The sequence below is a fragment of the Burkholderia reimsis genome, assembly GCF_003294055.1.
Lineage (GTDB): Bacteria > Pseudomonadota > Gammaproteobacteria > Burkholderiales > Burkholderiaceae > Burkholderia > Burkholderia cepacia.
Genome location: NZ_QMFZ01000006.1, coordinates 226,266 through 278,154, shown reverse-complemented (window position 1 = coordinate 278,154; position 51,889 = coordinate 226,266). Strand labels below are relative to the sequence as shown.

Genomic DNA, 51,889 nt, shown 5'->3' with positions numbered 1-51,889 from the left:
GCTGGGGTGCGGCCGCGATTCCGCGGATCAAGCAGGAAGTGCTCGTCGCGTTCAACCAGGGCGATCCGGACAACCCGGTGATCGTCGGCCGCGTGTTCAACGGCGAGCAAGGCAACCCGTATCACGGCGCGGCCGGCCAGACGATGGGGATCAAGAGCCAGACGCACAAGGGGCAGGGGTCGAACGAGATCCGCATGACCGACACGAACGGCATGCAGGAGTTCTTCATGCACGCGCAGAAGGACATGAACACCGTCGTCGAGAACAACGAGACGCACAAGGTGCTGGGGCCGATGCGTACCGTGCTGGTGGCCACCGGCAGCGAAGAGAAGCAGATTCCGCAGGGCAACCTGACCGAGACGATCGCCGAGAAGCGCAGCACGACCGCGACCACCGTCGAGGTGACGACGCCGGCCAAGGACGGAGGCGGCGGCACGCAGGTTTACATGGCCGAGCGAGGCATCCTGCTGAAGGTGATGGACAGCTCGATCTCGCTCGCGCCGGAAGGCATTCGCCTCGAACACAAGGGCTCCGTGATTCTGATGACCGACGACGGCGTGATGGTCAACGGCAAGCGCATCGATCTCAACAAATAAAACGAACGAAACCAGCCATGCACTACGCAATTCACGAAGGCACCTTCGAACTGCCGGACGCGGCGCTTGATCGTACGGTCAACATCCTGATGATGAACGCCGGCCCCGGCGGCCTCAATCTCGTGATCGCTCGCGGGCGCTTGCGTGACGGTGAGAATCTCGACGCGTTCGTCGCGCGCGAATGGGAAGTGGCGTCGCGCGATGCCAGGATGCTGACCGAGAAAGCACGCCGGCCCGTGACGGTGGCGGGTCGTGCGGGCATCCAGATCGACTCCACGCACGAACGGGACGGCCGGCTCTGGCATCAGATGCAGACCATGTTTCCGTCGGACGACGCCGGCCGCGTGCTGGTGATGACGTTGACCAGCGCGGCGCCGCTGACCGAAGAACAGCAGGCGATCGCCGACCGCATGCTGGCCAGTTTCCAGCCGCGCGCGGCGCGACCGACCCTGCTCGGGCCGGGTGACGCGTCGTGAGCGCGGAAAACTTCGCGGCCGCTCGCTTCGAAGATCCGATCCAGCACACGTCGTTTCTGGGTGAACTGGTCGGTACGGTCGGGTCGGTGGTCGGCGGCGCCATCGTCGGGGCATTGGTGGCGGAGGCGATGGAGGGGCTGATATTCGCCGGCCTCGCCGCGCTCGAGATCGGCACGGCCGGGCTGGCGACGCCGCTCGTCATCGCGATCGGTGTCGGCGTGGCCGTTGGCTCGGGCGCGCTGATGGAAGCGAGCGGGATGAACGAGGCCATCGACGACGGCGCGAAGGCGCTGGCCAATTCGATGGTGCCGCCCGAGATCAAGGGCAAGATCGCAAGCGGATCGGGGAACGTTTACGTCAACAACAAGAAGGCGGCGCGGGCGGCGAAGCCGGGCGATCTCGATACCGTTGCGTGTACCGATCATCCCGGGCCGCAGATGATTGCCGATGGGTCGGGGAGTGTTTACATCAACGATCAACCGGCCGCGCGGGTCGGGGACAAGACCACTTGCGACGGGACGATTGCCGAAGGTTCGGACAACGTTTTCATCGGCGGCGGCACGCAGCGGGTCAGGGACGTGAAGTCTGCTACCCGGCTCGGATGGCTGGGGGCGGCGCTGGGTATTGCACTCGCGGTTTGCGGGCGCGGGAAGATGAGCTGGGGGCAGTTCCTGAAGAGCAAGGTGCCGTGTCTTGCGGTGAATTTTGCGGCGGGTGCGTTCGGTACCTGGCTGGGGAGCCTGGCGCGGCCGTCGGCAGGGCATCCGGTCAACGTCATTACCGGCAGCAAGGTTCTCGACGGCACGGACGATACCGACTTCGTACTGCCCGGGCCGTTGCCGATCGTGTGGCAGCGTTTCTATAGCAGCCTCGACGATCGTGCCGACAGCCTGTTCGGGACGGGATGGAGCGTGCCGATCAGCGTTGAACTGCGGCTCGCGCGTGAACACGGCGAGGTTCAGTCGATCACTTACTGGGACGAGCAGGGGCGCGACATCGTGTTCCCGGCCGTGTCGCCGGGTGAGAGTCACTTCAGCGTGCCTGAAGGCATTTACCTGATCTGCACCGAGGGTGGCCACTATGTGGTCGAGACGGTCGATGGTGTGTATCGCGATTTCGGTCGTGCCCGCAGCGATGCGGATAACGAAACGCTCAAGCTGTGGCGTCTCGAGGATCGCAACGGCAACTGGATCGAGGTGGAGCAGGAAGCGGCCGGTGAGGTCGTGCGGCCGGCACGGCTGCATGACAGCGCTGGTCGCGTATTGGCGTTCGCCTACGACAAGTCGCACGCCCGACGCATTGCCGCGATCGAGCTGACCCGTGGTGTGGACGGTGAGCAACCCGACACGCTGGTGCGTTACGCGTACAACGATGCTGGCGAGCTGGTTGCCGTTACCGACCGCAGCGGCTATATCGCGCGACGTTTCGCGTACGAGCGTGGACTGATCGTTCAGCACACGTTGCGCGGCGGCTTGCAGTGTTTCTATGCGTGGGAGGGTGTTGGGCGCGATGCACGTGTCGTGCGCCACTGGACCAACGACGGCGAAGCGTACACGTTCAATGCGGACCTCGCCGGGCGCACGGTGACGATTACCGACCAGATCGGCCGCGTGACGCAGTGGACATGGAACGAGGATCATCAGCCGACGAGTCATACGGATGCCGAAGGTCACGTGTGGCACCTCGAATGGAACGCGATGCGGCAGTTGGTCAGTACGACCGATCCGGCAGGGAACACGACCCGCTTCGAATATGACGAGCGCGGGCGGCAGACTCAACGCATCGATGCACTGGGCCAGGTCGAGCGCACCGAGTGGAACGGGCACTACGACCTGCCCGTCGCGGAAACCGATCCGGCCAACTCGCGCTGGATTTACCGCTACGACGATCGCGGCAACCTGACGATGACGCGCGATCCGGCGGGCTTCGCGACCGAGTATCACCGGGATGAACGCGGGTTGGTACACACGATCCGCGATGCGCGCGGTGGTTACAAGTTCCTCGAATGGAACGGCCGCGCTCAGTTGACCTCGTACACGGATTGTTCCGGCAAGGTCACGCGGTTTGCATATGATGCGCGGGGTACGCTTGCGCGCGTGACCGACGCGATGGGCCAGTCCACCGTCTATGAAACGGATGCGATGGGGAGGGTCACGGGGATCGGAACGGCTGATGGCGCGCGCCAGATGTTTCGATACGATGCGGCCGGGCGGCTCGTCGAGGTCGTTGATGCGAATCAGCGCAGCACGCGTTATGAACTTGATCCGCGCGGATTGCTGATAGCACGCACGGATGCGGCTGATCGTGTCGTGCGATTCGGGTACGACGATGCGTTCCGGTTGGCGAGTTTGACCAACGAGAATCGCGAGACGTATCGCTTCCAGTATGACCGTCGCGATCTGGTTTCTGCGCAGATCGGACTGGATGGTCACAAGCGTACGTACGAATATGACGTGTGCGGCCAAGGCACGAGTGTCCGGGATGGACAGATCGAGACGCGATACGAGCGCGACGCGATCGGTCGACTGACGGCGAAGCAAGCCGCGCATGAGCGATGTGAATATCTGTACGACAAGGCGAGCCGAATCACATCCGCCGAGTTGTACACGCTGGCTGCTCGCGGCCCGTCGCTGAAGAATCGGGTCAGCTTGAAATACGGCGCTCGCGGTGAGGTCATCGAGGAATACACACCGACCGGCTGGCTCGCGCATACCTATGATGAACTCGGCAATCGCGTCAGCACCACGATCTCCGGCGAGCGCACGATCGACTGGCTGCATTACGGGTCGGGACATGTGCACCAGATCCGCGTTGACGGTGCTGCGGTCGCCGACATGGAACGCGATGATCTGCATCGCGAGGTGCTGCGAACGCAGGGCAAGCTGACCAGTCATTTCGGATATGACGCGGTAGGCCGTCGCGCGCGGCACGCTGTGCAGCGTGGCCATGCGGCTGATGACCTGCTTGCGAAGCAGTGGCAATACGATGCAGCGGGCGACGTGATCCAGAAGCGCGATCAGCGTTATGGGACGACGAACTATCGGTATGACCCGACGGGGCGCATTGAACAGGCGGCGGGGCCGGGATTGCCGTCGGAAGTGTTTCGCTGGGATGCGGCGGCTAACCTGGTGTCGAGCGATCACCCGGGTGGCTACGTCGAGCACAACCGGCTCAAGATGTTCGAGGACAAGCGCTTCGAGTATGACGTTTATGGTCGGCTGGTTCGCAAGGTGAGTGGTCATGGGCCTGCCAAGGAACTGATTCTTGAGTACGACGATTGGAACCAGTTGAAGACCGTCGTGACGAAGGATCGGCTTGGAATCTCGACGACGCATTTTGAATACGACGCGTTCGGTCGTCGGATTCGGAAGCTCAATGGCAGTTACGCGAGTACGGATTTCCTGTGGGATGGGATGCGGTTGGTGCAGGAGACGTATCACGACCGCCAGGGTGAGGAAGCGCTGACGTATTTGTATGAGGCTAATAGCTATGTGCCGCTTGCGCGAATCGATCAAGGGAAGGCGGCGGCTAACGATGCCGATGCAAGGGATGCGGTCTACTATTTCCACAATGATGTGTCGGGGTTGCCGGAGGAACTGACCAATGCCGATGGCGAACTGACCTGGCAGGCTCGCTACAAGATGTGGGGGAGCGCGGTCCGGGAGGATTGGATCGTGCGGGAGTCACAGCGGCCAATTCCGGCATGGGGTGAAGTGCAGGGGACCGCATCTGGACCGATTTCCGTGCCGCGGCCGCAGAACCTGCGTTTCCAGGGGCAATATCTAGATCGAGAGACGGGGCTACATTACAACCTGTTCCGATACTACGATCCTGACGTTGGACGTTATATTAGTCCGGACCCGATCGGTCTGGCAGGTGGGGCTAATCTATATCAATATGCCAATGGCAATCCGATAAGCTGGATTGATCCACTTGGATTGTTTGGATGTGATCCAAAAGCACGTAAACATATCCTCTATGGCGATAGTCCTACGAGTGGCGGGCATATGTGGCCCGGTAATCCCGGGAAAACCGTATTTCCAGAATCGTGGGATGCAAAAAAGATTATTTCTGAGGTTGACGGCGTTGTTAATTCTCCGAACACCAAATGGTACGCCCAGACAGGAACCGGCGGGGCTCTAACTAAGGCGGGAGAGCCGGCCACATGGGTGTCTTGGGAAGTGAGAGATGGTGTGCGAATTCGCACTGTTTATCAGCCTGCTGTTGGTCGAATCGTGACAGCATTCCCGGACAATGAACCTATTCCGATTTTACCGGAGGCAAAATAAATGGAAGATTTGGAGAGATTGAGGGTGCTTGGAGAGGGGTTTAATGGTCGTCTTTCCGAAAGTGAAATAAAATTTGCGTTAGGATATATTGATTTCAATGAGGCGCCCTTGGCTCTGGATACACTGTGTAATTATATTTGCGAACATGATGTTGGTGTTTCGATGGATGAGTATGGCGAGATCATATTGTTGAATGGAAATTTAGGGTCTCCTCTCGGGAGGAAAATTCTTTCCTATTTGAAGAGCTTAATTCCTGGCGATCAATGACAACTGGTAGCTGGGATCTGAGTGTGAGCATTGAATAAGTTGATCTTGCAGGCTGCTACAAGGTTTGGAACAGTTCGATGCAAAAAGAATGGATGGCATCGATACGGTCGCCGGAATTGGTTGTGCGGTAATTAGGTCGTCAGCGGGGAAGATCTGGGCAATTTGGACCGAAGCTGGCAATGTAGATATAGGTGAGGTGCTTGGGGGACGTGATATTTCGTACGATGCAACATTCCATGGCTGAAATGCTGAGGTGTGCAAGGTGAGTGCGGAGTTAAGGAAGATTTTTGAAAAAAGATTGCAGGAAGCTCTCAAGGAAAAAGTCAGTGAGAGTGGTGCTAAGGTGTCAAAGGGGGAAATTCTTGTCGGTCGAGAAGGTGTGGGTAACGGGCGAATTGGATTCAGATTCCTGAAGAATGCAAATGGCTACATTCTTTCCGCCGCTGCCGATTCGCCTGATCTTCAGGATTTTTTTAAAAAAAATAATCCCCCGTATAAGCCAAGGATACCTACGGGGTTGGTGCTTGCGATGAATACATCCATGTAGAGAGTGAAGTCATTCTCTCCGAATGCCGGTGGTGCAGTTGACTTGCCGCAGAACGAGACGGAAGTCGAGTCGACATGTCGATGGATATGCGAAAAAGTGACAGGTATTTATTTGCCTAGGGTCATAAATGCGATGGAGGTTGGGGCTGGATTGATTTGGGATGTAATGGAAAATCCAAGCTATTATTCCTATCCATTTTTGACCATTGTTTTTGCGGCGAAAAGAAATGGTGTCGAATTGGGTGGGATGGATGTTGATTATTTATTGGGAAGTAGGGTGTCAGGAAGTAAGTCGTTTGATGAGGGCGTTCTAAAAGAATATTGTAGGTAATTATATGCATGAGCGACCTGGGATCGAGCGAGGCAGCGTTGCTTTCCTTATTTTTCGATCTCGTGTGGGTTTTGATGATTTTTTAACGGTTGACATTTCGTGTCGAATGAAGATAAGCGGATCGATCTATTCGTGAAAAGAGAGTATTTTCACTCTAGGACGGAGTTTCCGTGTGGTTTCGGAGAGATTTTTACGGAATTTGTCAATGGTGTTGCAGCACGTCAGATCAGCCGTCCTGATAGTGGAAGGGTCTACGCGTCTTCATCCCTACAGGATTGGAATCCTGATATAGGATTTTTGCTCTTTGATGGAGTGAGGGGTGATCTTAATCTTTCGTTAAAAGACGAAATTAAACAAGAAGATTTTGAGCGGGCTTGGAATGCAGCCATGGGCAGCCAGTAGGTTACGTTTGAAGGCGGTGATGGAGGTGCATTGAGATTTCATGCGGCTTGAAATTAAACTCTCGGAGAGCATCCGTCGAATACTCAAGGAGCTAGCATGCAGACTGTTGATCCACTTATTTCCCATGGCCAAATATTGGTTCGATCTAGGTCGTACGATGAAGGTATGAGTCAATGACGAGCCCGAAACGTAGATCAGGGGCAGTGCTGCATATAAATTACCTCATTCTTGATCCGCTTCCAGACGTTGCCTTTGGCGCAAGGGCCTACTTGCAGGTGGTGGGCAAATTCGAGAGGAACGAACTCGCCGCACGGTGCGCCGGAAAGCGATGTCTCTTCGAGATGATCCTTGGAGATGCGCGAAAGACAAACCGTAGCGGGGAAGTGCGACAGCTAATTCGGATTCGATTCTTCCTCGGATCTACTGGGCCAGATGCGCCGGAGCCTCAAGAGCCGGAATTTTCCAACTAAGACGCGAACGGAAATTGTTCTCGCCTCAATATCAGGAGTCTGAGAAGAGATGAGCGTTGGAATCGTAATTTATGGAACCGATCCGACTCAGGTCGAGTCCGCTCTGTCAATGGCTGAAAGCCTGTTTCGTCAATTTGGTGGAGAAGCAACTAAGGCGGTTTTTCTGGAATTCGTTGTCCGGAACGGAGAGAGATTTGCTGATGATCATGAAACGTCTATCGCTGAATTAAGGGGCAGGATTGCAACTGGAGAGGTCGTTGAATTTCAGGTATATAACGACGAGGAAAATGGTGACGTCCCAGTTATTTCATTTGGCCACAATGTCCCGGAATTTGAGGGGCTATCATTTGTCGATGTCCAGATAGGGAGGTCAATTGGCGAGGTAAGTAAAGAAATAGCGAAATTTATAAAGCATGCGGCCATTAATGTGAGATTTAAGTACGCGATCGCTTACGATGCGGAAAATCCGTCGATTGCGTACAAATATTCGACTGGTGTTAATTTGGTTAGGATTTTCCCTTTTGAAAATACGTCTCTTTTCACCAGGGAGCTCCCTAATAGATCGCCCGGATCGGCGAGCTACGAAGGAACGAAGCTCAGGATGGTTTATCCCCTGAATGTTCTCAACGAAGAGCACCTGGATATTCGCGTCGACGATCTTCCTTTGAAGGAATGGATCGGATCTGATTCTTCTCGAGGATCGTTGGAAAGCATTTCAAATGGTATGTGGCTTTGGTCAGTCGATGTGACAGCTTTGTCCGAAGTCAACAACGCTTGCGGAGAGGCAGGAATATTGCTTGCCTGGCAAAAAGCGTCAACGAATAAGCCGGCGCGTAAACTACCCTGAGCGCGTTTCCGGAATGGAGCGGATCGTAAGCGATTCGGTCGATTCAGAATCGCATACGCGAAAAATGCGGCGTACGACTACACGGGGTACAGCGGCCGGCTGCTTGCCACAACAATTGCACGCTGTTACCGAAGAAGATTCCGAATCGTGTGGCGACTGGCCCCCCGAATATGGAGCTTACTTATCGCTACGATACGGGTGCGCGACTGGTATCTACGGGGGGGGCAGAAAATCGAAAACAACCACACATGCACGCACATGTGGGAGGCTGAGTCAGCCCGAATTGTGACGATGTAGTGCTCCTACCGTCGGCGCGTGATCCCGAGAACGACGATCTAATTTGTTTTGGAGGTGCTCTGTTGATTCGGCTCGAACAGTACTATGCTGGCGACGATGTCTGGAAAAATTTCTCCGATCTCTTTGCGAAATTCAAGGATTTTCCGGAAGTCCGAGATCTCGCTAAGGCTCTAAATGGGCACCTTGATCTTGCTTACACGATCTATTGGGTTGCCGGCCCGACGTCGGCCCAGAAGTGGATAAGTTCGAACGTCCCGGCACTCGACAACATCAGCCCCATCGATTGCACTGACGACCCGGAGTTGATTAAGCGCCTGCGCGAATGTCTAATGCGGATGCCATCGTAACGACCACGGCAACCGCTATGCGCGTTCGCGTTAGAGGAAGCGCAGGCTCACCGCCGTACCGGTAGCGGCTATACGTGGCGCGTGGCCAAGGTCGAACCGTTTCAAATCGTCACGTTCTGATCAGTCGTGTCAGGGACTGATCGCGCTTGCGTCGATTTGCTCCCCATTGGCTTCGAAGCGCGCAATAAACCGAGGACTGACCAAGTCGCGTGCCTATACCCAATGGCTAACGTGCAGCTCAATACGCGTCGGTGATGGTCTGATAGGCAATGTCCAACTGATGATGATTGCGTGCACGCCGTGCGCGTGAATGGATGTGCCACACGCGCCGACTCCCTATCAAGGCACTGTATCCACCGAATACCAACAAAGGAGGAATCCGAACCATCAAAAGCAACGCAGTAAACGAGCGCGGGCCGCAAGTGCTACCAACACTCACGACCCGCTAACCACAGCCAACTGAACAGGAGTTGTCCATGGCTAAGCCGAATCATAAAGCACGACCACCAAAGACGGAACGTTTCGTCACGATTCAGGAAATGTGGGGTACGCCGAAAACCGACCTCAAGCCGGAGAAGATCTTTCCGTACATGAAGATTGGTGGAATGTGGCTGATCAGCGATGCGTGTTTTGTCCCGGGCCGAAAGGCGCGAATCGATATTGAGCCTGGCAGGCTGATCATCACGCAGTTGTAAAAGGCAACGCCGCAGGATGCGGCCGCGCTGCGCGAAGTCGCGCAGCGCGCCGGGCAGGGCAACCTAAGCCACCCGCGCCGAGCCCATCACCAAGCGATATTGCAAGACGACCGCGACGTCCTCGCACCGCCGGTAGCCGTGCAATGCGTCCCCGCTCCATTGTCATAGAACGTCCGCGTCTCCGGCTGCGGCACGGACGGATCGAACGGATTCGGCGCACCATGCGGCCCGCGCGGCGCGTCGTACGGCCGCTGCGCCGCATACGATCCGCCACTACCCGCCGGTCGTGAGCCATTCGCCCGCAGGTATTCATTCCAGTTCTGCTCACGCTGCTCGTATCCAGGCACCGCGCGGCCAAAACTATCGCTGCCACCCGCTCCGAGCGCGACCCGATTCGCGGGCAACACCAACTCGGGTTCATGTTCCGACGAAGGCGGCGCTGCCACAAGCGCATCGCCCGTTACACGCAACGGTCGCGTATCCGGCGTATCGAACGGACTACGCTCCACGGGCGCAGCGTACTGCGAGCGGCGGCGGTTCAAACGTGCCGTATGTCCATCATCGCGAATGGCGGCGCGCCGTTCGGAACGAAAAACATTGGCACCGGCCGACCGATCGGTCAGCGAATCGCGGCCCGACGCATTGGCGGTAGAAACAGAAAGCGCGCACGCGATCGCGGCGGCGGAGGAAAGGCGAAACGGATGATTCATGAGCGATCCCAATCAGGTGATGTGCAATGAAAAAAACGGCAGATCACTGGCTGGCGGCTGGGCGACGGGCGGGCGTTGAAGTGGCCCTGAAGCGACTGCGAGGCGCGGTGGACGCGTCTCGCAGGAAGGCTGGCTGGATTGCAGAGGCGAATTCGTATTATTTCACATCAATAACAATCACCTTTCCAACGATCGAGGATCGTCGGCAAACAGAAGGCTTGAGCGCCTCCGCCCAACGCACTGCAATGGTGCTCACCAAACCAATCATCAGTCGATTGAAGAACGACGATGCGACCCTTTACAGCCCCGCCACGCACCACGAAAAATCGCCTATCACCCAATCCCAATCCCGACAAGGCACAGCGCCGAAAAACCCCCGCCAATAGCAACCGGATTGCACTCCCAGCCTCCATGCGGCGTCCCCAAGGTTGCGCCGTCATTGCTACCGACTGTCACAACCTCTCTACGTGTTTTCCCTCGGTAGACCGGCATTTTTGACAGACGATTTAAAAACGCCCATATAATTTCGACTGCCTTGCCAACGGCTGTCGGACCATCCCTCCGATCAAGCGGTTTGGCAAGCGGGGCAGGCGAAACGCTTGCGCAATGCAAGACGCATCACGATGTCTTTCCGAACCAGACGTCCCCTTCGGGGACTGCAAGAGCCGGGCCCCGCTACGCAACATTCCGCTGGAGTTCCGTCTTCTATGTGTCTCGGGCGTGTCCCATGTCCTCGCCCCGGGTGCTGTTCGATTGCGCAAGTCATGCCGCCTTTGCCCGTATGACTAAACAACATCGAGGAGCTCCCAGATGACGCTGTCCCGTCTTACGTCCATTTCCGTCGCCGCCGTGCTGTTCGCCGCCGGCGCGGCCACCGCGCAAGCGGAAACCGTGAAGATCGCCATCGCTGGTCCGATGAGCGGCTCGGTCGCCCAATACGGCGACATGGTGAAGGCCGGCGCGCTGACCGCGATCGAGCAGGTCAACGCAGCAGGCGGTGCGGGCGGCAACAAGTTCGAAGTGGTGATGATGGACGACGCATGCGAACCGAAGCAGGCCGTCGCCGTCGCCAACAAGATCGTCAGCCAGAAGATCAAGTACGTGATCGGCCACGTGTGCTCGGGGTCGACGATCCCGGCCTCCGACATCTACGAGAACGAAGGCATCGTGATGGTCACGCCGTCGGCCACCGCACCGCAGCTGACGGAAGGCAAGAAGCGTCACTTCATCTTCCGCACGATCGGCCGTGACGACCAGCAAGGCCCGGCCGCCGCGCACTTCATCATCAACAACGTGAAGCCGAAGAAGGTCGCGGTGCTGCACGACAAGCAGTCGTACGGCCAGGGCATCGCATCGTCGGTGAAGAAGGACCTCGAAGCCGCGAAGATCCCGGTCGTGCTGTTCGAAGGCATCAACGCCGGCGATTCGGACTACTCGGCGATCATCACGAAGCTGAAGTCGCAAGGCGTCGATTTCGTCTACTTCGGCGGCTACCACCCGGAAATGGGCCTGCTGCTGCGCCAGGCGCGCGAGCAGGGCGTGAAGGCCACGTTCATGGGGCCTGAAGGCGTGGGCAACAAGGACGTGACGGCAATCGCCGGCCCGGCCTCGGAAGGCATGCTCGTCACGCTGCCGGCCGACTTCTCGGCCGATCCGGCCAACGCGGCGCTCGTGAAGGCGTTCGCGGACAAGAAGCGCGATCCGAACGGCCCGTTCCAGATGCCGTCGTACGCCGCGGTGAAGATCATCGCCGACGCGATCGCCGGCGCGAAGACGACCGACCCGACCAAGGTCGCCGCGTACATGCACAAGACGACGTTCGACACACCGATCGGCAAGGTCGCGTATGACGCGCAGGGCGACCTGAAGGCGTTCAAGTTCGTCGTGTACACGTGGCACAAGGACGCGACGAAGACCGCCGCCAAGTAATACGGAGTACCCGCCCACGCATCCGCCCTGTCCGAAACCCGGACGGGGCGGGTGTGCATTCGCGCCGCGCATGTCCCCAGTGCGCGGCCGGCAGGCGGCCCGAGACGACACCGTGCGTTGCGCGCGGCCGAATGCCGTGATCCGGCGCGGTACGCGACACAGCGCCAACGGGAGCTTCCCGCACATGACTGACTTCTTTCCGCAATTCGCCCAGCAGCTGGTCAACGGCCTGACGCTGGGTGCGATCTATGCGCTGATCGCCATCGGCTATTCGATGGTCTACGGCATCATCGGCATGATCAACTTCGCCCACGGCGAGATCTACATGATCGGCGCATACGTGGGCCTCGTCACCCTGACGGCCATCGGCATCTCCGCCGGTTATCCGCTGCCGCTCGTGCTCGGCGCCGCACTGATCGTGTCGGTGATCGTCACCGGGCTGTACGGTTTCGCGGTCGAGCGCGTCGCGTATCGGCCGCTGCGCGGCGGCCCGCGCCTCGTGCCGCTGATCTCCGCGATCGGCATGTCGATCTTCCTGCAGAACTACGTGCAGATCGGCCAGGGCGCGCGCGACGTGTCCGTGCCGGTGCTGATCTCCGGCGCGTTCGACATCCATCTCGGCGGCGACTTCGACGTGACGATCCCGTATGCGCGCCTGCTGATCGTCTGCGTGACGGTCGTGCTGATGATCGCGCTCACGTTGTTCATCTCGCATTCGCGGATGGGCCGTGCCTGCCGCGCATGCGCCGAGGACATGAAGATGGCGAACCTGCTCGGCATCGACACGAACCGCGTGATCTCGTTCACGTTCGTGCTCGGCGCGATGCTGGCGGCCGTCGGCGGCGTGCTGATCGGGCTGACGATCGGCAAGCTGAACCCGTATATCGGCTTCGTCGCGGGTATCAAGGCGTTCACCGCCGCGGTGCTCGGCGGGATCGGCAGCATCCCGGGCGCGATGCTCGGCGGCGTGCTGCTGGGCCTCGCTGAAACCTTCGCCGCAGGCTACATGCCGGCCGAGTACAAGGACGTCGTCGCGTTCGGCCTGCTCGTGCTGATCCTGCTCTTCCGCCCGACCGGCCTGCTCGGCAAGTCGGACATCGAAAAGGTTTGACGGAGACGCAGATGAGTACAGTCATTTCCGTTCGCCGCCCTGCCGCCGACGCTTCGATCGGCCAGGCGCTGAAAAATGCCGTGGCCGCCGCGTTCCTGACGGCGATCCTCACGATTCCGGTGCTCGGGCTGCAACTGAAGCTCGACGGCTATCAGGTGGTGCTCACGCCGCACTGGCGGCCGGTGTGGATCGCGGTCGCGGCCGTGTTCCTGTTCCAGCTGTTCAAGCCGTGGCTCGTGCGCGCGAAATCGGCGGTGAAGCTGCCGGCGATGCCCGCGATGGGCGCGCGGCAGCAGCGCGCGGTCGTATGGGTGCTGCTCGCGGTCGGGCTCGTGTGGCCGTTCTTCGGCTCGCGCGGCGCGGTGGACGTCGCGACGCTCGCGCTGATCTACGTGATCCTCGGCCTCGGGCTGAACATCGTGGTCGGTTTCGCGGGGCTGCTGGATCTCGGTTATGTCGGGTTCTACGCGGTCGGCGGCTATACGTATGCGATGCTGAACCAGTACTTCGGGCTGTCGTTCTGGGAGTGCCTGCCGCTCGCCGCGATCGCGGCCGCGACGTTCGGCTTCCTGCTCGGCTTCCCGGTGCTGCGGCTGCGCGGCGACTATCTCGCGATCGTCACGCTCGGCTTCGGCGAAATCATCCGCCTGCTCGCGAACAACCTGACGAGCCTCACGGGCGGCCCGGACGGCATCTCGGGCATCCCGAAGCCGACCGTGTTCGGTTACGAGATGGCGCGCAGCGCGAGCGTCGAAGGCGCGAAGACGTTCCACGAACTGATCGGGCTGGAATACAGCGGCGACCACGTGGTGATCTTCCTGTACCTGCTCGCGCTCGTGCTGGTCGGCTTCACGCTGTTCGTCACGAGCCGCCTGATCCGCATGCCGATGGGCCGTGCGTGGGAAGCGCTGCGCGACGACGAGATCGCGTGCCGTTCGCTGGGCCTGAACCCGACGCGCATCAAGCTGTCGGCGTTCACGCTCGGCGCGGCGTTCGCGGGCATCGGCGGCGCGTTCTTCGCGGCACGCCAGGGCCTCGTGAATCCTGAATCGTTCACCTTCATCGAATCGGCGCTGATCCTCGCGATCGTCGTGCTCGGCGGGATGGGTTCGCAGCTCGGCGTGATTCTCGCGGCGATCCTGCTGACCGTACTGCCGGAAGTCGCGCGCGGCTTCGCCGAGTACCGGATGCTGATCTTCGGTCTGGTGATGGTGTTGATGATGATGTGGCGTCCGCAGGGCCTGCTGCCCGCGAGCCGTCCCCACGTGGAGCTGCCGCGATGAGCGCACATGCAGAACTGTTGAAGGTCGCCGGGCTGCAGATGCGCTTCGGCGGGTTGCTCGCGGTGGACGGGATCGATTTCGACGTGCGCCGCGATGAAGTGTTCGCGATCATCGGGCCGAACGGCGCGGGAAAGACCACGGTGTTCAACTGCGTCGGCGGCTTCTACAAGCCGACCGGCGGCGACGTCGTGCTCGACGGCCACGCGATCGCGGGGCTGCCGAGCCACAAGATCGCGTTGAAGGGCCTCGTGCGGACGTTCCAGAACATTCGCCTGTTCAAGTCGCTGACCGTCGTCGAGAACCTGCTCGTTGCGCAGCACCGCAAGGTGAAGGCGGGGTTGCTGCCGGGCCTCTTCTCGACGCCCGCGTATCGCCGTGCCGAGAAGGAAGCGCTCGAGCGCGCGGCGGTGTGGCTCGACCGGATGGGGCTGACGTCGGTCGCCAACCGGCCGGCCGGCACGCTGTCGTACGGGCATCAGCGGCGCCTGGAGATTGCGCGCTGCATGATCACCGAGCCGCGCCTGCTGATGCTCGACGAGCCGGCGGCCGGCCTCAACCCGCAGGAAAAGATCGAACTGCAGCACCTGATCGACAAGCTGCGCCGTGAGTTCGGCGTATCGGTACTGCTGATCGAACACGACATGAGCCTCGTGATGGGCGTGTCCGACCGCATCCTCGTGATGGAGCACGGCCGGCCGATCGTGATCGGCACGCCGGAAGCGGTCCGCAACGACCCGCGCGTGATCAAGGCGTATCTGGGGGAAGAGTGATGCTGAAGCTGGAACAGGTCCATACGCACTACGGCGCGGTCGAGGCGCTCGCGGGCGTGTCGATCGAGGTGAACAAGGGCGAGATCGTCACGCTGATCGGCAGCAACGGCGCCGGCAAGACGACGCTGATGATGACCGTGTGCGGCACGCCGCGCGCATCGTCGGGCCGCGTGCTGTTCGAGGGCAACGACATCACCGCGATGTCGACGCACCAGATCATGCGGCAGGGGATGGCGATCTCGCCGGAAGGGCGGCGCGTGTTCCCGAGCCTGACGGTGCTCGAGAACCTGAAGATGGGCGGCTTCTTCGCGAGCCGTCATGAGATCGACGACGGCATCGAGCACGTGTTCAAGCTGTTTCCGCGCCTGAAGGAGCGCGCGACGCAGCGGGCCGGCACGATGTCGGGCGGCGAGCAGCAGATGCTGGCGATCGGCCGTGCGCTGATGAGCAAGCCGCGCCTGCTGCTGCTCGACGAACCGACGCTCGGCCTCGCGCCGCTCGTGATCGCGCAGATCTTCGACATCATCAGGACGATCCGCGACGAGGGCGTCACCGTGTTCCTCGTCGAGCAGAACGCGAACAAGGCGCTCGGTGTGGCCGATCGCGGCTACGTGCTCGAAACGGGGCGCGTGGTGCTTGCCGATACGGGCGCGAACCTGCTCGCGAACGACCGGATCAAGCAGGCGTACCTCGGCGGTTGATGAAGGAAGCCGCCGGCCTGCAACGGGCCGGCGGTCACCGCGAATGGTGTAGCCGATTCGGTTTCGATCGTAGTTGATCCGGCTACGCCCGGCGGCGACGCGAAACACCGCTATCGGCAGCCGTTCGACCTCGACCTCGATCTGCCGATGCCTTTTCTACTCTAGCCGATCCTGAACGTGCTTTTCAGCACGTCGCGCAAATGCAGCGCGGCGCGATTGCCGTCGTCCGTCAGCCGGATGTGTGGGTGTCCGTCGTGTGGCTGACGGTTTTCTCGACCTTTATCGCCTACCTGTCGTTGTGGGCGCTGCTCAAGCGCATGCCCGCGACGCGCGTGGCGACCCTCGTTTATCTCGAACCGCCGGTGACGCTGACCTGGGCCGCGTGGATGTTCGGCGACAGCGTCGCGGTGTCGACCTATCTCGGCATCGTCGTCGTCGCGATCGGTGTGTGGCTGGCCGGCAAGCCAGGCGAGCGGGCCACCCGGGCCCGGCGTGCCAGGATGGAAGCGGCCGGGCGCTGATGCGCTGGTTGTGCACGCGATTCCGGTGTAGCGTCGCGGTACTGTCACGACCTGTGAAGGAATCCGATGAAGGTCAAACGGATCGTCGCCAATATCGACACACGATCAGTCGACGACGCAAAGCGCTTCTACCAGCGGATCTTCGGCCTCGACTTGCTGATGGACCACGGCTGGATCGCAACCTATGGCAATGCCGAGCAGATGGACGTGCAGATCAGCTTCGCATCGCAGGGCGGGGCGGGTACGCCGACGCCCGATCTGTCGATCGAGGTCGACGACGTCGACGAAGCGCTCGCACGCGTGCAGGCGGCCGGGATTCCCGTCGAATACGGCCCGGCTGACGAGCCTTGGGGCGTGCGGCGGTTTTACGTGCGCGATCCGTTCGGCAAGCTCGTCAACGTGCTCGCGCATCGTTGATCCGGGATGCGGGGGCGGCCCGGGTGTTCACGTATGCAGCGCCAGCCCCTTCACGGCCTTGTCGACCGCCTTCTTCGGCCCGCGCAGCGCCAGCCCGACGAGGTCGGGATGCTCGGCGTCGCCGGCACGAAAGACTTCGCGGTTGGCCGCGTCGTGCCCGGTCGAAAACATCGCGTGCACGTAGGGCACGATCGTGAGTTCGCGCGACAGCGCCTGCCGGTGCGCGGCCTGCAGGCCGTTCAAATCGGCGGCGAACACCAGCATCGGCTGGCCCAGCATGCGGCCGTAGCGGCGTCCCGCCGCATCCTCGTAAGGCTCGCCGAGCGCTTCGGGCGCTTCAGCCGCGACGCCCGTCGCGAGAAACGCGACGACATTGAGTTTCTGCCACGCCGCGAGATCGTCGCGCACGATCAGCGCCACCTTGGTATCGAACATGATTGCTCCTCGTTGAAGCGCACATGATCGGATGCCGCGTGGGATCAGTCTGGAACGTTTGTGCACATCTGCCGGTACGCAGCCGGCGTGATCCGGTATGCGCGGCGGAACCAGCGGCCGAGGTGGCTCTGGTCGGCGAAGCCGACGTCGGCCGCGACCTGTGCGGGCGTGCGGCCGGCGGCCAGCAGGCGGCGCGCGGCGCGTAGCCGCACGCGCACCAGGTACGCGTGCGGCGACGTGCCGTACGCGCGCTGGAACAGCCGCGTCAGCCGGAACCGGTCGATCCCGGTGAGATCGACGAGTGCGTCGAGGCCGATATCGTCGCTCATGCGCGCATGCAGCAGATCGCGCGCGCGGGCAATCGCGGGCGCGACGGCATTGCCGCCGCTCGCGAGCGGGGCGCGCAATTCGCCGCCGAGCCGTGTCAGCAGGCGGTCGAGCGCCTGGTCGCGCGCGAGCTTGCCCTCGTTGCCGTGGAGCGCGACGAACGCCTGCCGGATCGTGTCGACGAGGCCGCGATCGTCGACCAGCGTGTGGCCGAACGCGGCTTCGACGCCGCCGAGGCCCGGCAGGTCCAGCCGGCGTGCCGCTCGCTCGACCCATGCCTGCGGGAGGTACAGCATTCCATACGTGAAGCCGCCCGCTTCGGGCGCGTGGCCATCGTGCAGCGCGCCCGGCTCGATCAGGATCGCGCGGCCCGGCACGCTCGTATGCACCGACCGGTGGCACTGGAATTGCTGCACGCCCTGTTCGGTGAAGCCGACCAGCATGTCGTCGTGATCGTGCGCATCGTATGCATGGCCGCTGAAATGCGCATGCAGGCTTTCGATGCCGGTGTCCGCATCGCGCCGAGCGACGAGCCAGTGGTCGTGCGTGTCGCTGCCGTTCGTCGCCGTGTCCTTCTCCATCGCTCGTTTCGTGCCGCGTCGTGACGTGTCCTGCAGTGTACGCCGATGCCGCCCGCTCACGCGCTGCCGGATGCCCCGGCCGCGGCCATTCACGCGTCGTTCGTCGTCGCCCGTTCGTCGCGCGCATATTGCGCGGGCGGCCGGCCGACGTGCCGCGTGAACGCGACGCTGAACGTGCTGGCCGAGCTGTAGCCGACACGCCCCGCGATCTCCGCGATACGGCCCTCGTTGCGCCGGAGCAGGTCCTTCGCGAGCGCCATGCGCCATGTCAGCAGGTATTCCATCGGTGCGACGCCGACCGCGCGGCTGAAGCGTTCGAAGAACGTCGAGCGCGACAGCGCGGCTTCCTTTGCCAGCTCGACGACCGTCCAGGGGTGCGCGGGACGTTCGTGCATCCGCCGGATCGCGGCTGCGAGGCGGCTGTCGGCGAGCCCGCGCACGAGGCCGGGCGACGCGTTCGTGCCGGACGTGAAGCGCAGCGCCTCGATCAGCAGCACTTCCAGCAGGCGCGCCAGCACGATCTCGCGGGCCGGCCGCTGCGCGCGCGATTCGTCGCGCACCAGTTGCACGAGCGTGGTCAACCGCGGTTCGCCGCGCACGTGCACGAATTGCGGCAAGAGCGACACCAGCAGCGATGCATCGGGCGAACCGAAGCTGCAGTTGCCGGCCATCATTCGCGTGTCGACCGGGTTGGCGGCGTCGCCGATCCGGTATTCGCCGTGGTCGAGCGCGACTGGCGGCGCGGTTTCGACGCCCGGTGCCGGCGGTTCGAGGCTCGACATCGCGACGCCTTGGGCAGCCGGAATCAGCATGAAGTCGCCGGGCAACAGTTCGATCGGTGCGTGCCCGTCGATCGCGATCCGGCACCCGCCGTCGAGGATCGCGCAGTAGAACGGTTCGCCGGCGACCGTGCGGCTGATCGCCCACGGGCTCGCGCCGCGCACGTACTTCGAGTACCGCGCGCCCGGTTGCAACAGCGTCACGACTTCGGTCAGCGGGTCGATCATCGCCGGACTCTCGCAAAAGAAAAGCGGATTTTCGATTGTAGCGAATACGGATCCGGCCATCTATCGTACGAACACCTGCCCGACACATGACACATCACAGGAGTTCGCATGAAGACCGTACTGATCACCGGCTGTTCCTCCGGCTTCGGCCTCGAGATCGCCCGCCATTTCCTGGCCCGCGACTGGCAAGTCGTCGCGACGATGCGCACGCCGCGCGAGGACGTGCTGCCGCCGTCGGCCAACCTGCGCGTGCTGCCGCTCGACGTGACGAACGCGGACAGCATCCGTGCCGCGGTCGACGCGGCGGGCCCGATCGACGTGCTCGTCAACAACGCGGGTTTCGGCGCGGCCGCGCCGGCCGAGCTCATGCCGCTCGATACGGTGCGTGCGCTATTCGAGACCAACACGCTCGGCACGATCGCGCTCACGCAGGCCGTGCTGCCGCAGTTTCGCGCGCGCGGGGCCGGGGTGGTCGTGAACGTCACGTCGAGCGTCACGCTGAAGGCGTTGCCGCTGGTCGGCGCGTACCGCGCGAGCAAGGCGGCGGTCAATGCGTACACCGAATCGATGGCGGTCGAGCTCGAACCGTTCGGCGTGCGCGCGCATCTCGTGTTGCCGGGCCGGGCGCCCGACACGCGCTTCGGCGACAACGCGCGCGCGAACATGCACGGCTTCGAGCATGAAGCGTATGCGGAGTTTGTCGGGAAGGCCGTCGCGCGGATGCTCGATGCATCGGGGCCGATCACCCATGCGCAGGACGTCGCCGAAGCCGTATGGCGGGCAGCGACCGATCCGTCGAGCCCGATGCGCATTCCGGCCGGCGCGGATGCCGAGGCGTGGGCGGCCGAGGCGCGTTGATCGATCGGAAATTCGTCGCGCCGGTCGGTCGAGCCGGCGCGACGGATTGCGTGATGCGGGGAAGGGCGTTACCGCGCGCCGCTACAGCGCCCGTTCGATCGCCTGCCCCAGCAGCGACAGGCCAAGATCGATCTCTTCCTCGCTGACGGTCAGCGGCGGCGCGATCCGGAACACGCCGCCCATGCCGGGCAACTGCACGATGTTCATGCTGAGCCCGAGGTTCATGCATTCGCGCGTGATCTTCGCGCCGAGCCCGTCCGCCGGTTCCTTCGTCCGGCGATCCTTGACGATCTCGACACCGAGCAGCAGCCCGCGTCCGCGCACGTCGCCGATGCAGTCGAACCGCTCCATCAGGTCGAGCAGGCCGCGCCGGAGCCGGTCGCCCATCACGTTCGCCCGTGCGACGAGCCCGTCGCGCTGCACCACGTCGAGCACGCGCAGGCCGACGGCCGCCGGCAGCGGGTCCGACACGTGCGTCGTGTAGAACAGGTAACCGAGTTCGTGCGCGCGTTCCTCGATCGCCGCGGACGTCACGATCGCCGCGAGCGGCAGCCCCGCGCCGAGCGTCTTCGACAGCGTCAGGATGTCGGGCGTCACGCCGTCGCGCTGGCACGCGAACATCGTGCCGGTGCGGCCGACGCCGGTCTGCGCCTCGTCGAGGATCAGCAGCATCCCGCGTTCCTCGCACTTGCGCTTGAGCGCCGCCATATAGCCTTCCGGCAGCTCGATGATCCCGCCTGAACTGAGGATCGGCTCCGCGATGAACGCGGCGAGGTTGCCGCTCGACTGGCGGTCGATCAGGTCGAACGCGTAGTCGAGTTCGGCGAGATAGTCGTACGTGCCGTCGCGCTCGAAGCGCGGCCGGTACGTGAACGGTGCCGGGATCGCGAACGAGCCGACGGCGGCCGGGCCGACGCCCTTGCGGCCGGCGCTGTACGTGGCCGATGCGGCGGCGCCCGTCATCCCGTGCCACGACTGCGCGAAGCCGACGATCTCGTACTTGCCGGTGACGAGCTTCGCCATCCGGATCGCCGCTTCGTTCGATTCCGCGCCGGTGCTGAGCAGCAGCGCGCGATCGAGCCCGTCGGGCGTGATGTCGGCGAGGCGTGTCGCGAGGTCGACGACCGGCCGCGACAGCATCCCGCTGAACAGATGGTCGAGCTTGCCCGCGTATTCGCCGATCACGGAGACGATCTCCGGATGGCTGTGGCCGAGCACCGCGCTCATCTGCCCCGACGTGAAATCGAGGATCGCGCGGCCGTCGGCGTCATAGACGAAGCTGCCTTTCGCGCGCTCGATGATCATCGGCTCGAACGTGCCGCCGTAGCGGACCAGGTGCTGCCTGGCGTTGCGCCAGAAGGTCGGGTCGTCGTTCAGGGACATCGGGCATCTCCGGGCAAAAGGGCAGGGGGCGCTTGCAGTCTAGGCGCGTGTCTGGTTTGATGGAAACGAATAGTTCTTATGCAAGGTAGAAAAGGAGCTAATACCTTGGGGCTTTCGCTTGAAATCGACCTGCTGCGCTCGTTCGTCGTGATCGCGGAGGTGCGCGCGCTCAGCCGCGCGGCCGCGCGTGTCGGCCGCACCCAGTCCGCGCTCAGCCAGCAGATGAAGCGGCTCGAGGAGGCCGTCGACCAGCCGCTGTTCCAGCGCACCGGGCGCGGCGTGGTGCTGACGCATCCGGGCGAGCGGCTGCTCGTGCATGCGCAGCGCATCCTGCGGCTGCACGACGAGGCGATGGCCGACCTGTGCGGCACGGGGTTGTCGGGGACGATCCGCTTCGGGTGCCCGGACGATTACGCGCAGGTGTGGCTGCCGTCGCTGCTGCGGCAGTTTTCGAGCCAGCATCCGCAGGCGATCGTCGAGGTCGTGTGCGGGCCGACGCCGCGTCTCGTCGAACAGCTGGAGAAACGTGCGGTCGACCTGGCGATGATTTCATTGCCGGACGACGGCGCGAACGACGACATCATTCGTCGCGAGCAACTGGTCTGGATCGGCTACCCGGGGCTGGAACCCGGGCATTTCGATCCGCTGCCGCTTGCGTTGTCCGATCGCGACACGCTCGACCACATTGCGGCCTGCGAGGCGCTGGAGCGCGCCGGCCGTCATTACCGCGTCGCATACGCGAGCAGCAGTCTCGCGGGGCTGATCGCGCTGGTGCGTTCGGGGCAGGCGTTCGCGGTGATGACGCAGACGGCGGTACCGGCCGACCTGGCGATCGTCACCGGCGATCCGCGCCTGCCGCCGTTGCCTGCCGTGGGCATTACGCTGAAGTTCGATCGCAAGCGGCCGTCGCACCTGACGGCGGCGTTCGCCGAGCATATCCGGCTCACGCTGCCGCTGTTGTGATGCGTGCGGCCGCCGCGCCGTGGCGTCACTCGACCGTCGACGAAGCCGACACCCGTGCCGGGTCATGCGCATCCGATGCCGCCTCCACCCCCGCTTCCACATCACGCACGCGGATCGCCGCCTGCATGCCCGACAACTTGAGTTCGGTCTCCTGATATTCGTTGACCGGCTCGGAATCGGCGACGATGCCGCAGCCCGCGAACAGCCGGCAGGCCCCGCCGTCGACCAGCGCGGAGCGCAGCGCGACGATGAAGTCGCCGTTGCCGTGCGCGTCGATCCAGCCGACGGGCGCCGCATACCAGCCGCGATCGAATCCTTCATGTGCGCGGATGTGGTCGAGCGCCGCGTCGCGCGGATGGCCGGCCACCGCCGGCGTCGGGTGCAGTGCCGCGATGACCTGCAAGAGCGTCGCGTCTTCCTTCAGCGTCGCGCGGATCGGCGTGCTCAGGTGCTGCAGCCTCGGCAGCCGGTGCAGCGACGGTTCCGCGGGCACGTCGAGCGCGCGCGACAGCGGCGTGAGCGCGGCGCGGATCGCGTCGACGACGAGCGCGTGTTCGAGCCGCTCCTTGGCGGAAGCCATCAGGGCCGCGCCGAGTGCGCGATCGTCGTCGGGCGTGGCGCCGCGCCGGGTCGTCCCGGCCAGCGCATGCGTGCGCACGTCGCCGGCCGCGACACGCGCGAGCCGTTCCGGCGTGGCGCCGACGAAGCAGGCGCCTTCTCGGCGGATCGCGAACAGGTGCGCGTGCGCGTCGCGCTTGCGCAGCCGGCGCAGCAGCGGCGCGATGGCAACGGGCCGCGCGTATTGTTCGAGCACGTCGCGCGCGAGCACGACCTTGCCGAACGCGCCGCCGTGGATCGCGTCCACCGCGCGCCGGACTTCGTGCTGCCATTCGCTCGCCTGCAGCGCCTGCGTGTGCAGCAGATGCGGTGCAGCGTCGTCGCGGGCGGCCGCGAGCGAGCCGAGCGACTCGATGCGCGCGAGACACGCATGCGCGAGCGCGGCCGGATCGTCGTGCGCGGCGACGACGTGCTGGCAGACGGCCCAGTGCGCGTCGCCTTCGCGCACGATCAGCAGCGTCGCCACCGTCATGCTGGCGTCGGGAAACGGCGCCCAGTGCGCGCTGCGCGCGCCGCGCGGATCGAACCGGAAGCCGCCGACGGCGCGCGGCGGCTGCGGGCCGGCCGTCACGGCATCGCGAACGAGCGTGCGCCAGCGCGCATCGATCTGCGCGAAGCGCGTGTCGCCGGTGGCGGTCAGTTCGAGCGCGTTGCCCCAGCCGAACAGCGTGACGGATGTATCGCCGGCTTCGTGGAAGAACCACGGCGTGGCCCCGTCGTCCCATGCGGCGATCAGGTCGAAGAAGTCGAGCGGCCGCACCGGCACCGACACCGACGCGAGCGTCGGCGTGCCGGTGTCGGCGGCGCGGCGGGCCGCACGCGCGAACGTGTCGTGCAGCAGCGGGAGGCCGGCGTTCATGCGAGCCCCCGTTGCCGGCGCCAGTGCTGCGTTTGCTGCGCGATGTACCACGCGATCAGGCCGGCGAACAACGTTTCGACGTAGTCGCCGTCGAGGCCCGCCTGTTCGGCCCAGCGGCGCCGGTCGGGCAGCATCGCGGCCACCCGTTCCGGCGCGGCGATGCTCGCTTCGTCGGGCTTGAAGCGCGATGCAGCCTTCACGTATTGCATGCGCCGGCCGAGCGCGTCGATGATGTCGGCATCCAGGCGATCGATGGCTTCGCGAATGTCGGGCAGCCCCGTGCAGGCGTCCGGTGTTTTCATGTGTACTCCTTTCCGTAACGAAGGGATTGGTCGATCCGTTCGACCAGGTGCGCGATCAGCGCCGGGTACTGGTGCCGCAGGTAGAAGTGGTCGCCGCTGAACGTCTCGATGCGGATCGGGCGCGACGCGACGTCCTGCCACGCGTGCGCTTCGTCGTCGTCGAGCTCGGAATCGGCAAGCGGCAGCATCACGCCGAGCGGCGTGTCGAGCCGCGGCGGCCGGTCGCGGCGATACGTCTCGATCGCACGGTAGTCGTGGCGGATCATCGGCAGGTAGATCGCGCGCATCTCCGGATCGGCGAGCAGCGCGGCGTGCTCGCCGGACAGCCGCGCGACATCGGCCACGAGTGCGTCGTCCGATTGCAGGTGCAGGTCGGACAGGCGCTGACGATGCGGCGGCGGCAACGCGGATACGGCCAGGTAAAGCGGGGCCGCGCCGCGCGCCTCGAGCCGCGCCGCCACCTCGTAGGCGAGCGCCGCGCCGAGGCTGTGCCCGAACAGCACGAGCGGCGCGTGCGCATAACGTTGCAGCGCGTCGGCGGCGGGGCCGGCGAGGGCGTCGATCGTCGTCAGGCACGGTTCGCCGAAACGCTCCTCGCGGCCCGGATACTGCAGTGCGAGCAGGTCGACGTCCCATGGCAGCGCGCGGCTCCAGTTGCGAAAGAAATTCGCGGTGCCGCCTGCATGCGGGAAACACACGAGCTGCGCGCGCGGGCACGGCGACAGGCGCAGCTCGCGGATCCAGTTCGAACCAATCGGTCGCGCGCTCATGCGGCCGCCGCCTGCAACTGGCGGCGCAGCAGGTCGCGCAGCGATTTCTTGCTGGTCTTGCCGATGCCGGATTCCGGGAAGCGCGGCATGAACTCGATGCGATCGGGAATCTTGAAGGCGGCGAGCCCGCAGTCGCGCAGGTAGCGTTTCAGCACCAGCCTCGACGGCGCGGGTGCGCGTGCGACGACGAACGCGCACGTGCGCTCGCCGAGCAGCGGGTCGGGCATCGCGACCACCGCGGCGTCATGCACCTGCGGGTGCGCGAGCAGCAGGTTCTCCACTTCCTCGGCGGAGACCTTCTCGCCGCCGCGATTGATCTGGTCCTTGTCGCGGCCTTCGACGACGAGGTCGCCGTCGGCGGTGCGCCGCACGCGATCGCCGCTGCGATAGAAGCCGTCGGCCGTGAACGCGGTTGCATTGTGCCCGGCGAGCCGGTAGTAGCCGCGTATCGTGTACGGGCCGCGCACCTGCAGTTCGCCGATCTCGCCCGGTGCGACCGGTTCGCCGGTTTCGTCGACGATGCGTACTTCGTCGCCGTCCGACACCGGGCGGCCCTGTGTATGCGCGATCCGTTCAGGTGAATCGTCGAGCCGCGTGCAGCAGATGAGCCCTTCGGCCATCCCGAACACCTGTTGCAGCCGGCAGCCGAGCACGGGCGCCACGCGCGCGGCGGCGTGGTCCATCAACCGCGCGCCGCCGACCTGCAGCACGCGCAGGCTCGACAGGTCGGCCCGGCGTTGCGGCTGTTCGTCGAGCCACAGCAGCGCGAGCGGCGGCACGAGCGCGGTATGCGTGACGCGTTCCTGCGCGATCAGCGCGAAGCTCTGTTCGGGCTCGGGCCGCCCGGTCGCGACCACGCGGCCGCCCGCGAGCAGCGCACCGATCGTGCCGGGGCAGCACAGCGTGAAGTTGTGCGCCATCGGCAGCGCGGCGAGGTAGACGGTGCCGGCGTCGAATCCGCTCGCGACGCTGCACGCGCGCACGTTGTACAGGTATTCGCGATGGCGGCGCGGGATCAGCTTCGGCGTGCCGGTCGTGCCGCCCGACAGCTGGAAGCATGCGATGTCGTCGGCGCGTGCCGCGCATTCGCGCAGCGGCGGCGCGTCGTACAGCGCATCGAATGGTGTGAACGCGTGATCGTCGCCGTCCATCACGACGTGCTCGAGCGTCGGGCAGTCGGCCTGCAATGCGGCCGCGAGCGGCCGGCAGTCGAACTCGCCGAGTCGTGCCGCGCACAGATACGCGCGCGCGCCGGCGAAGCGGCAGAACGCGCCGATCTCGTAGTGCCGGTGGGCGGGCAACGCGAGCACCGGCCGCACGCCGAGCTGGAACAGCGCGAAGCAGGTCTCGATGAAGCGTGCGCCGTTCGGCAGATGGACGACGACCGCGTCGCCGCGCACCAGGCCCAGACGCGCGAGGCCGCCCGCAAGCTGGCGGATGCGCGCCAGCAGGTCGCGATAGCTGAGCCGGCAGGTGCCGTCAACGACCGCGAGCGCGTCGGGGGCGCGCTGCGCTTGCGCGTCGAGCGCCTCGAAGAACGTCGTGTCCTGCCAGTAGCCGGCGTCGCGATAGCGGTGCGCGAAGTCGTCGGGCCAGTCGGGCGCGTCGGCCGGGATCGCCGGCGCCACGGAGGGAAGGGAGGAGTGCATGCGCTGACCTTGGGTTCCGGCAAGTTGTCAAAAAATGTAAATGAGAGGTATTATCATTTGTAACAAGTGCCGCGATAACGTCGTTTCTTTCGATATCGCGGCAATTTCATTCGATCGGGCGCCTGTCGCGCGGCGCCCGCCCGGCCCGGCCGGAGAATCGGCCGGTTGCCGCCGGCGCGCGCCGGGCCGCGCGTGCCGCCTAACCAACGGACCTCCGATGAGCTCGACCTCCTTCGCTTCGTCACGACGTCACCCGCCGGTGCTCGTGCCCGGCAATCATCCGGGCGTGGTGCACATCGACGCGGGCATGAAACTCATGAGCGGCACGCTGTGCTCGGACAGCCGCGACTGGTACGAGGAGCCGCTCGAAAAAGGGCTGAAGCTCGTCCTCGTGCAGAGCGGGCAGTTGCGCTGCCGCGTGCCGGGCCAGCCCGAGCAGTGCATCAAGGGGCCGGGCCTGTGCGTGATCGCCAACGACGGCGAATTCACGACGCACCAGATCTACGACCGCGACGTGCCGCTGCGCTACACGATCGTGCAGCTCGGCCTCGATGCGCTCGACCGCAACCTGAGCCTGTTGCCGGAGAAGATGCTCGCGCCGACGGGCGGCGATCCGCGCATCGTCAGTTGCCCGGCATCGAAGGCGCTGCAGGCGCTCGCAGTGCAGATCGCGACGTGCCCGTTCGAGGGCGCGGTGCGCGAGTACTACCTGAAGGCCAAGGCATTCGAGCTGACCGCGCTGAGCGCGCAGCTGCTGGCGACGCAGCGGCAGTTCGCGCCGGCCGACGTGCGCGTCACGTCGTCGGACGTCGAGCGCGTGTACGCGGCGAGCGACATCCTCACGCGCGAACTCCAGCAGCCGCCGACGCTCGATGCGCTCGCGGGCCGGGTGGGGATGAATTCGCGCAAGCTGACGGCCGGCTTCCGCAAGGTGTTCGGCACGAGCGTGTATGCGTACCTGCAGGAATACCGGCTGCGGACCGCGCACGCGATGCTGTGCGCGGAGGACGCGAACGTGTCGACCGTGGCGTACCGCGTCGGCTACAGCCCTGCACATTTCTCGATCGCGTTCCGCAAGCGCTACGGCATTTCGCCGAGCGACATTCGCGCATCGTCGAACGCGATCGACGATGCCGAACTGGAGAGCGCGGCAATCTAAAACAACTGACCGGCCGCCTAAAGCAATCGACCGGGCTCATGGGCGTTAATGAGATAGATTCTCATTCACGGGTGGCCGCCGCCGCGCGGATCCGCCATCGAACGACCCATACAAGGCGTGCCCATGAGCCAGACCGCTGTCGATTCAACCATCGATCATTCCGATCCTTCCTGTTTTTCTCCCATTGCCTTTCGCTCGCAGCTCGTCGCGATGATCGCGGCGCTGCTCGACGAGCCCGTCGACGAAATCGCGTCGCTCGACGATGACGAGGACCTGCTGAGCTGCGGCCTCGATTCGATCCGGCTGATGTATCTGCAGACGCGCGTGAACCGGCTCGGCTACGCGCTGACGTTCGATGCGCTCGCGCGTACGCCGACGCTCGGCGCGTGGGCCGAGCTGCTCGCGAATGCGCCGCGCGGCGCGTCCGCGGCGCCCGACGTCGAGGCCGCCGAGGCGGGCGATGTCGACGTGCATGCGCCGTTCGACTTGTCCGCGGTGCAGCAGGCGTACTGGCTCGGCCGCGGCGACGGTGAAGTGCTCGGCAACGTGAGCTGCCACGCATTCCTCGAGTTTCGCAGCCGCGCGATCGATCCCGTTCGTCTCGACGCGGCGTGCCGACTCGTGCGCGAACGCCATCCGATGCTGCGTGCGCGCTTTGCCGGTGGCCGCCAGCAGATCGTCGCGGCACCGGAGGCGCCGGTGTTCGCGCATGCGGACTGGCGCGACCGGACGCCCGCCGAAGCGGAAACGGAATGGGTGTCGCTGCGCGCGTTCCGGTCGCACGAATGTCTCGACGTCGAGCGCGCGCAGGTCTTCATGATGGGCCTCGCGCAGATGCCCGGCGGCGAGGATCGCGTGTGGCTGAGCGTCGACCTGCTCGCGGCCGACGTGGACAGCGTGCGGCTGCTGATGCAGGAGATCGGTGCCGCGTATGCCGAGCCGTCGGCGTTGCCCGACGCGCCGTCGACGTGGTTCCCGACCTGGCTCGCGCGTCGCGCGGCCGATACGCGCGATGCGCGGGCCGCGGCGCGCGACGCATGGCAGGCGCGGCTCGCGACGCTGCCGGAAGGGCCGGCGCTGCCGCTCGCCCGTGCGCCGGAAACGATCCGCGCACCGCGTTTCAGCCGCGTCACGCATACGCTGAGCACGGCCGAACTGACGCGCCTGCAGGCACGGGCCGCGCAGCATGGCGTCACGCTGTCGTCGGTGTTCGGTGCGGCGTTCGCGGCGGTGCTCGCGCGCTGGAGCGGCCGGCAGGCGTTCCTGCTCAACGTGCCGCTGTTCGACCGGCACGGCGATGCGCCCGATCTCGGCCGCGTGATCGCCGATTTCACGACGCTGCTGCTCGTCGAATGCGACGTGCGCGCCGACGCGAGCGCGGCCGACACGGTGCGCGCGTTCCAGCAGCGGCTGCACGGCGCGATCGCGCAGGCTGCGTATCCGGCGCTCGATGTGCTGCGCGACGCACGCAGGCAGGGCGCGCCGCGGGCGGCGCCCGTCGTGTTTTCGTGCAATCTCGGCGACGCGCCGTTCGTGCCCGACGCATTCGCGCGCGTATTCGGCGATCTGCACGACATGATTTCGCAGACGCCGCAGGTGTGGCTCGATCACCAGCTCTATCGCGTGCCGGACGGCGCGTTGCTCGCATGGGACAGCGTTGACGGCCTGTTTCCCGACGGGATGATCGATGCGATGTTCGGCGCGTATGTCGCGCTCGTGCAGGCGCTGTGCGATCGCGACTGGCGGCTGCCGATCGCGGTCGAGCTGCCGTCCGCGCAGCGACGCGTGCGCGATGCGCTCAACGCGGTGCCCGCTCCCGCGCGGCCGCGCACGCTGCATGCCGATTTCTTTGCTTCGGCCGCGCGCGAGCCGGCGGCCGTCGCATTGCGGTGCGCCGAGCGCGTGGTGACGCGCGGCGAACTGGCCGCGCAGGCGCTGGCGATCGCGGGTGGCCTGCGTGCCGCCGGCATCGGTCACGGCGATGCCGTCGAGATCAGTCTGCCGCGCGGGCCGGAACAGGTGGCCACGGTGTTCGGCGTACTGGCCGCCGGCGCGTGTTACGTGCCGCTCGACATTGCGCAGCCGGCCGCGCGCAAGACGCTGATCGAACGCGCGGCCGGCGTGAAGGCCGCGATCGGCGACACGGCGCACGCGGATGCGTCGCTGCCGCGCTTCGATGTTGCCTCGCTGATCAAACATGCGCCGCTGGCCGCGCCGCTCGCGGTGGCGCCGCAGGCCACCGCGTACGTGATCTACACGTCCGGTTCGACGGGCGTGCCGAAGGGTGTCGAGATGACGCATGCGGCGGCACTCAACACGATCGACGCGATCGATGCACTGCTCGGCGTGCGTGCGCAAGACCGGCTGCTCGCGGTATCGGCGCTCGATTTCGACCTGTCGGTGTACGACCTGTTCGGCGTGCTCGGTGCCGGCGCCGAGCTCGTGCTGCCGACCCAGGACGACGCGCGCGACGCGGCGCGCTGGATCGACCTGATCGCGCAGCATCGCGTGACGCTGTGGAATTCGGCGCCCGCGCTGCTCGAAATGGCGCTGGCGGTGCCCGCCGCGGCCGACGCATGCCGCAGCGTGCGCGCGGCGCTGCTGTCCGGCGACTGGATCGCGCTCGACCTGCCGGCGCGCCTGCGCGAACGGTGCGGCGACGCATGTGCGTTCCATGCGCTCGGCGGCGCGACCGAGGCCGGCATCTGGTCGAACGTGCAGACGGTGCGCGACGTGCCGCCGCACTGGCGTTCGATTCCGTATGGCCGGCCGTTGCCGGGGCAGGCCTATCGCGTCGTCGATGCCGACGGCCGCGATGTGCCGGATTACGTGCCGGGCGAACTGCTGATCGGCGGCGACAGTCTCGCGCGCGGCTACCGCAACGATCCCGAGCTGACCGCGCAGCGCTTCGTGCAGCACGCGTCGGGCCGCTGGTATCGCACGGGCGACCGTGGCCGCTACTGGCCCGACGGCACGCTCGAATTCCTGGGGCGCGAGGATCGCCAGGTGAAGGTGCGCGGGCACCGGATCGAACTGGGCGAGATCGAGGCCGCGCTGGCCGCGCATCCGCAGATCGACGGTGCGTGCGCGAGTGTCGTGAATGGCGAGGTTGCGCGCATCGTCGCCGCATTCGTGCCGGTCGATTGTGGTGCCGATCGCGTTGCCGATGCCGCGCCGTCGTCGCTCGCGGAGGCCGACCTGGCCGATACGGTTCAGGCGGAAGCGGCCGTTGCGCGCGCCGTCGCCGATCGGCTGCTCGATGGCGGCGCGGGCCTGCCGCCGTCGTTGCGTGCGCACCGGCACGCGAAAGGCGATGCGTCGATCTCCATCGACGGTGCGCTCGATCGGCTCGACTGGCATGCAACCGATCTCGACGATCTGACGGCGTCGCTGCGCGCGCTCGCAGCCGATCCGGATACGGCCGCGCAGCGCGTACCGCTGGACCCGTGCGTGGCACCGCTTGCGTTCGCGACGCGTTTGCCGGACGGCGCCCGCGTGCTGCGCGAGTTTGCCGGCGCGCTGGAGACACAGGCCGCTGCACGCACAGGTGTGTTGCGCGTGGCGGTGATCGACGCCCGCGCCGGGCAATGGTTCGAAGCGGGCCTCGGCGTGCTCGACGATCCACGTTTCGACGTGATGCTGTTCGACGTGTCGCCGGGGCTGCTGCATACCGCACAGGCACGCTTCACCCTTACGAGGCCCGCGCTTCAGACGATGCAGGACGGCTTGTTGCCCGCGCGGCATCTCGGCGAATTCGATTGCGTGATCAGTTTCGCGGCCGCGCATCTGCGCGACGATCCGCGCGATACATTCCGGATCGCGGCCGCGCTGCTGGCGCAAGACGGCCGTTTGCTGTTCGCCGACGTGCTGCGCGACTCGCCGTTGCGTGAACTCGTCGCGAGCGTGGCGGGCGATGCGTCGTTGCCGCGGCCGTTCACGCCCGATGCGATCGCCGCCGCCGCGCATGCGTGCGGTTTTACGCTCGACTCCCGAAGCTGGCGTTCGAACGCATTCGCGTGCATCGACGCGCGCCGTGCCGGCGAACCGGCCGCGCAAGCGGCGCTGGCCGAGTGGCTGCGCGACCGCCTGCCCGACGCGATGCGCCCCGATGCGCTGTGGTGCATCGCGCGCTGGCCGCTCAACGCGAACGGCAAGATCGACCGGCGGGCGGTGGGCGAGGCGCTCGCGCGCGCGCTCGGCGACGCACCGGCCGCCCACGATGCATTCGTGCCGGCCGACGAACGGCAGGCGACGCTGCTCGCATGCTGGGAGCACGCGCTCGGCCGTCCGGCGAACGCGCGCGACGCGACGTTCTTCGCGCTCGGCGGCGACAGCCTGCTCGCGACGCGCCTGCTCGCGCAACTGCGCGAGCGGCTCGGCGTGCGGGTCGGGATGGCGGCGTTCTACCGGCAGCCGACGCTCGCGGGTCTTGCCGCGCAGCTCGACGAGGCCGCACCGGCCGCGCCGGCCCTGCAAGCCTCGCAGGCCGACGGCGACACGCGGGCTGCGACGATCGAGGAGGGCGTGCTGTGAGCTTCGATGACGTGCTCGATCTCTGCCGCGAACGCCAGATCGAACTGTGGTGCGACGACGGCGGCCAGTTGCGCTATCGCGCGCCGGCTGGCGCGCTCGATGCGGACCTGGCCGCGCGCATCAAGGCCGAACGCGACGCGTTCGTCCGCTTCCTGCAGGACGGCGCATGGCGCTGCGATCCGGTGCGCCGGCACGAGCGGTTCGCACTGACGCCGGTGCAGGCCGCGTATGTGCTCGGCCGCCACGAATCGTTCGAGTTCGGCGGCAATGCGTGCCATCTGTACGTCGAATACGGCGAGCCCGCGAATCTCGACTGCGTGCGCTTCGAGGCGGCGTGGAACGCGTGCGTCGCGCGGCATCCGATGCTGCGCGCGATCGTCGAGGACAACGCATGGCAACGCGTGCTGCCCGACGTGCCGTGGCAGCCGCTCGTGGTGCACGACCTGCGCGATGCCGACGCGAACACGTTCGACGCGCACGTAAGGCGCGTGCGCGAGCGTCTCGACCATGCGGTGCACGCGCTCGACCGCTGGCCGGTGCTGCAGCCGGAAGTGAGCCTCGGGCCGGACGGTGCGGTGTTGCACCTGTCGGTCGATTTCACGCTGATCGACTACGCGAGCCTGCAATTGCTGCTCGCCGAATGGCGGCGCCGCTACGACGACCCGCAGTGGCAGCCCGAGCCGCTCGACGCGACGTTCCGCGACTACGTCGTCAATGAAGCCCATGCCGGCACGCGCGCGGATCATGCGCGCGACAAGGCGTGGTGGCTTGCGCGCATCGACGATCTGCCGCCGCGCCCCGATCTGCCGGTGGTGCCCGCGATGCCGTCCGACGCGCGGCCGCGCTTCACGCACCGGCATGCGCGGCTCGATCGTGCGCAATGGGCCGCGCTGAGCGGCCACGCGAGCCGTTTCGGCTTGAGCGCGGCGAGTGTCGCGCTGGCCGCGTTTGCCGAAGTCGTCGGCCGCTGGAGCCAGTCGCCCGCGTTCTGCCTGAACCTGACGGTGCTGAACCGGCCGCCCGTGCATCCGCGCATCGACGCGGTGCTCGGCGATTTCACCGCGCTGAGCCTGCTTGCGGTCGACGCGACGCAAGGGCGCGATTTCGTCGAGCGTGCCCGCGCGATCGGCGCGCGGATGTTCGACGACCTCGACCATCGTGCGTTTACCGGTGTCGACGTGATGCGCGAACTCGCGCGACGGCGCGGCAAGGATGCGGCGCTGATGCCGGTGGTGTTCACGAGCGGCATCGGCAGTGTCGGCCGGCTGCTCGGCGAACACGCGGCCCGCGCCGAGCCGCCGCGCTACATGATCAGCCAGACGCCGCAGGTGTGGCTCGACTGCCAGGTGACCGATCAGTTCGGCGGCCTGGAAATCGGCTGGGACGTGCGCGACGACCTGTTTCCGGACGGGATGCCCGCGGCGATGTTCGACGCGTACGTCGCCCTGCTGGGCCGGCTCGCCGCCGACGCAGCATGGTGGTCGCGCGCGGGCGACATCGTGCTGCCGTCCGATGCGCCCGTCGCCGGGATCCATCCGGATGCGGAGTCGCACATCGCGGCGGGCTTCGCCGCGCAGGCGTTGCGTACGCCCGATGCGCCGGTGGTGATCGATGCGCAGGGGGCGCGCACGTATCGCGACGTCGCGCAGCACGCGGCGGCGCTGCGGTCGGCGCTCGAACAGGCCGGCGTCGCCGTGGGCGATACCGTCGCGGTGCTGATGCCGAAGTGCGCGCACCAGCTCGTGGCCGTGCTCGCGATCGTCCAGGCGGGCGCCGCGTACGTGCCGGTCGACAGCCGGCAGCCGGCGCTGCGGCAACAGGCGATCCTGCGCAATGCGCGCGTGCGTGCGGTCGTCAGCGTGCAGGCGCTCGAGTTCGAACACGACGGGTGCGTGCGCATCGATGTCGATGCAGTGCCGATCGATCCGCAATGGCCGCCGCGCGCCGCGCGCGACATCGCCGGCGACGCACTCGCATACGTGATCTATACGTCGGGCTCCACCGGCGAGCCCAAGGGCGTGATGCTGAGCCACGCGGCCGTGTGCAACACGCTGGCCGACATCAGCGCGCGCCATGAAGTCGGCGACGGCGACGTGGTGCTCGGCCTGGCCGAGTTGAGCTTCGACCTGTCCGTCTACGACTTCTTCGGCGCGACCGCGCGCGGCGCGTGCATCGTGCTGCCCGATCCGGCGCGCGGCAACGATCCGTCGCATTGGGCCGCGCTGATGGCGCGCCATCGCGTGACGCTGTGGAATTCGGTTCCCGCGCAAGGGCAGATGCTGATCGACTACGTCGAAAGCGAACCGGCGCTCGATGTGCCGGGCCCGCGCCGCGTGCTGTGGTCGGGCGACTGGATTCCGGTGACGCTGCCCACCCGCTGGTGGCGGCGCTGGCCCGACAGTGCGCTGTTCAGCCTCGGCGGCGCGACCGAGGCATCGATCTGGTCGATCGAGCATCCGATCCGTCCGGCGGACACGCAGCTGGCCAGCATTCCTTACGGCCGCGCGCTGACCGGGCAGACGATGGAGGTGCTCGACGCGCTCGGCCGGCCGTGCCCGCCGGGCGTGCGCGGCGAGATCCATATCGGCGGCGTCGGGCTGGCGACGGGTTACGCGAACGATCCCGTGCGAACGGCCGAACGCTTCATCCGTCACGGCGACGGGCGGCGACTCTATCGCACCGGCGATCTCGGCCGCGTGCGCGCCGACGGTTCGCTCGAATTCCTCGGGCGGCAGGACGATCAGGTGAAGATCCGCGGCTACCGGATCGAGCTGGCCGAGATCGATGCGGCGCTGACCGCGCATCCGCTCGTCGGCGCGGCCGCGACGATCGTGCTCGGCGACGGCACGGAGCGCCGGCTCGCGAGCTTCGTGTCGCTGCATGGCGCGGAGCCGCCGCAGCAGGACGACGCGCTGCACGAGATCGCGGCGCACGTGCGCACGGCGTTCGACGCCGCGCGCTGGCCCGCGCACGCGGACGTGGCGCGGTCGGTCGCCCGGCTCGAAGCGGCCTGCGTTGCGTCGCTGGCAGCGTGGATCGTGCCGGCGGGGGCGCTGACCGAGGAGGCGGCGACGGACTTCGCGACGTTGTGCGAACGGTTGCGTGTGCCGGCGGCGCGACAGCATCTGCTGCGTCACTGGCTCGCGATGCTCGACCGGCACGGCGTGCTGCACGCGGATGCCGAAGGCGGCTGGCGCAGGCGGCCCGATGCCGGCCACGCCGATGCGCATGCCTGCTGGGACGCGTTTGCGCAGGATGCGTCGCCCGATCTGTGGCCGTCCGTCCTCGTCGACTACTTCCGCGACAGCGCGGGATGCATCGACGTGCAGGTGGACGGCACCGTGTCGCCCGCCGGCCTGATGTTCCCGGAAGGCGCATCGCATATCGCCGACGCGATGTACAGCGACGGCGAACATGCGCGGGCCCTGCATGACGGGATGGCACAGGCCGTGCGTGCGATCGTCGCGCGCGAGCCGCAGCGCCCGTGGCGCATCCTCGAGATCGGCGCGGGTACGGCCGCGGCGACGCGGGCGATCGTCGACGCGCTCGCGCCGCTGGTCGAAGCGGGCGCGCGGATCGACTACCTGTTCAGCGACGTGTCGAGCTATTTCCTCGCGGCGGCACGCGAGCGCTTCGCCGCGTATCCGTGGATGCGGTTCGAGCGGTTCGACATGAACGCGGCACTCGACGCGCAGGGTATTGTGCCGCATTCGATCGACATCACGATCAGCTCCGGCGCACTGAACAATGCGCGCGACACGGTCGCGCTGGTCGCCGGATTGCGTGCGCTGTCGGCGGCCGATGCGTGGTGGGTGATCCAGGAACTGACGACCGAGCATCCGGAGATCAGCATCAGCCAGGGGTTGATGATGGAAACGCCGCACGACGCGCGCGTCGAATCGGCGCGTCTGTTCGTGCCGCGCGCGCAGTGGCTCGAATGGCTGCAAGCGGCGGGCGGCGATCGCGCGCTCGGTTGCGTGGCACCCGGCACGCCGCTCGACGCACTCGGCTATGACATCCTGCTCGCGCACGTGAAGCGCGGGGCGGCGCGCATCGCGCCGGACGCGCTGCTGGCATGCGTCGCGGAGCGCGTGCCGGGCTACATGGTGCCGTCGCAATTGCGCGTGCTCGACCGCCTGCCCGTGACCGCGAACGGCAAGATCGATCGCCGCACGCTGGCCGGCATCGCCGACCTCCGCGAACCGGAGCCGGCGACTGCTCGACAGGCTCACGCGCAGGCCGCCGCCGATCCGCTGCTGGCGCGGCTGATCGGCTTGTGGGAAGCCGTGCTCGATACGCGCAACGTCACGCCCGATCAGGACTTCTTCGCCGCGGGCGGCGATTCGCTGCTGATCGCGCAACTCGTGTCGCGGCTGCGCGGTGAGGAACCGCTCGCGCATGCGCATCCGTTCGACCGGTTGCTGCGCTGGGTGCTCGCGCAACCGACGCCCGCCGCGTTCGCGCAATGCCTGCGCGACGCGGATGCGCAGCCGTCGGGCAACGTATCGCCGGTTGCGCCGGCCGCTCCGCGCAGCGCGCACGTTTCGGCGGTCGTCCATGCGCCGGCGCCGCGCGTGCGCGCCAGCGTGCGGCCGATCCCGCTCGCGCCCGGCGACGGCGTGCCGCGCGTGATCGTGCATGAAGGGCTCGGCACCGTGCATGCGTATCGTCCGGTCATGCCGGCGCTCGCGCGGCTCGGCCCGGTGCTCGGCTTCGCGGTGCGCGACGCGCAGGACTATCTCGACCTGCCGGCGCGCCACCTGAACGCGACGCTCGGCCGGCGTTATGCGGATGCGCTGTGGCGCACCGGCGTGCGCGAGGTCGACGTGCTCGGCTACTGCTCGGGCGGGCTGGTCGCGCTCGAAATGGCGAAGTCGCTGGTGCAGCTCGGCGTCGAGGTGCGCACGCTCGACATCGTGTCGAGCTACCGGATTCCCTACCTGATCGAAGACGAGCGGCTCGTGCTGTTCAACTTCGCGGCGACGCTCGGGCTGCCGCTCGACGCGCTCGGGTTTCCGGAAACGTATGTGCTGGCCGACGCACTCGCCGACGCATTGAAGGCCGACCCCGCGCGTCTCGCGCCCGGCAGCCTGCAGGCCCAGCTGGAGATTTTCGGCGACCGCTGCGAGCCGCTCGACACGTTGCGCCGCCGCGTGCTGCGCGCGGCCGCCGGATTGTCGATGCAGGACGAGGTCGCGCATCCGCTGCTCGACGAGCGCGAACGGCTGTACCGGCTTTTCATGCATTCGGTGCAGGCGAGCCACTGGGCGGGCGACGCGCCGTACGCGGGTGCGCTGCGGCTGTTCGTGCCGGAGCGCTGCAACCCGCTGATTCCGCAGCAGCGCGCGGCGCTCACCGAATACTGGACGGCACAGGCGCTCGGCGGCATCACGTCCGTCGACATTCCCGGCGGCCATTTCGACTGCCTGAACGCCGCGTTCGTCGACACCCGCCTGAAGGAGGCGCAATGAAGGCTCATCCGCTGCCGGTCGTCGTGGCCGGCTCCCGCTTCGGTCAGTTCTATGCGGCGGGCCTCGCCGCGTCCGGCACGTATCGCGTCGCCGGCATCCTGGGGCAAGGCAGCGCGCGTACCGCCGCGCTGGCCGCGCGCGTCGGCGCGCCCGTGTTCGACCGCCCGGAAGCGCTGCCCGACGACGTGCGCGCTGCGTGCGTCGCGGTCGGCGGCGCGGCGCGCGGCGCCGACGGGGCCGCGCTCGCGTGCCGGCTGCTCGAGCGCGGGATCGACGTGGTGATCGAGCATCCGCTGCTGCCCGACGAATGGGACCGCGTGCTGCGCACCGCGTCGCGTCACGGCCGGCGCTGCCTGCTCAACAGTTTCTATCCGAACCTGCCGGTCGTCTCCCGCTTCATCGCGGTCGCGCGACGGCTGCGTGAAACGAGCGCGCCCGTGCATGCGGATGTCGTGTGCTCGGTGCAGGCCAGTTACGCGGCGCTCGACGTGCTCGCCGCCGCGCTGCAGGGCGTGGGCCCGTGGTCGGTCGAGCCGGTCGGGCCGGCACTGTCGTCGATGCGCCAATGCGCGATGGTGCTCGCCGAAACGCCGGTCTCGCTGCGCGTGCACAACGAGATGGCGGCGGCCGACGACGGCCGGATGAGCATGCTGTTCAGCATCACGCTGACGACGGACGCCGGCACGTGGACGCTCGCGTCGCCGCATGGCCCGCTGTGGTGGGCGCCCGCGCTGCGCGAACCGGCGACGGACGACGACGGGCTGTTCCCGATCTTCGGCGACGCGGCGGGCGACGGCATGCCGAGCATCCAGATCTGCGACGATGCGCGCGATACGTGGGGCGCGATTCATGCCCGCAGCTGGCCGCAGGCGGCCGTGCGCGCGGTCGACCGGCTCGTGTCGGGCGAAGGGTTGCACGCGTGCAACCAGCGCAGCATCGACGTGGCGCGCGTCTGGCAGCAACTGACGATGCAGCTCGGTTTTCCGGAGCAGCCACCGGGCGACGCGTGCGCGGCCACGCTCGGCATGCTGCTGGAGCGTGCCGCATGAAGGGGCCGTTGCTTTCGATGTTGCGGCCGTTCGCGGTGCCGCTTGCGGCGGCGGTCGTGCTGCAGGCGCTGGCGGGTGTCGCGTCGCTCGTGCCGTGGCTCGCGCTCGGCCGTATCGCCGACGCATGGCGCGCGACGGCCCAGCTCGACGCGACGGCGCGCGGCTGGCTCGTCGCGGCCGTGGCGGCCGGCGTGTGCTGGCTGGGCGGCCAGACGGTCGCGCTGCACCTGACCCACCGTGTCGACGCCGATCTCGCCGACCGCTTGCGCAGGCGGCTCGCCGATCATCTGCAACGCTTGCCGCTCGGCTGGTTCGCGCGCGCGGGCAGCGACCGCGTCGCGCGCCACGTCGACCAGGACGTGCGTGCGTTGCACCAGCTCGTCGCGCACGCGCCGGCCGACGTCACGCAACTCGTCGTCGTGCCGTGCGCGGCGCTGGCGTGCCTGCTTTACCTGAATCCCGTGCTGCTCGCCTTTGCGCTGGTCCCGCTCGTCGCGGGCGCCGCGCTGTTCCGCTGGATGCGCTCGGCGCGGTTCGCACCGGCCATCGCGGCGCGCAACGCGGCACTCGAACAGCTGATGGGCGATTACGCGCAGCTCGCGCAGAACCCGGCGCTCGTGCGGCAGTATCCGGGCGCGGGCATCGAGGCGGCCGCGCTCGCGTCGACCGGGCGCTTCGACCAGGCGTTTTCGGCGTGGGTCGGCCGCGTCGGCGGGCCTGGTGCCTGCACGCAGGTGCTGCTCGGCACGCCGTTCCTGCTCGCGTGGGTCGTGTTCGGCGCAACGTGGCTCACGGCCGGCCGCCTGCCGGTCGGCGAACTGTGCGCATTCGCACTGCTGATCTGGGCTGTCGCCGCGCCGGTGCGGGCGCTCGGCCACGGTGCCGACGCGTTGCGCGAAGCGCGCGCGGCCGCTGCGCGCCTCGATGCGTTGCTCGCGCAGCCGGGCCTGCCCGAGCCGGCCGACGGCGCGGCACAGGTGCCGCGCGATGCGTCGATCGAGCTGCGCGGCGTGAGCGTCGACATCGACGGCACGCCGATCCTGCGCGACATCGACGCGACGGTCGCGGCGGGCACGACCACCGCGATCGTCGGGCCGTCGGGTGCGGGCAAGAGCACGCTGCTGATGCTGCTTGCGCGCTTCATGGACCCCGACCGAGGCACGGTGCGGCTCGGCGGCGCCGACCTGCGGCTGCTCGCGCCGGATACGCGGCGCGAGCAGGTGGCGATGGTGTTCCAGCAGGCCGCCGCGCTCGACGTGTCGATTGCCGCGAACATCGCGCTGTACCGGCCCGATGCCGATCACGACGCGATTCGTGCGGCCGCGCGCGCGGCCTGTCTCGACGAACGCATCGATGCGTTGCCGGGCGGCTACGGTTGCGTGTGCGGGCGCGACGTGCGGCTGTCCGGCGGCGAGCTGCAGCGACTGGCGATTGCGCGTGCGCTGCTGTCGACGGCGCCGCTGTTGCTGCTCGACGAACCGGCATCGGCACTCGATCCGCAAACCGGGCGCGCATTGCGCAACGCGCTGCGCGGCGACGCGCGCACGCGCGTGATCGTCAGCCACGATCTCGACGCGATCCGGCAGGCGGACCAGATTCTCGTGATGGATCGCGGCCGCATCGTCGAGCGCGGCACGCATGCGGCGCTGCTGGCCGCGTGCGGGCTGTATGCGCGGCTGTGGCGCGAACGCGGTGCCGCGGACGGGGAGGCCGCATGATGATGAAATCGCTCAAACGTTTGCAGTGCCTGCCATCCGGCACACGCCGCGCGCTGTGGCGCGGGGTCGGCTGGGCGGTGGCGGCCGCGTTGCTCGACGGCGCCTGCGGGTTGCTGCTCGTGCCGTTGATCCGCGCGTGGTTCGCCGGCGCGCAGGCAGCCGTGTTGCACTGGACGATCGTGCTCTGTGTGCTGACGTTGTGCCACGCATTCGTGCTGTACGTCGCGCAGCGCGGCGGCTATCGCGCGGGCGGCGCGCTCGCGGCCGGTCTCGTCGAGCGCCTCGTGCGGCACCTGCCGCGCATCGCGTCGTGGCAGGCCGTGCGCGACAGTCATCCGGCCGGGCTGCTGCGCGGGCCGGTCATGCAGGCGATGGGGATTCCGGCGCACCTGCTCGGGCCGCTGATCGGCGCGGTCGTGACGCCGCTTGCGGTCGTCGCCGGGCTCGCGTGGATCGACTGGCGCATCGCGCTGTGCCTCGCGGCAGCCGCCGTGTTGCTGTTCGCGCTGCTCGAGCGTGGCGGCACGCGCACCCTTGCGTTCGAGCAGGCGCGCGCGTCCGGCGATCGCGACATGGCCGTTCAGCTTCAGACCTTCGCCGCGCATCAGGGGCTGCTGCGCTTCGCGGGCCGCGAAGGCGAAGCGCGCGCGGCGCTGATGCACGCGTTCGACGCGCAGCATCGCCGCACGCGCGCGCTGATGCGCCGCTCGCTGCCGATCGAACTCGGCTTCGCGGGCGCGGTGCAGGGCGTGTTCGTCGCGATGCTGGCCGGCGGTGCGTGGGCCGTCTCGGCGGGCCGGCTCGATGCCGCGACCGCCGTGGCGGTGCTCGTGCTGCTCGTGCGTTTCATCGAACCGCTCGCGCAGCTCACGCAGCTCGACCAGGCGTTGCGCGGCGCCTGGCGCGCACTCGACACCGTGCTTGCGGTGCTGCATGCGCCGCGTTTCGACAGCCCCGAACGCGGCACGCCGGTACACGACGCGAGTGTCGACGCGGTGCGCGTCGGCTACCGTTCGCCCGCCGGCGCGACGCTGCTGGACGGCGTCGACCTGCATTGCCCGGCGGGCGGCTTCGTCGCGATCGTCGGCCCCACGGGTGCCGGCAAGAGCACGCTGCTCGGCCTGCTCGCGCGGCTCGACGATCCGGGCGCCGGGCGCGTGCTGCTCGGCCGCGCCGATGTGCGGCACCTGAGCGAGGCGACGCTCGCGGCGACGCGCAACCTCGTGTTCCAGGACAACGGGCTGTTTCGCGGCAGCCTCGCGTGGAACGTCCGGATGGGCCGCCCGGACGCGACCGATGCCGAACTGCGCGACGCGCTCGACGCGGCCGGCCTGCTGCACGACGCCGAGTGCTTGCCGGACGGGCTCGAATCCGACGTGGGGCCGGGCGGCCAGTTGCTGTCGGGCGGGCAGCGCCAGCGGGCGTGCCTGGCGCGCGCGCTGCTGTCGCGTGCGCCGGTGCTGATGTTCGACGAGCCGACCGCGAGCCTCGATGAATCGAGCGCGCGGCGCGTGCGCGACAGCCTCGTCGCGCTGCGCGGGCAGCGCACGCGCATCGTCGTCACCCACCAGCCGGCGCTCGCGGCGGCCGCCGACACGATCGTCGTGCTCGATGCGGGCCGCGTGCGGGCGACCGGCACGCACGCGCAGCTGGTCGAGACCGATGCGTGGTACGCGGCCTTCGCCCGCGCGGAGCCGGGGCTCGACGGCCTGCCACCGGACGATCTGGAGGCTAACGACGCAGAGGACGCTGTGGGCGCTTCGAACGCGGAAGTCCGGCCGGCCGAATCCGAACACTGACGTGAACAATGCGGGCCGGCGTGCCCGGAATCGATAGGAAAAGCCCCTCGATCGAAAAATGGCCTGCCGGTTCTATTTGATAATGAGAATGATTATCAAATACGGGGGCGTGAATGCGGTACGAGGTGCTGGAACCTGGGCGATCGATGACGAAGGGCGCGCGCGTCGCCCGTTTGGGGCGAGGGCGCTGGCGCCCGTCGCTGTATCTCGGCCTGCTGATCGCCGCGCATCCGGCGGCGGCGTTCGCCGATGCGGCGCCGGCGGCCGGCGCGGAAGTCCGGAAGGAGGAAACGACCGCCGTGAAGCCTGCCGCGGGCGAGCTGAAGGCGATTTCCGTGACCGCGTCGCGCGGCGTGGCCGACGATCCGGCCGTGGCGACGGTCGGCAAGATGCCGCTGGCGTTGCGGGAGATTCCGCAGTCGGTCAGCGTGACGACGCGCGAACGGATCGACCAGCAGAACCTGTATTCGCTCGACGAGGTGATGCAGCAATCGGCGGGCGTGACCGTGCAGCCGTACGTGCTGCTCACCACCGCGTATTTCGTGCGCGGCTTCAAGGTCGATTCGTTCGAATTCGACGGCGTGCCGGTGGTGATCGGCGACATGGCGAGCGCGCCGCAGGACATCTCCGTGTACGAACGCGTGGAGATCCTGCGCGGCGCGAACGGCCTGCTGCACGGCTCGGGCAACCCGGCCGCGACGGTCAACCTCGTGCGCAAGCGGCCGCAGTACCAGTTCTCCGCGAACGCGAGCGTGAGCGTCGGCAGCTGGGACCGCTACCGCGCGGAAGCCGACATCGGCGGCCCGCTCAATGCGGCCGGCACCGTGCGCAGCCGGCTCGTCGCCGCATACGAGGATCGTCATTTCTTCTACGACCATGCGAAACAGGACACGCGCTCGATCTACGGCATCACGGAAGTCGACGTGACGCGCGACACGCTGCTCACGTTCGGCGCGCAGTACCAGACGACGCGCTCGGTGCCCGACATGTCCGGCGTGCCGATGGCGCGCGACGGGTCGAGCCTCGGCCTGTCGCGCTCGACGTTCCTCGACACGGCGTGGGGCCACTTCGACTGGGACACGACGCGCGCGTTCGCGTCGATCGAGCAGAAGCTCGGTGCCGGCTGGAAAGCGAAGGTCAGCGGCGAATACCAGAGCGTGCGTTCCGACCTGAAATACGCGGGCTCGTACGGCGCGATCGATCCGTCGACCGGTGCGGGCGGCGCACTGACGGGCGGCGCGTACCGGTTCAGCAGCTACAGCCGCAGCATCGATGCGAACGTGCAGGGGCCGGTGCATGCGTTCGGGCTGACGCACGACCTGCTGTTCGGCGTGACCTACGCGAACAGCAGCAGCGGGCAGATGTCGGCGCAGCTGCTCGGCAACGTGGCCGGCACGCCGGTGAACGTCTACCGCTGGAACCCGAGCAGCGTGCCCGAGCCGGGCGTCGGCCCGTACCAGCAGTCGCAGCAGAACGACGTGTCGCAGAAGGGCGTGTACGGCCTCGGCCGCATCAAGCTCGCGGAACCCGTCACGCTCGTGCTCGGCGGCCGGATGAGCTGGTGGAACCAGGACAGCCTCGGCGCGCACTACAACACCGGCCACCAGTTCACGCCGTACGGCGGGCTGATCTGGGATTTCGCGCGCGACTGGTCGTGGTACGCGAGCTATGCGGAAGTGTTTCAGCCGCAAACCAAGTCGATGTGGGGCGGCGGCATCCTGACGCCGGTGAAGGGGCGCACCTACGAGACGGGCGTGAAGGGCGAACTGGCGGGCGGCAAGCTGAACGTGTCGCTCGCGGCGTTCCGCATCGATCTCGACAACAATCCGCAGGTCGATCTCGCGCATCCGTGCGCGGGGCCGAACTGCTACTACGTGAACGGCGGCAGCGTGCGCAGCCAGGGCTTCGAGTTCGAGGCGAACGGCCGCATCACGCCGTGGTGGAGCGTGTGGGCCAGCTATACGTACGACACGATGCGCTATGCGGACAACCTCGCGAACGCGGGCACGTTCGCGCCGCTGCTGAACCCGCGCCACCTGTTCCGGCTGTGGACCAACTACGACCTGCCGTGGCAGGAACGGCGCTGGAGCATCGGCGGCGGCGTGCAGGTGCAGAGCAATTACTCGGCGCAGGCGAACGGCGTCACGATGAGCCAGGGCGGCTACGCGCTCGCCAGCGTGCGGCTCGGCTATCGCTACGACAAGCACTGGAGCGCGGCTGTCAACGTCAACAACCTGTTCGACCGCAAGTACTACCTGAGCCTGAGCCAGCCGGGCTGGAACAACCGCTACGGGGAACCGCGCAACGTGATGCTGACCGTGCGCGGGCAGTTCTGATGGCGGGCGGCTGGGGGACGCGGGCGGCGCTCGCGATCGCAGGCGTGCTGCCGGGCGCGGTCGCGCTGGCGGTCACGCTGGCCCGTCATTACCCGGCCGACGGCCTGAACCGGCTCTACGCGGCGGTGCTGCTGTCGCTGGCCGCGGGTGTCGCCGCGCTGCTGTGGGTGCTCGTCGCGCCCGGGCGGCGGCAGGCCGCGTGGCGCGCCTGCCTGTGGCTCGTGGTGCTCGTGCCGTGCGCGATGTTCTGGGGAGGGCGCTGACATGGACGCTTCATCGCGTTCGCGCTGGCGCGCGCTGCATCGCGGCGCCGGTGCGCTGTTCGGCGTGGTGCTGTTCGTCGTGCTGTTCAGCGGCACGTGGAGTCTCGCGACCGATTCGATGCAGGGCTGGTGGCGGCCGCCGCCGGTCGCCGTCGCGCGGCCGGCGCTGCCGCTCGATGCGCTCGTCGCGCGCGCGGCGGCGCTCGGCGTGCCGTTGCGCGATGCGCGCATCGTGCTGCCGCAACCGGACGATCCGGCGATCCGTTTCTGCGACGCGCGCCAGGCCTGCACGCTGGCGCTCGACCCGGCGACGGGCGAGCGGCTGGCCGACGGCGGACGCGCGGCGTTGCTCGTCACGCTGCACAAGACGCTGTTCGCGGGCTTTCCCGGGCGGATCTTCGTCAGCCTGTGGGGGATCGTGCTGCTCGTGCTCGTCGTCGCGGGCCTGGTCGTGCATCACCGGCGCTGGCCCGCCGCGGCGCGCATCCGGCGCGGCAGCGGGCTGCGCGCCGCGCTGTTCGACCTGCACGCGTGGATCGGCCTGTGGGGCTCGCCGTGGCTCGTGCTGTTCGCGTTCACCGGCGCGTTGTCGGGGCTGGGCGCGCTCGGCACGGTGTCGCTTGCGGGCGTCGCGTATCCGGGGCAACCGCAGCGCGCGTTCGCCGAGCTGCTCGGCGGGCCGCCGCCGACTGCCGCCGGCGGCGCGTGGCAACGCGCGCCCGATCTCGAGGCGCTGCTGCGGCGCGATGCGGCGCGCACGCCGGATTTCCGGCGCGAAGCCGTCGTGTTGCATCGGTGGGGCGACGTGAACGCGCGTGTCGAGATTGCCGGGACGACCGCCGGCCTGCCGAGCACGGCGGTGTTCGAGCGCCACCTGTATCGCGCGGTGGACGGGCAATGGCTCGCGGACGCCACGTCGCGCGGCCGAGGCTTCTGGTTGCGCGCGTTCATCGCGGTGCAGCCGCTGCATTTCGCGCAATACGGCTGGGTCGGTGCGATGGGCGGCGTGCTGCGCGTGCTGCATTTCCTGATGGGACTCGGGGCGTGCGCACTCTGCGCGACCGGGCTGCATCTGTGGATCGAGCGGCGGCGGGCGCAGCACGACCGCTCGGCGAACGTGCTGGCCGCGGTCGCCGTCGGCACCTGCGGCGGGCTGGTGCTCGCCGGCGGCGTCCTGCTGCTCGCGGGGCGTGCGTTGCCCGCCGGCGTGCATGTCGACCATGTGCTCGCGATGCTGTTCTGGGCCGTGTGGGGCGGTGCACTCGCGCTCGCGGCCTGCGTGGCCGATCGCGCGGCCTGGCTGCGCACGCTGATGCGTGCGGCCGGCGCCGCTTACGGGCTGGCAGGGGCGACGCACTGCGCGATCGCGCTGCTCGGCGCGGGCGAACCCGTGTACTGGCCGATCGACGCGGCCCTCGTCGCGTTCGGCGCATTGCTGCTGCGTGCCGCGCGCCGTCCGCGCCGCGATGCGATGCAGCCCGCGCGCGTGCCGGCCGGTGCCGAACCTTTTTAATTTCATGCAACTGGAGACTTCGATGCGCGATCTGCTCGAACATCGCCGCCTGGTCATCACGATCACGCTGCTTTACCTGTCACAGGGAATCCCGATCGGCATCGCGATGGATGCGATGCCGACCCTGCTGCGCCACGACGGCGCACCGCTTCATGCACTGGCGTTCCTGCCGCTCGTCGGTTTGCCGTGGGTCGTGAAGTTCCTGTGGGCGCCTGTCGTCGACAACCGCTGGTCGCCGCGCATCGGCCGGCGGCGCAGCTGGATGCTGCCGATGCAGACGCTCGTGGTGCTCTGCCTCGGCAGCCTCGCGCAGATCGGGATGACCGTCGCGACGGCCGGATGGGCGGTCGGCCTGCTGGCCGTCGCGTCGCTTGCGAGCGCGACCCAGGACATCGCGAACGACGGGATGGCCGCCGAGCACTTCAGCGGCGACACGCTCGCGAAGATCAACGCGATCCAGATCGCGGGCGTGATGATCGGCTTTTTCGGCGGCGGCGCCGGCACGTTGACGCTGATCGGCCTGTTCGGCCAGCGGGCCGCGTTTCTCGCGCTGGCGGCCGTGCCGCTCGCGAGCCTGGTTTGCGTGCTGTGGGTGTTGCCGCGCGATGCGGATCGTGCGCGCGCGAAGCCCGAGCATGATGCGAGCCTCGTACGTTTCGCGAAGCGGCCGCGCTCGTGGTCGCTGCTGTCGCTTGCGCTGCTGTCGGCGATGACGGCCGTATCGGGCTTCGGCCTGTCGAAGCTGTTCCTCAACGACGCGGGCTGGACGCTCGACGCGATCGGCAAGCTCGGCATGGCCGGCGGCATCGTGACGGTCGTGCTCGGTTGCGGCGGCGGTGCGTGGCTCGTGAGGCGGCTCGGGTTGTGGCGCGCGTTTACGGCCGGCGTGAGCTGTGCGGGCGCGGCCGCGCTGCTGTGGTTCGCGCAGGCGGGCGGGTGGCTGCCGGTGTCGCCGTCGTGGGCATGGCTGTGCACGGTACTCGGTTCGCTGGCGACCGGGATCACGTCGGTGTCGATCATGACGGCCGGCATGCGCTTCGCGGGCGGCAGCGACCAGGCCGGCACCGACGTGACGGCCGTGCAGAGCACGCGCGATCTCGGCGAGCTGATCGCGTCGTCGACGATTCTGTCGCTCACCGCGAAGGTCGGTTATACGGGCGGGTTTCTCACGGGCGCCGCGCTGGCGGTGCTCGCGGCGCTGATCGCGATGCGGCTGAAGCGGCGCGAGTCGGCGTATGCGGTGAAGGGGGATGATGCGCTGGCGTGACGCCGCGAGCGCGGGGCGATGCCCGGTGTGCGCGTGACCGGGGGCACCGGTCAGGGGTAAACACATCTTTTGCACGGCGTTTTCGGCTTGATATAAAGAGGCCTTGTCTCGATCGCGAGAAGCCCGCGCCGCGTGCGGACGCGGGCAGGCCACCGGAGCCCTGCGCCGATGTTGCAGAACCTGTATTCGCCGTACCTCGACTACGATTCGCTGAGCCGCGACCTGGCCGTGCCGCCGGGCAACCTTTCCGTGCCCGATTTCCCGTCCGCGACGGTCCGGCAGATCGGCAACGGGCACCACTATCGCGTCGAATACGCGAACGCGTATGCGAACGGGCATACCGAGTTCCATGCGCAGTCGCCAGCCTTCTGGATGACCGACGTGGATGTCAGTTTCGAGGGCGTCGTGCGGCGGCGCACGCGCGGCGAGAACGCGTTGCGCATCCGCATCGGTCGAAGCGGGTCGGCATCGTATTCGGTGGCCGGGCGCGAGGTCAATCTCGACGGCCCGACGATGGTGCTGGTCGCGGAACCCGACGGCATGCCGTCGGGCGACGTGATCGAGCGCGGCCATCATCAGGTGACGGGCATCTACATGCATCGCAGCATGCTGGGCGCGCTCTACGCCGGCGCCGAGGATGCGTTGCCTGCGCCGCTGCGCCATTTCGTCGAAGGCACGCTGCGCGAATCGTTCATCCATGCGACGCCGATCCCGCCGGCGCTGGTCGAGTGCCTGCGCGACATCGGCAATTGCCCGCTCGACGGCCGCAGCCGCTCGATCTATCTGCATGCCCGCAGCCTCGAGATCGTCGCCCGCGCGGTCGATTCCGTATCCGAAGGCATGCGCCACGCCGACACCGACGCGCTTAACGGCAGCGTGAGCCGCATGACGCGGCGCGCGGTGTCGAAAGCGCAGGTCGTATTGCAGGAGCACTTCGTTTCGCCGCCATCGCTAGACGTGCTGTCTCAGCAGGTCGGCCTGAGCCGCAGCAGCCTGTGCGCGGGGTTTCGCGCGCTGCTCGGCAAGAGCGTGCACGAGTATGCGCACGAACTGCGCATGCAGCAGGCGCTGCGGTTGCTGAGCGAGCCGGGTGTGCCGGTCACGGACGTCGCCTACGCGGTGGGCTACAACCATCCGAGCAGCTTCTCCGTCGCGATCCAGAAGCGTTTCGGCATGTCGCCGCGCGCACTGCGCGCGCGCAGCGGGGTGCCGGGAGCCGGTCGCGCGACGGGCGACGATTGAGCGTCGCGGTACCCGTCAGTCCGCGTACGCGCGCACGCGCTCGCGCAGCATGCGCGTCACGACCTCAACCACGAACGCCGGCGATTCGTATGGGAAGTTGTGCCCGTCGCCGGCCGGCGCATGGATCAGCTCGCTTTGCGACGACGTTGCGAGGTAGCGCTGGCGGAATGCGGTCATCAGCGTGAGGTGGCGTTCGAAGCCGGCTGCGTCCACGCCCATTCTCCGGTACAGCTTGCGTGCGTCCGTCTCCTGCGCGGGCCGCATTTCCGACGCATCGCGCGGCGTGACGACGAATACCGGCAGGTCGCCCAGCTCGCCGTCGTGAACCAGCATGTCGAAACCGGCGCGCGCACCGCCTGCGACACTCAGCTCGGCAAGGCTCGACGCGGCGCTGAAGCCGGCGCGCGCATGCATCTCGATGCGCTCGACACCCATCTCGATCGCATCGGCAAGCCGCTTCTGCACGAGATCGAGCAACCGCCTGAGTGCCGGCTGCCGACGCCCCAGCACGCTGACGAGATCGATGTGGATGCCGAACAGGTGCAGAAGCCCGACGAGATAACCGGCGACGATCATCGCGGTGGGGCGCATGCCGCGCGGCGCGTAGTTGAAGAAGTCGGGATGCGTCGCATCGAGCAGCACGGCGCCGCACACGAGATGCGGATAACGGCGCGCGAGGTTCGCGACGAGCAGGCCGCCGAACGAATGTCCGACGAACACGAACGGCCCGCGTTCGCCCGCACGCGCCAGCGCCTCCACGACTTCCTCCACTTCCAGCGCGGTCGAACGCGGATACGGGCCGGCATCGCTCCAGCCGCTTCCGGGCCGGTCGATCAGGATCGAACGCGTCTCGCCGCGCAACGCCAGATGCAGGTGATGAAGGACGAGGCCGCCCATATGCGCGCCCGGCATCCAGACGACCGGCGGAAAGCCGCCTGCATGCCCTTCCGCGAGTATGTGGATGCGGTGGCCGTTCACCTCCACGCATCTTCCCGGCGGCGGGCAGGCCGCGCGCACGCGGGCGAGAAACGCGAGGTGGTAGAGCGAGCCGGCCGCGAGCATGATGGCCGTGCCGAGCAGCGTGTAGCCCGTCGGATAGTGACCGGCGTGGACGAGGCCGCTGCCCGCAAGCGCGATCGCAAACGCGATGGGCAGGCCAGCCCAGTCTCGGCTCAGGAAGGTCGGAAGCCATGTGCGCATTGGAATTCCCTGGTTCGGCATGTCGAGAGGGGCGGCCGCGCGCGTCGCATGACAGGCGACGCGCGGGCGTGCCCGCGGATTCCGTACGATAGCGGACGCGGTGCCGGCCTGCTTTCGCTTCCCGCCGCGGGATTGTCGCGCGCGTCCGCGCCGGTTTTGCGCGCCGCGGGCATCGGCCGAGAACGGCAGGTGCGATGGCGGACACGATAACGGCAGACGCGCGCAAAAGCATCCCGGCCGATCGCGAAAGGTTGCCCGGCGAAACGCCACTACATTGACGGCATGCGTTCACGCCGCCGGTTTCGCTCCGGCGCGCGGCAACGCCTACTTTCTCATCATGGAGTGCGGTCATGCAAATCCTGAAGGACCAGCTCGGCGACCTGCTGTCGAAGGCGGTGGACGGCGCGGCAACGGCCGGTTATGTCGCTGGCGTCTGGCACCGTGGCGAACAGATCGAACTGGCGCGCGGTATCGCGAACCTGAACACCGGCGCGCCGATGACTGTCGATACACGCTTCCAGATCGGTTCGATCACCAAGGTGCTGACGACGCACCTGCTGATGCGCCATGTCGAAGCCGGCCGGATCGGTCTCGACGATCCCGTCGTCAAGCATCTGCCGTCGTTCACGCTGGCCGAGCCGGCGCACGCGGAGCGCATCCGCGTGCGCCACCTGCTCAATCACACGAACGGCATCGACGCCGATTCCTTCAGCCCGACGACCGATTTCGGCCCGGATGCGACACGCGGATATGTGGCGCGCCTGTCCGGCTTCGGCACACTGTTCGAGCCTGGTGAGACGATCCACTACTCGAATCCGGGCTTCGTCGTAGCCGCGCGGCTGATCGAGGTGCTGTCCGGCAAGCCGTACAACCAGGTACTCGAGGAGGAACTGTTCCGCCCGTGCGGGATGAACGCGTCGTGCACGTCGGCCGAGCAGGCGATCCTGCACCATCACGCCGTCGGCGTGTTCGCGAATGCGACGAACGGCGCACTGCAGGCCACGCATGCCTACCTCCTGCCGCCGTCGCTGGCCGGCGCCGGCTCGACGCCCATTTCGACGGTAAAGGACATGCTGGCCTACGGGCACATGCACCTGGCGGGCGGCGTGGTCGATGGCAAGCAGATACTCGCGCCGGAGACGATCGCCGCGATGCAGGCGGTGACATTCGACGCGCAACGGCCCTGCGTTCCCCCGATCTGCCTCGGCTGGTGGAAGGTACCGGTGAGCGGCGTCACGGTGTTCTGGCACGGCGGCACGACCTACGGCACGACGTCGAGTTTCGCGGTGTGCCCGGAACTCGATCTCGTCGTCGTAACCGGCGGAACCGGGCCGGGCGCCAGCGCGTTGCACGACCAGGTATTGCTGACGACGCTCGCGCATCTCGGCCACGACCCTGTGATGCCGTTCGAGCGCGCGACGCCGGGCCGGCCACTGTCGCGTTACGCGGGCGGCTACCGGCACTACCCGATGCGTATCGCGTCGGTCGCGGGGCCGGAGCGGCTGTCGGTCGAGGCGTACTGGACGGAAATGGATGCCGACAGCCGGCGCGCGATACTGTGGCCGAGCAGCGGCGAAGAGGT

Annotated in this window: 42 protein-coding genes (1 of these 42 running past the window's edge); 32 read left to right on the top strand and 10 right to left on the bottom strand. The window is 67.1% G+C overall.

The features are described 5' to 3' along the window. The 10 genes from DPV79_RS10575 to DPV79_RS10550 all read left to right on the top strand — a co-directional run. The coding region (locus DPV79_RS10575) for a bacteriophage T4 gp5 trimerisation domain-containing protein (protein WP_425267356.1) at positions 1-596 on the top strand (596 nt) is incomplete at its 5' end. Between the two features lie 17 nt (positions 597-613). Next, positions 614-1,072: a DcrB-related protein gene (locus DPV79_RS10570; protein WP_113045370.1), complete on the top strand. Its 459-nt coding sequence runs from the start codon at positions 614-616 to the stop codon at positions 1,070-1,072. Beyond that, positions 1,069-5,361 carry an RHS repeat-associated core domain-containing protein gene (locus tag DPV79_RS10565; RefSeq protein WP_113045369.1) on the top strand — a complete coding sequence of 1,431 codons (4,293 nt, stop codon included), beginning with the start codon at positions 1,069-1,071 and terminating at the stop codon, positions 5,359-5,361. Before DPV79_RS10570 ends, DPV79_RS10565 begins: the two co-directional genes overlap by 4 nt. Beyond that, entirely contained in the window at positions 5,362-5,628 is a 267-nt protein-coding gene (locus DPV79_RS41860) for a MafI family immunity protein (RefSeq protein WP_120760940.1), read from the top strand. It begins immediately after the preceding gene. Positions 5,629-5,890: 262 nt separating this feature from the next. Continuing rightward, entirely contained in the window at positions 5,891-6,175 is a 285-nt protein-coding gene (locus DPV79_RS42045) for a hypothetical protein (RefSeq protein ID WP_133295638.1), read from the top strand. A gap of 96 nt (positions 6,176-6,271) precedes the next feature. Next, positions 6,272-6,505 (top strand): hypothetical protein, encoded by a 234-nt coding sequence (locus DPV79_RS42040; RefSeq protein WP_133295637.1) that lies wholly within the window; start codon positions 6,272-6,274, stop codon positions 6,503-6,505. A gap of 99 nt (positions 6,506-6,604) precedes the next feature. Continuing rightward, a complete protein-coding gene (locus DPV79_RS42035; RefSeq protein ID WP_133295636.1) occupies positions 6,605-6,907 on the top strand; it encodes a hypothetical protein in 303 nt (100 codons plus the stop codon). A gap of 519 nt (positions 6,908-7,426) precedes the next feature. Continuing rightward, positions 7,427-8,224: a hypothetical protein gene (locus DPV79_RS42030; RefSeq protein ID WP_133295635.1), complete on the top strand. Its 798-nt coding sequence runs from the start codon at positions 7,427-7,429 to the stop codon at positions 8,222-8,224. 359 nt (positions 8,225-8,583) lie between these two features. After that, on the top strand, positions 8,584-8,868 hold the full coding sequence (locus DPV79_RS10555; protein WP_060357695.1) for a hypothetical protein: 285 nt from the start codon (positions 8,584-8,586) through the stop codon (positions 8,866-8,868). Positions 8,869-9,344: 476 nt separating this feature from the next. Continuing rightward, positions 9,345-9,563, top strand: a complete 219-nt coding sequence (locus tag DPV79_RS10550) for a SymE family type I addiction module toxin (RefSeq protein ID WP_060198111.1) — start codon at positions 9,345-9,347, stop codon at positions 9,561-9,563. Between the two features lie 86 nt (positions 9,564-9,649). Here the strand turns inward: DPV79_RS10550 and DPV79_RS10545 are convergent, their stop codons facing one another. Beyond that, positions 9,650-10,273 (bottom strand): hypothetical protein, encoded by a 624-nt coding sequence (locus tag DPV79_RS10545; RefSeq protein ID WP_113045368.1) that lies wholly within the window; start codon positions 10,271-10,273, stop codon positions 9,650-9,652. A gap of 26 nt (positions 10,274-10,299) precedes the next feature. On the opposite strand from DPV79_RS10545, the gene DPV79_RS42025 reads away from it, so the two are divergent. The 8 genes from DPV79_RS42025 (at position 10,300) to DPV79_RS10510 (ending at position 17,005) form a co-directional block, all read left to right on the top strand. Next, positions 10,300-10,659: a hypothetical protein gene (locus DPV79_RS42025; RefSeq protein WP_133295634.1), complete on the top strand. Its 360-nt coding sequence runs from the start codon at positions 10,300-10,302 to the stop codon at positions 10,657-10,659. A 424-nt stretch (positions 10,660-11,083) separates the two neighbouring features. Then, positions 11,084-12,202: a branched-chain amino acid ABC transporter substrate-binding protein gene (locus DPV79_RS10540; RefSeq protein WP_027789675.1), complete on the top strand. Its 1,119-nt coding sequence runs from the start codon at positions 11,084-11,086 to the stop codon at positions 12,200-12,202. A gap of 184 nt (positions 12,203-12,386) precedes the next feature. Beyond that, positions 12,387-13,313: a high-affinity branched-chain amino acid ABC transporter permease LivH gene (gene livH / locus DPV79_RS10535; protein ID WP_027789674.1), complete on the top strand. Its 927-nt coding sequence runs from the start codon at positions 12,387-12,389 to the stop codon at positions 13,311-13,313. An 11-nt stretch (positions 13,314-13,324) separates the two neighbouring features. After that, positions 13,325-14,596, top strand: coding sequence for a high-affinity branched-chain amino acid ABC transporter permease LivM (locus DPV79_RS10530; protein ID WP_059497126.1), 1,272 nt, complete (start codon positions 13,325-13,327; stop codon positions 14,594-14,596). Beyond that, on the top strand, positions 14,593-15,366 hold the full coding sequence (gene livG, locus DPV79_RS10525; RefSeq protein ID WP_113045367.1) for a high-affinity branched-chain amino acid ABC transporter ATP-binding protein LivG: 774 nt from the start codon (positions 14,593-14,595) through the stop codon (positions 15,364-15,366). The genes DPV79_RS10530 and livG overlap by 4 nt, the downstream gene beginning before the upstream one ends. Further along, positions 15,366-16,067 (top strand): ABC transporter ATP-binding protein, encoded by a 702-nt coding sequence (locus DPV79_RS10520; RefSeq protein WP_011694813.1) that lies wholly within the window; start codon positions 15,366-15,368, stop codon positions 16,065-16,067. The genes livG and DPV79_RS10520 overlap by 1 nt, the downstream gene beginning before the upstream one ends. A gap of 200 nt (positions 16,068-16,267) precedes the next feature. Then, entirely contained in the window at positions 16,268-16,588 is a 321-nt protein-coding gene (locus DPV79_RS10515) for a DMT family transporter (RefSeq protein ID WP_069254874.1), read from the top strand. 66 nt (positions 16,589-16,654) lie between these two features. Then, entirely contained in the window at positions 16,655-17,005 is a 351-nt protein-coding gene (locus DPV79_RS10510) for a VOC family protein (RefSeq protein ID WP_059861996.1), read from the top strand. A 27-nt stretch (positions 17,006-17,032) separates the two neighbouring features. Here DPV79_RS10510 and DPV79_RS10505 read toward each other — a convergent pair whose 3' ends face one another. From DPV79_RS10505 to DPV79_RS10495, 3 genes are all read right to left on the bottom strand, one after another. Further along, the gene (locus DPV79_RS10505) at positions 17,033-17,440 is read right to left on the bottom strand and encodes a DUF2000 domain-containing protein (protein ID WP_021161420.1); all 408 of its coding nucleotides are present in this window, start codon (positions 17,438-17,440) and stop codon (positions 17,033-17,035) included. Between the two features lie 44 nt (positions 17,441-17,484). Next, positions 17,485-18,348: an AraC family transcriptional regulator gene (locus tag DPV79_RS10500; RefSeq protein ID WP_113045366.1), complete on the bottom strand. Its 864-nt coding sequence runs from the start codon at positions 18,346-18,348 to the stop codon at positions 17,485-17,487. An 89-nt stretch (positions 18,349-18,437) separates the two neighbouring features. Further along, entirely contained in the window at positions 18,438-19,415 is a 978-nt protein-coding gene (locus DPV79_RS10495) for an AraC family transcriptional regulator (protein ID WP_113045365.1), read from the bottom strand. Positions 19,416-19,463: 48 nt separating this feature from the next. Between DPV79_RS10495 and DPV79_RS10490 the strand changes: the two genes are divergently transcribed. Further along, complete coding sequence (locus DPV79_RS10490) at positions 19,464-20,213, top strand: SDR family oxidoreductase (protein ID WP_021161417.1); 750 nt, start codon at positions 19,464-19,466, stop codon at positions 20,211-20,213. An 81-nt stretch (positions 20,214-20,294) separates the two neighbouring features. On the opposite strand, the gene DPV79_RS10485 is transcribed toward DPV79_RS10490, so the two are convergent. Continuing rightward, on the bottom strand, positions 20,295-21,596 hold the full coding sequence (locus tag DPV79_RS10485) for an aspartate aminotransferase family protein (RefSeq protein WP_021161416.1): 1,302 nt from the start codon (positions 21,594-21,596) through the stop codon (positions 20,295-20,297). A gap of 78 nt (positions 21,597-21,674) precedes the next feature. Between DPV79_RS10485 and DPV79_RS10480 the strand changes: the two genes are divergently transcribed. Beyond that, positions 21,675-22,559: a LysR family transcriptional regulator gene (locus DPV79_RS10480; protein WP_081052663.1), complete on the top strand. Its 885-nt coding sequence runs from the start codon at positions 21,675-21,677 to the stop codon at positions 22,557-22,559. A gap of 25 nt (positions 22,560-22,584) precedes the next feature. On the opposite strand, the gene DPV79_RS10475 is transcribed toward DPV79_RS10480, so the two are convergent. The 4 genes from DPV79_RS10475 to DPV79_RS10460 are packed head-to-tail and all read right to left on the bottom strand — an operon-like array spanning position 22,585 to position 26,757. Next, on the bottom strand, positions 22,585-24,036 hold the full coding sequence (locus DPV79_RS10475) for an isochorismate synthase (protein WP_113045364.1): 1,452 nt from the start codon (positions 24,034-24,036) through the stop codon (positions 22,585-22,587). Continuing rightward, positions 24,033-24,338, bottom strand: a complete 306-nt coding sequence (locus DPV79_RS10470; RefSeq protein WP_021163799.1) for an isochorismate lyase — start codon at positions 24,336-24,338, stop codon at positions 24,033-24,035. The genes DPV79_RS10475 and DPV79_RS10470 overlap by 4 nt, the downstream gene beginning before the upstream one ends. After that, a complete protein-coding gene (locus DPV79_RS10465; RefSeq protein ID WP_113045363.1) occupies positions 24,335-25,108 on the bottom strand; it encodes a thioesterase II family protein in 774 nt (257 codons plus the stop codon). The genes DPV79_RS10470 and DPV79_RS10465 overlap by 4 nt, the downstream gene beginning before the upstream one ends. After that, the gene (locus DPV79_RS10460) at positions 25,105-26,757 is read right to left on the bottom strand and encodes a (2,3-dihydroxybenzoyl)adenylate synthase (protein ID WP_113045362.1); all 1,653 of its coding nucleotides are present in this window, start codon (positions 26,755-26,757) and stop codon (positions 25,105-25,107) included. Before DPV79_RS10460 ends, DPV79_RS10465 begins: the two co-directional genes overlap by 4 nt. 217 nt (positions 26,758-26,974) lie before the next feature. Between DPV79_RS10460 and DPV79_RS10455 the strand changes: the two genes are divergently transcribed. The 11 genes from DPV79_RS10455 (at position 26,975) to DPV79_RS10405 (ending at position 49,107) form a co-directional block, all read left to right on the top strand. Next, positions 26,975-27,916: a helix-turn-helix transcriptional regulator gene (locus tag DPV79_RS10455; protein ID WP_021163802.1), complete on the top strand. Its 942-nt coding sequence runs from the start codon at positions 26,975-26,977 to the stop codon at positions 27,914-27,916. Between the two features lie 123 nt (positions 27,917-28,039). After that, the gene (locus tag DPV79_RS10450; protein ID WP_113045361.1) at positions 28,040-32,449 is read left to right on the top strand and encodes a non-ribosomal peptide synthetase; all 4,410 of its coding nucleotides are present in this window, start codon (positions 28,040-28,042) and stop codon (positions 32,447-32,449) included. Then, positions 32,446-37,920 carry a non-ribosomal peptide synthetase gene (locus DPV79_RS10445; RefSeq protein WP_113045360.1) on the top strand — a complete coding sequence of 1,825 codons (5,475 nt, stop codon included), beginning with the start codon at positions 32,446-32,448 and terminating at the stop codon, positions 37,918-37,920. The genes DPV79_RS10450 and DPV79_RS10445 overlap by 4 nt, the downstream gene beginning before the upstream one ends. Next, positions 37,917-38,969 (top strand): Gfo/Idh/MocA family oxidoreductase, encoded by a 1,053-nt coding sequence (locus DPV79_RS10440; RefSeq protein ID WP_113045359.1) that lies wholly within the window; start codon positions 37,917-37,919, stop codon positions 38,967-38,969. The genes DPV79_RS10445 and DPV79_RS10440 overlap by 4 nt, the downstream gene beginning before the upstream one ends. After that, positions 38,966-40,687 carry an ABC transporter ATP-binding protein gene (locus tag DPV79_RS10435; RefSeq protein WP_059675972.1) on the top strand — a complete coding sequence of 574 codons (1,722 nt, stop codon included), beginning with the start codon at positions 38,966-38,968 and terminating at the stop codon, positions 40,685-40,687. Before DPV79_RS10440 ends, DPV79_RS10435 begins: the two co-directional genes overlap by 4 nt. Next, on the top strand, positions 40,684-42,486 hold the full coding sequence (locus tag DPV79_RS10430) for an ABC transporter ATP-binding protein (protein ID WP_425267355.1): 1,803 nt from the start codon (positions 40,684-40,686) through the stop codon (positions 42,484-42,486). Before DPV79_RS10435 ends, DPV79_RS10430 begins: the two co-directional genes overlap by 4 nt. A gap of 212 nt (positions 42,487-42,698) precedes the next feature. After that, positions 42,699-44,822 carry a TonB-dependent siderophore receptor gene (locus DPV79_RS10425; RefSeq protein WP_208866713.1) on the top strand — a complete coding sequence of 708 codons (2,124 nt, stop codon included), beginning with the start codon at positions 42,699-42,701 and terminating at the stop codon, positions 44,820-44,822. Then, a complete protein-coding gene (locus DPV79_RS10420) occupies positions 44,822-45,085 on the top strand; it encodes a hypothetical protein (RefSeq protein WP_111939324.1) in 264 nt (87 codons plus the stop codon). Before DPV79_RS10425 ends, DPV79_RS10420 begins: the two co-directional genes overlap by 1 nt. Before the next feature lies 1 nt (position 45,086). Continuing rightward, entirely contained in the window at positions 45,087-46,598 is a 1,512-nt protein-coding gene (locus DPV79_RS10415) for a PepSY-associated TM helix domain-containing protein (protein WP_113045357.1), read from the top strand. Between the two features lie 22 nt (positions 46,599-46,620). Beyond that, complete coding sequence (locus DPV79_RS10410) at positions 46,621-47,865, top strand: MFS transporter (protein ID WP_027789646.1); 1,245 nt, start codon at positions 46,621-46,623, stop codon at positions 47,863-47,865. Between the two features lie 168 nt (positions 47,866-48,033). Next, the gene (locus DPV79_RS10405) at positions 48,034-49,107 is read left to right on the top strand and encodes a helix-turn-helix transcriptional regulator (protein ID WP_113045356.1); all 1,074 of its coding nucleotides are present in this window, start codon (positions 48,034-48,036) and stop codon (positions 49,105-49,107) included. Between the two features lie 15 nt (positions 49,108-49,122). On the opposite strand, the gene DPV79_RS10400 is transcribed toward DPV79_RS10405, so the two are convergent. After that, on the bottom strand, positions 49,123-50,307 hold the full coding sequence (locus DPV79_RS10400) for an alpha/beta fold hydrolase (protein ID WP_165843499.1): 1,185 nt from the start codon (positions 50,305-50,307) through the stop codon (positions 49,123-49,125). 350 nt (positions 50,308-50,657) lie between these two features. Between DPV79_RS10400 and DPV79_RS10395 the strand changes: the two genes are divergently transcribed. Further along, positions 50,658-51,889 carry the 5' portion of a serine hydrolase domain-containing protein gene (locus tag DPV79_RS10395; RefSeq protein ID WP_113045354.1) on the top strand. It continues 214 nt past the right edge of the window, so the window shows 1,232 of its 1,446 coding nt (coding positions 1-1,232); it begins with the start codon at positions 50,658-50,660; its stop codon lies off the right edge, out of view.

Bases quoted from the DNA above. Each gene is read 5' to 3' on its own strand.
- DPV79_RS10400 (WP_165843499.1), bottom strand. From the start codon at position 50,307: ATGCGCACATGGCTTCCGACCTTCCTGAGCCGAGACTGGGCTGGCCTG.
- DPV79_RS10530 (WP_059497126.1), top strand. From the start codon at position 13,325: ATGAGTACAGTCATTTCCGTTCGCCGCCCTGCCGCCGACGCTTCGATC.
- DPV79_RS10485 (WP_021161416.1), bottom strand. From the start codon at position 21,596: ATGTCCCTGAACGACGACCCGACCTTCTGGCGCAACGCCAGGCAGCAC.
- DPV79_RS10420 (WP_111939324.1), top strand. From the start codon at position 44,822: ATGGCGGGCGGCTGGGGGACGCGGGCGGCGCTCGCGATCGCAGGCGTG.
- DPV79_RS10430 (WP_425267355.1), top strand. From the start codon at position 40,684: ATGATGATGAAATCGCTCAAACGTTTGCAGTGCCTGCCATCCGGCACA.
- DPV79_RS42025 (WP_133295634.1), top strand. From the start codon at position 10,300: ATGAAAAAAACGGCAGATCACTGGCTGGCGGCTGGGCGACGGGCGGGC.
- livG (WP_113045367.1), top strand. From the start codon at position 14,593: ATGAGCGCACATGCAGAACTGTTGAAGGTCGCCGGGCTGCAGATGCGC.
- DPV79_RS10440 (WP_113045359.1), top strand. From the start codon at position 37,917: ATGAAGGCTCATCCGCTGCCGGTCGTCGTGGCCGGCTCCCGCTTCGGT.
- DPV79_RS10410 (WP_027789646.1), top strand. From the start codon at position 46,621: ATGCGCGATCTGCTCGAACATCGCCGCCTGGTCATCACGATCACGCTG.
- DPV79_RS10405 (WP_113045356.1), top strand. From the start codon at position 48,034: ATGTTGCAGAACCTGTATTCGCCGTACCTCGACTACGATTCGCTGAGC.
- DPV79_RS10500 (WP_113045366.1), bottom strand. From the start codon at position 18,348: ATGGAGAAGGACACGGCGACGAACGGCAGCGACACGCACGACCACTGG.
- DPV79_RS10510 (WP_059861996.1), top strand. From the start codon at position 16,655: ATGAAGGTCAAACGGATCGTCGCCAATATCGACACACGATCAGTCGAC.
- DPV79_RS10570 (WP_113045370.1), top strand. From the start codon at position 614: ATGCACTACGCAATTCACGAAGGCACCTTCGAACTGCCGGACGCGGCG.
- DPV79_RS10515 (WP_069254874.1), top strand. From the start codon at position 16,268: ATGCAGCGCGGCGCGATTGCCGTCGTCCGTCAGCCGGATGTGTGGGTG.
- DPV79_RS10540 (WP_027789675.1), top strand. From the start codon at position 11,084: ATGACGCTGTCCCGTCTTACGTCCATTTCCGTCGCCGCCGTGCTGTTC.
- DPV79_RS10415 (WP_113045357.1), top strand. From the start codon at position 45,087: ATGGACGCTTCATCGCGTTCGCGCTGGCGCGCGCTGCATCGCGGCGCC.
- DPV79_RS42030 (WP_133295635.1), top strand. From the start codon at position 7,427: ATGAGCGTTGGAATCGTAATTTATGGAACCGATCCGACTCAGGTCGAG.
- DPV79_RS10545 (WP_113045368.1), bottom strand. From the start codon at position 10,273: ATGAATCATCCGTTTCGCCTTTCCTCCGCCGCCGCGATCGCGTGCGCG.
- DPV79_RS10495 (WP_113045365.1), bottom strand. From the start codon at position 19,415: ATGGCCGGATCCGTATTCGCTACAATCGAAAATCCGCTTTTCTTTTGC.
- DPV79_RS10475 (WP_113045364.1), bottom strand. From the start codon at position 24,036: ATGAACGCCGGCCTCCCGCTGCTGCACGACACGTTCGCGCGTGCGGCC.
- DPV79_RS10460 (WP_113045362.1), bottom strand. From the start codon at position 26,757: ATGCACTCCTCCCTTCCCTCCGTGGCGCCGGCGATCCCGGCCGACGCG.
- DPV79_RS10455 (WP_021163802.1), top strand. From the start codon at position 26,975: ATGAGCTCGACCTCCTTCGCTTCGTCACGACGTCACCCGCCGGTGCTC.
- DPV79_RS10490 (WP_021161417.1), top strand. From the start codon at position 19,464: ATGAAGACCGTACTGATCACCGGCTGTTCCTCCGGCTTCGGCCTCGAG.
- livH (WP_027789674.1), top strand. From the start codon at position 12,387: ATGACTGACTTCTTTCCGCAATTCGCCCAGCAGCTGGTCAACGGCCTG.
- DPV79_RS10520 (WP_011694813.1), top strand. From the start codon at position 15,366: ATGCTGAAGCTGGAACAGGTCCATACGCACTACGGCGCGGTCGAGGCG.
- DPV79_RS10435 (WP_059675972.1), top strand. From the start codon at position 38,966: ATGAAGGGGCCGTTGCTTTCGATGTTGCGGCCGTTCGCGGTGCCGCTT.
- DPV79_RS10550 (WP_060198111.1), top strand. From the start codon at position 9,345: ATGGCTAAGCCGAATCATAAAGCACGACCACCAAAGACGGAACGTTTC.
- DPV79_RS41860 (WP_120760940.1), top strand. From the start codon at position 5,362: ATGGAAGATTTGGAGAGATTGAGGGTGCTTGGAGAGGGGTTTAATGGT.
- DPV79_RS10470 (WP_021163799.1), bottom strand. From the start codon at position 24,338: ATGAAAACACCGGACGCCTGCACGGGGCTGCCCGACATTCGCGAAGCC.
- DPV79_RS10465 (WP_113045363.1), bottom strand. From the start codon at position 25,108: ATGAGCGCGCGACCGATTGGTTCGAACTGGATCCGCGAGCTGCGCCTG.
- DPV79_RS10450 (WP_113045361.1), top strand. From the start codon at position 28,040: ATGAGCCAGACCGCTGTCGATTCAACCATCGATCATTCCGATCCTTCC.
- DPV79_RS10505 (WP_021161420.1), bottom strand. From the start codon at position 17,440: ATGTTCGATACCAAGGTGGCGCTGATCGTGCGCGACGATCTCGCGGCG.
- DPV79_RS10480 (WP_081052663.1), top strand. From the start codon at position 21,675: ATGCAAGGTAGAAAAGGAGCTAATACCTTGGGGCTTTCGCTTGAAATC.